Below are 56,405 nucleotides of genomic sequence, written 5' to 3' on the forward strand. Positions count from 1 at the left end.
CGCTTAGCCTGCCCGAGAGCATGCACAATGCCGCTGGCGTGCACCGCGCACAAGGGGCAAACACAGAAAACGCTGTTCTGCCGCCGGCCACGTCGCACTGGTAGCCGGATGGCAAATGTCGGCCGGGCTTCCTATGCTGGAAACGCTGCCTGTCACACGAGCGCCCCAGCCCATTGCCATGCCCGACTCCCGACCGCCCCTTTTCGCGGATGCCCACTGGCTGCATTCGCTGCTGCAGCACCTGCCCGATCCGGTATGGCTAAAAGACCCGGACGGTGTCTACCTGTATTGCAACCGCGCCTTCGAGCAGCTGTTCGGCGCCGAGGCCAGCACCATCATCGGCCGCCGCGACCGCGATTTTGTCGATGCCGAGCTGGCGGATCTTTTCCGCACCCGCGACCTGCTGGCAATGCACCTGAACACCGCGCTGAGCAACGAGGAATGGGTGACCTTCGCCCACAACGGCCACCGCGCGCTGCTGCACGTGATCAAGACCCCGCTGCATGCTGGCAGCACGCTGCTGGGCGTGCTGGGCATCGGCCGCGACATCACCCGCCTGCACCAGGTCACCGAGCGGCTGGCGCAGCAGGAGCGCACGCTGCGCTACGTGATGCAGGCCACCGGCGAGGGGGTGTGGGACTGGGACACGCGCAGCGGCATGCTGCAACACAACAGCCGCTGGAGCGAGATCACCGGCATCGCCCACGACCAGGAACAGCACCCGCTGGCCGACTTCGTCGCCCAGGTGCACGAAGACGACCAGCTGGCGGTCAACAGCCTGATTGCCCGCTGCCTGCGCGGCGAGGCGCCGTACTACAGCGAGCACCGCATCTACCGCAGCGACGGCCGCATCGTCTGGGTGCAGGACCGCGGCAACGTGGTGGAATGGGACGAGCACGGCCTGCCCACGCGCATGGTGGGCAGCATCAGCGACATCACCATCCGCAAGCAGGCGGAGCAGGCGCTGCGCGCCAGCGAGGCGCGCTTTCGCGCCATCTTCGAAAACGTGGACGCGCTGGCGATACAGGGCTATGCCCCGGACGGCACCGTGCTGTACTGGAACCGTGCCTCGACGCTGCTGTACGGCTATGACGCGCAGGACGCCATCGGCCGCTCGCTGTACGAGCTGATCATTCCGCCGCCGGCGCGCGAGGCGGTGCGACAGGAGGTGCACTGGATGTTCGCGCAGCAACAGGGCGCGCCGGCGGCGCACCTGCAGCTGCAGCACCAGGACGGCCACCTGGTGGACGTGCACTCCAGCCATACCGTGGTGAATACCGGCGACCAGCTGATGCTGTTCTGTCTGGACATCGACCTGGGTGCACAGGTGCGCGCGGAAAGTGCGCGCCAGGAAAGCGAGCAGCGCTACCGCGCGCTGTTTGCCGCCTCTGCCGACGGCGTGCTGGTGGTGTGCGGCCAACATATCGTGGATGCCAACCCGGCGGCGGCGCGGCTGTTCGCCTGCGAAGTAAACGACCTGCTGGGACTGTCGCCGTGCGCGCTGTCGCCGCCGACGCAGCCGGATGGCCGCGAAGCCGCCATGCTGACCGAGCACTATCTGTCGCTGACGCAACAGCAGCACCTGCTGCAGTGCGAATGGCGCTTCCGCCGCCCGGACGGCAGCCAGTTCGACGCCGACCTGCAGCTGGCCGCGGTGGTGCTGGGCGACACCAGCCACGTGCTGGTTTCCTGTCGCGATGTCACCCAGAAAAAGAAGGACTCGCAGCTGATCTGGCAGCAGGCCAACTTCGACCAGCTCACCGGGCTGCCCAACCGCCACATGCTGCAGAACCGGCTGGCGCAGGAGATCGCCCGCAGCCAGCGCGACGGCCTGCAACTGGCACTGCTGCTGCTGGACCTGGACCATTTCAAGGAGGTCAACGACACCCTGGGGCACCGCGCCGGCGACGAGCTGCTGCAGCTGGCCGCCCAGCGGTTGCAGACCTGCGTGCGCCACATCGATACCGTGGCGCGGCTGGGCGGCGACGAATTCACCGTCATCGTCAGCACGCTGGACCACGCGCAGCAGGCCGGCGAGATGGCCGAACGCATCCTGCTGGCGCTGAGTGCGCCCTACCATCTGGGCGACGATATCGCCTACCTGTCGGCCAGCATCGGTATCACCATCTGCCCGGACGACAGCAGCGAGCTGGAAACCCTGCTGAAAAACGCCGACCAGGCGATGTATGCCGCCAAGGGCCAGGGGCGTAACCGCAGCTGCTTTTTCACGCCGTCGATGCAGCTGGCGGCGCAGACGCGGGTCCGGCTGGGCAAGGACCTGCGCCAGGCCATGGCCTGCGGGCAGTTTCGCCTGCACTACCAACCTATCCTGGCGCTGCACGATGGCCGCATCCGCGGCGCCGAGGCCTTGCTGCGCTGGCAGCATCCGGAACGCGGCTGGATCAGCCCGGCCGAGTTCATCCCGCTGGCGGAAGACAGCGGCTTGATCGTGGAGCTGGGCAGCTGGGTGTTTGCCGAAGTGTGCCGCCAGCTGCAGCAGTGGCGGCAGCTGCAGCCGCAGCTGCACATCAGCGTCAATGTGTCGCCGATCCAGTTCTTTGCCGACAACGCCAACCTGCTGCAATGGCCGGCACAGTTGGCCGCGCACGGTCTGCCCGGCGACAGCGTGGTGTTGGAAATCACCGAGCGCCTGCTGCTGGACAACCGCGACCAGGTCAGCACCCAGCTGCACGCGCTGCGCCAGTGCGGCATCCGCGTGTCGCTGGACGACTTCGGCACCGGCTACTCCTCGCTGTCCTACCTGAAGAAGTTCGCCATCGACTACCTGAAGATCGACCAGTCCTTTGTGCGCCACCTGGAAACCGACGGCAGCGACCGCGCGCTGTGCGAAGCCATCATCGCCATGGCGCACCGGCTGGACATGCGCGTGGTGGCGGAAGGCATCGAACTGGCCGCCCACCACGACTGGCTGCGCGAGGCCGGCTGCGATTTCGGCCAGGGGTTCCTGTTTGCCCGGGCGCTGCCGGCGGCGGAGTTCGAAGCGCTGCTACGCCAGCGCAGGACGTTCTAGACGCCCCACCCGCGCGCCCGGCGGCCGCGCATCGCCCCTGCACGCCCATTCCGCACACCCCGCCCGGGCCTGGACATCTCCCGCCCAGCCGGCCGGCGGCGCCGCAGTGCGGCTGCCCGCCTTTGTGTCCGCTTTGTGTCTGACCGGAAACAATCTGACAGTGTTTTTACTGTCGTCGACACACTAGGCTACACGCAGCAACAAGGCAGACACATGCCGGTACATTGGCAAGCACATGGAAAGGGCGACAGATGAGCATCAATGGTCTGATTTCGGCCGGCACCACCATCGGCAGCGGCCTGCGCCAGGTTGGCAGCGGCGTCGGCAAGGTGGTCACCGGCAGCAGCGAGGCGCTGGGCGGCGCCACCACGGTCGGCGTCGGCGTGGTACGCGCGGCGGCGGAAACCGCCGATCTTGCCACCCTGGGCGTGGCCGGCCTGGCCGGCGTGGCGGGACTGAAAGCCATCGGCAGCCTGATCGACACCGTGGCCTGAGGCGGCGGCCAACCTTGCGGCACGCGGGCGGCTACAATCCGGGTATCCGTTCAGCCCGCCACAAGGAGCTGCCATGAGCATCTGTGTCCTGTTTCCCACCGCCAGCGAGGCGGCCCTGTTCCAGCGTGACGGCGTGCACACCGTCATCAGCGGCGTCGGCCTGACCGCTACCGCCTACAGCACGCTGAAAACCATCCAGCAGCAGCGCCCATCACTGCTGATCCTGGCCGGCATTGCCGGCATGTATCCGCATGCCGATCTGGCGATCGGCGATGTGGTGCTGGTGGCGTCCGAAGTAGAGGCCGACCTGGGCTTCTTCACCCCGGAAGGCTTTACCCATCTGGCGCACCTGCCGCTGGACATGGATTTCGTGCGCCGCCATACCCTGCCCTGCCATCACCTGCCGGCAGCGGCGCCATTTCCACTGGCGCGCAGCGCCTCGTTGAATGCCGCGCTGGCGCCGTTTATCGATAGCCGCGGCGTGGATATCGAGAACATGGAAGGCGCGGCGTTCTTCCACGTCTGTCGCGAGGAAGGCGTGCCGTTCCTGCAACTGCGCGCCATTTCCAACGTGGTCAAACCCGGCCATGACGACTGGGACATGGCCGGCGCGGTGCAGGCACTGACCACCGGGCTGCACCGGCTGCTGGACAGTCTGGATACCGCCGAACCGGCCGCCCAGCCATCGGCCATGCCAGGTGGTTTCGTGCCCTAGATCAAAGTAAGCGCCCGCGGCCAGCCATAGCATGGTGTTGAAACGAGCACGTTACCAACCCCACCCAAGGAGTCATCATGTTTCCGGAATTCCGCGACCTGATCAGCAAGCTTAAAATCGAAGATGCCCACTTTTCCCGCCTGTTCGACCGTCACAACGAGCTGGATCAGCAGATCAAGAACATGGAGGCGCGCATCGAAACCGCTTCGCCGGTGGAGATCGAAGGCCTGAAAAAAGAAAAACTGAAGCTCAAGGACGAGCTGTACGTGATCCTCAAAGCCGCCGCCTGAAGCGAGCGCCAACAACAAACCCGCCATTCCTGCTGGATGGCGGGTTTTTGCATGTCGACACCAGCCGCACGCCGGGGCGACGGTACTAGCCGGGGGTGGCCAACAGCGGCTCGCAGTCCGGGTTGTCGACCAGGGCCAGTCCGCCGCGGTGGAACGCCGCCACCCATGCCCGGCAGTTGCTGCGCGAGCAGCGCGTGTGCAAATGGTGGCTGGCGCAGCGTCAGAAAATGTCCCGCTTCCACCGTGTCGTCATGCCTGGCCGCGCTCCGCATGACGGGATGCCACCGTACAAACGTAGCGATTTATGTCAGTTTGGCGACAATTTGCCTCTCGCCAATATCTTCAAGTCATAACTTGCAGATGACTTAATCATTTACAAGCTGACAATAGCTTATAGTTTATAGAAATACCGGCCGCCCCCGCCGACCAACCAGCCGGTACCACAACACAGATTCTTGGGAATGAGCGCTCGTGAGTGAGTTGAACGAAAAAACCACTGTCCTGATCGTCGATGATTCGTTGACCATCCGACAGTCGCTGCGCGCCATGCTGGGCAATGTCGACATTACCCGTTCCGAGGTATGCGCCAACGCCGCCGATGCCCTCAGCCGGCTGAAGAACCGCCAGTTCGATGTGGTGCTGTGCGACTACCACCTGGGCGAAGGCATGAACGGGCAAGAGATTCTGGAGCAGCTGCGCAGCTCCGGCTCCTTTCCGCTGACCTCGGTGTGGATCATGATCACCGGCGAGCGCAGCTACGAGCGGGTGGTGGCGGCGGCCGAGGTCGCCCCGGACGATTACATTCTCAAGCCGTTCTCCAGCCAGATGCTGCTGGACCGCATGCACCTGGCGTTTACCCGCAAGTTCTTCCTGCGCCCGGCGCATGAGGCGCTGATGAGCGGCCGTGAGAAGGAGGCCATCGAGCTGCTGCAGGAGCTGCTGCCCAAGGCCGACACCATGGTGAAAAAGCTGGATGTGCTGCGGCTGCTGGCGGAAACCCACCTGGCGCAGGAGCAATACGATGCCGCCGCCAAGCGCTACGGCGAGATCATGCAGCTGCGGGTGATCCCGTGGGCCAAGATGGGCATGGCGCGCATCCTGCACGCCCAGGACAAGCCGGAGGAAAGCTCGGCGCTGCTGCAGGAAATCATCGAGGAAGCCCCGCACTACACCGATGCCTACGACACGCTGGCGCACAACCTGGCGCGCTGTGGCCAGTTTGCCGAGTCGCTGGCGGTGCTGGAAAAAGCGGTGTCGCTGTCGCCGCGCAACTTCCGCCGCCTGTGCCTGGCCGGCGAAAGCGCGCTGAACTCCGGCGACCCGGCCAAGGCGGCGCAATTCCTGGAAAAAGCGGTACAGGTTGGCCGCAACAACAGCGCCTTCGGCCCGGACGTGCTGGTCGATCTGCTGCAGGCGCACAGCGAGGCCGGCAATACCGACAAGATGGACCAGATCGCCAACCAGCTGTCGAACATGTTCAAGAACGGGCAGGACGCCTTCCTGCCGCATGTCTGCCGTGCCGTCAGCCTGCTCGGACGCCAGGCCTATGCCGAAGCGCAGGAATCGTTGCGCCAGGCCGCCGCCCTGCTGGGCGAAGGCCGGCTGGCGTGGCGCAGCGGCGTGCGCTTCCTGGAAGCGGTGGCACGCCTGCCGCCGGAGCTGGAAGGCTATTGCGGCGCGCAGTGGATACACCAGTTGGCGATGCGCTTTGTGCGCACCCACCAGGACGTGGAGCAGCTGTCGGCGATGACGCGCAAGCGCGAGGCGCTGGCGCAGACCATCCACGACGCCTACGCCAAGCTGCAGGTCACCAACGACGAGGCCGTGGCGCTGACCAAGGACAAGAACAAGGCCGCCGCCGCACGGCTGCTGTATGAAACCGCACGCGAGACGCTGAACGAACGCCTGGGCATGAATGCCTGTGCGCTGCTGTTGCAGCAGGGCGACGCCGAAAGCATCAAGCAGGTGCATGAAATCATGAGCTGGCTGCCACTGGAGCACGAACGGGTGCAGGGCTTCCAGCGCGCACTGGACAAACTGCACAAGGCCGCCGCCGCCGCCGAAATCTCCGAAGAATAAGCCGTCCGGCGCGACTTTTTACCGCGGCAGCTGTCCAAGCCCTCAGGCCTTGCGGCCAACGTTGGCCGCAAGGCGCGCCTGATGTTGCACCCGCAACCGGTAAAGGAGCGATCATGCGACTGCCCTGGTTTTTGCTGCTGCTGAGCGGCCTGGCTCAGGCAGCGCCGCCACTACCCGATATTGAAGGCTGGCAGGATTATCAGGCCGGGCGCTGGCAGCAGGCGCGCGACCGCTTTCAGCGCGCCGCCGCCGATGGCAACCGCGTGGCGGCGTTCAATCTGGCCATCATGCACTGGCGTGGCGAATCGGTACCGGTGAACCGCGACAAGGCCATCCACTGGCTGCGGGTGGCGGCGGACAGACATCTGCCGCAAGCGCAGTACGCGCTGGGACTGCTGTACGAAAACGGCGACGGCGTACCGCGCTCGCAGCCCCAGGCCACGCACTGGTTCATGCGCGCGGCGCTGCAGGGCCACCGCGTGGCGCAGCTGGATCTGGGCACCCAGTACTATCTTGGCCGTGGCGTGAAGCAGGATCTGCGCATGGCGGCGTACTGGTATCAGCAGGCGGCGGAACAGGGTGATGCCGGCGCGCAATACCTGATTGCCAGCATGTACGAGCATGGCGACGGTATCAGCCAGGATCTGGAAAGCGCCATCCGCTGGTATGCGCGCGCCGGGGTGCAGGGCGATGTGGCCGCCAGCCTGAAAGCCATCGCGCTGGCACGACGCATCAGCCCGTCACCGTCACCATAAAACCATTGCTAATCAATGCATTAGCAATTAGTGACGCAGACATGCGTCACGAAACCAGTGGCAGCACTGTTTTCCGCCGCCAGCTGTGGATAAGGTTATCCACAGCCCTGCGGCCAACGTTGGCCGCCGCATGACAGGCCATAAAAAAGGCCGCCCCTTGGGCGGCCTTGCTCATGCAGCGCCGGCTTAACCCGCCAGCGCGGCGGCCAGCTTGCTACGATGCGCGGCCAGCTGCGGCGGCAGGCGGTCGGCCAGCTTGGCGAACCAGTCGTCGTGCGCCGCCAGCTCCTGCTGCCAAGCCTGCGCATCCAGCGCCATCAGCTGCGCAAAGTGCTCGGCGCTGAACTCATCCAGCCCGGCCCAGTTCAAGTGCGCGTATTCCGGCACCCAGCCCAGCGCGTTGCGCTGCGCCTCGGCCTGGCCCTGCACGCGGCCAACCATCCACTCCAGCACGCGCATATTGTCGCCGAAGCCCGGCCACAGGAAGTTGCCGTCCTTGTCGGTGCGGAACCAGTTGACGCAGAAAATGCGTGGCAGCTGCGACACTTTGCCGGCCATCTGCAGCCAGTGGTTGAAGTAGTCGCCCATGTGGTAGCCGCAGAACGGCAGCATGGCGAACGGATCGCGGCGGGTGACGCCCTGCGCGCCAAAGGCGGCGGCGGTGGTTTCCGAGCCCATGGTGGCGGCCAGGTATACGCCCTCTTCCCAGCTGGCGGCTTCGAACACCAGCGGTACGGTGCTGGAGCGGCGACCGCCGAAGATGAAGGCCGAGATCGGTACGCCGGCCGGGTCGTTCCAGGCGGTATCCAGCGACGGACACTGCTTGGCGGACACGGTGAAGCGCGCGTTCGGGTGTGCTGCCTTGCGCCCGGTCTGCTTGCCGATTTCCGGCGTCCAGTCCTGGCCCTGCCAGTCGATCAGGTGTGCCGGCGGGATCTTGCTCATGCCTTCCCACCACACATCGCCGTCATCGGTCAGCGCCACGTTGGTGAAGATCACGTTCTCGCGCAGCATGGCCATGGCGTTGGGGTTGGATTTCTCCGAGGTGCCCGGCGCCACGCCGAAGTAGCCGTTTTCCGGGTTGATGGCGTACAGCTTGCCGTCGGCAGCCGGCTTGATCCAGGCGATGTCGTCGCCCACGGTAGTGACTTTCCAGCCATCGTAAGTCTTGGGCGGGATCAGCATGGCAAAGTTGGTCTTGCCGCAGGCGCTGGGGAAGGCGGCGGCGACGTAGGATTTCTCGCCCTGCGGATTTTCCACGCCCAGGATCAGCATGTGTTCGGCCAGCCAGCCCTGGTCGCGGCCCATGGTGGAGGCGATGCGCAGCGCGAAGCACTTCTTGCCCAAGAGCGCGTTGCCGCCGTAGCCGGAGCCGTAGGACCAGATCTCGCGCGATTCCGGGAAGTGCACGATGTACTTGGTGTCCGGGTTGCACGGCCACGGCTGGTCGGCCTCGCCGGCGGCCAACGGTGCGCCCACGGAATGCACGCACGGCACGAAGTCGCCGTCGCTACCCAGCACTTCGTACACATTGCGGCCCATGCGGGTCATGATGCGCATCGACGCCACCACGTACGGCGAATCGGTAATCTCGATGCCGATGTGGGCGATCGGGCTGCCCAGCGGACCCATGCTGAACGGGATCACGTACATGGTGCGGCCGGCCATGCAGCCGTCGAACAGGCCGTTGAGCGTGGCGCGCATCTCGGCCGGCTGCTGCCAGTTGTTGTTGGGGCCGGCATCCTCGCGCTTTTCGCTGCACACAAAGGTGCGGTCTTCCACTCGCGCCACGTCGGACGGGTCGGAGAAGGCGGCGTAGGAGTTGGGGCGCTTGGCCGGATTCAGCGGCTTGAGGGTGCCGGCGGCCACCATCTGCGCCAGCAGTTGCTGGTTCTCGGCTTCGGAACCATCCACCCAGTGGATGGCGGCCGGTTTGGTGAGGGCGGCAACTTCAGCCACCCAGTTGATCAGTTGTTGATGCTGGATATAGGAAGGGGCTTGCAACGACATGGTTACCTCTGCAGTTGGACAGCAGAGCAGCCGACAAAACACGCCCTTGAGCCAGACGACAGGGCGGGTCTGGTAGGCCGCCCTGAAACGGGGGCTGCGGCATTATCGCCGAGCTGTAGTCGCAAAGGTTCAAAGGCGACCGAAATATGCCGCTACACGACGCTTTTTATGCATCACGCACGGCTTTTTGTTGCGCAAAAAGCGCAAAACAGCGGGTTTACGCAAACGTAAAGTAGTGTGAAAACTACTTTATTGCAAAATCCTGCCCCGCCAGCCACCCGCCCCCCGTGCGGTAACAGCAACACAGCCCGGCCAGGCCGGGCTGTTGCCTGCGGCAGCGCCGCCCTAGCTGGTCAGCGCCGCCTCTTCGTCCGGGTCCAGCTCCTCGCCAAGGAAGCCGCCGCTCTGGTGCGCCCATAGCCGCGCGTACAAGCCGCCGCGCGCCAGCAGGCTGGCGTGGTCGCCTTCTTCCACGATGCAGCCCTTGTCCAGCACGATCAGCCGGTCCATCGCCGCGATGGTAGACAGCCGGTGCGCAATGGCCACCACGGTCTTGCCTTCCATCAGCCGGTACAAGCTGCCCTGGATCGCCGCTTCCACCTCGGAATCCAGCGCGCTGGTGGCTTCGTCCAGCAACAGGATCGGCGCGTCCTTCAGCATCACCCGCGCGATGGCCACCCGCTGGCGCTGGCCGCCGGACAGCTTCACGCCGCGCTCGCCGACATGGGCATCGTAGCCGCTGCGGCCGTGCGGGTCGGTCAGCCCGAGGATGAACTCGTGCGCCTCGGCCTTCTGCGCGGCGGCGATCATCTGCTCGTCACTGGCCTGCGGGCGGCCGTACAGCAGGTTGTCGCGCACCGAGCGGTGCAGCAGCGAGGTGTCCTGCGTCACCATACCCACCTGCGCGCGCAGGCTGTCCTGCGTCACTTCGCGCACGTCCTGGCCGTCGATCAGAATGCGGCCGCCCTCCACGTCGTAGAAGCGCAGCAGCAGGTTGACGATGGTGGACTTGCCGGCGCCACTGCGGCCGACCAGGCCGATCTTCTCGCCCGGGCGGATGGTCAGGTTCAGCGCGTCGATCACCGGCTTGCTGCCGCCATAGGCGAAGGTGGTGTTGTCGAAGCGGATCTCGCCGCGGCCAACCTTGAGCGGCTTGGCGCCCGGCGCATCGGTAATGGCAATCGGCCGCGCCAGGGTGTTGATGCCGTCCTGCACCGTGCCGATGTGCTCGAACAGGCTGGACATCTCCCACATGATCCAGTGCGACACGCCGTTGAGGCGCAGCGCCATGGCGGTGGCCGCCGCCACCGCGCCGATGCCCACCTCACCGCGGCTCCACAGCCACAGCGTGGCGCCGGCGGTGCTGGCGATCAGCCCCATGCTCAGCACGTGGTTGACCACTTCAAAGCCGCTGACCAGCCGCATCTGGCGGTAGGCGGTGGCCATGAACTCGCGCATCGCGCTCTTGGCAAAGCCGGCCTCGTGCGCGCTGTGCGCAAACAGCTTCACGGTGGCGATATTGGTGTAGGCATCGGTAACGCGGCCGCTCATCAGGCTGCGCGCGTCGGCCTGCGCCTTGGCGGCGCGCCCCAGCCGCGGTACGAAGAAGCGCAACGTCAGCACGTACAGCACCAGCCAGGCGACGAACGGCCACAGCAGCAGGCGGTCGAAACTGCCGGCCACCGCCACCATGGTGACAAAGTAGATCACCACGAATACCAGGATATCGGTGACGATCATCACCGTATCGCGCACCGCCAGCGCGGTCTGCATCACCTTGGCGGAGACGCGGCCGGCAAATTCGTCCTGGTAGAAGCTCATGCTCTGGCCCAGCAGGTGGCGGTGGTAATGCCAGCGCAGCCGCATCGGGAAGTTGCCGGCCAGGCCCTGGTATTTGCACAGCGCCTGCAGCGCGATCAGCAGCGGGCTGGCCAGCAGGATGCCGGCCAGCAGCAGCAGATTGTGCTTTTCCTTGGCCCACAGCTGATCCGGCTGCACATGGCTGAGCCAGTCCACAATCGAGCCGAGCATGGAGAACAGCAGCGCCTCGAAGGCGCCGATGATGGCGGTGCACACGGTCATGGCCAGGATCAGGCCGCGCAGGCCGTCGGTGGCGGACCAGACAAACGCCAGGAACCCAGCCGGCGGCTGCGCCGGCGGGGTGTCGGGATAGGGGTCGATACGACGCTCGAACCACGAGAACATAAAGAACACTCCTTTGCCGCTGCGGGATCGCCATCGCGGTCAGGTTATCAGGGAGGCGAAAAATAACATTGGCATCAATAGCTTGCAACGCGCCCCGGCCAATCGGCCAGTACCGCGCCAAGGCCACGCTGCGGCAAGGTGCCGCTGCGGCAAGGTGCCGCTGCGGCACACCCGCCGGCCCATTCTGGATTTTAATGCGGCCAACGTGTTCTGCCGCCTGCGTTATGCTGCACACAGTGTTTTCTGCCCGGATGTCATCATGAGCCACCCCCAGTTATCCCTGCCCGCCGCCCGCGCGCTGCACCTCGCCGCCCAGGGCATGTTGACCACCCCGCGGCGCAAGGCAACCAAGGCCGATGTGCTGGCCGCCATCCGCCGCATGGCGCTGCTGCAGATCGACACCATCAGCGTGGTGGCGCGCAGCCCCTACCTGGTGCTGTTCAGCCGCCTAGGCAACTACGACCCGGCTTGGCTGGACGAACTGCTGGCCGAAGGCGCGCTGTTCGAATACTGGGCGCACGAGGCCTGCTTCGTGCCGCGCGAGGACTACCGCCTGTTGCGCCACCGCATGCTGAACCCGGCGGCGATGGGCTGGAAGTTCTCGGTGGAGTGGATGAAGAAGCACCACGCCGACATCGAACAACTCATCGCCCACATCCGCGAGGCTGGCCCGGTGCGCTCGCGCGATTTCGAGCGCCAGGGCGGCAAGGGCAACGGCTGGTGGGACTGGAAACCGGAAAAACGCCACCTGGAAGTGCTGTTCACCAGCGGCCGGCTGATGGTGCGCGAACGGCAAAACTTCCAGCGCGTGTACGACATCGCCGAGCGCGTGTTGCCGGAGTGGGACGACGCCGCCCACCTGCCCGCCGATGACGAGGCGCGGCAGGACATGATCCGCGCCAGCTGCCGCGCGCTGGGGCTGGTGAAGACCGGCTGGGTGGCCGACTACTACCGGCTGCGCCGCGGCAACGACAGCGCCAGCCTGCACGCGCTGGCTGACGGCGGTGAGCTGCTGCCGGTGCGGGTAGACGGGCTGAAGGGCGACTTCTTCGTGCACCACAGCCTGTGCGAGCAACTGACGTTGGCCGCAGACGGCAAGCTCGGCGCCAGCGCCTGCAGCCTGCTGTCGCCGTTCGACCCCATCGTGTGGGACCGCAAGCGCGCCAGCGAGTTGTTCGGTTTCGACTACCGCATCGAGTGCTACACCCCGGCGCCCAAGCGCCAGTACGGCTACTTCGTGCTGCCGCTGCTGGTGCGCGGCAAGCTGGTGGGGCGGCTGGACGCCAAGGCGCACCGCGCGCAGGGAGTGTTCGAAGTGAAGGCGCTGTACCTGGAGCCGGGCGTGCGCCTGAGCCAGCGCCTGCGCGACGACATCATGACCGCGCTGCAGCGCGCCGCCGACTGGCACGGCACGCCGCAGCTGCGCTTCGGCAGCGTGCCGGACGGCTGGTAAGCCTGCGGCCAACGTTGGCCGCAGCGTTCACGCCAGCCGGCGCTGCTGGCGCAGGGTGTGGATGCCGGTGAGCAGGATCGCCCCCCAGATCGGGCCGTAGGTCAGCAGCGCGCCGGCGGTAACCGGTTCGCCCAGCAAGGTAATGGCCAGCACGAACAGCAGCGCCGGCTCGACATAGCCCAGCAGCCCCCACAGCCCCATCGGCAGCAGGTGGCTGGCGGCGATATTGCATAGCAGCGCCACCGAGCTGACCAGCCCCAGCCCCGGCAGCAGCAGCCAGTATTTGATCTCGTGCAGCACGATCCAGCCAGACGGCTGCTGCCAGGCCAGCATCAACAACGCCAGCGGCAGCATCAGCGCCATCTCCAGCGCAAAGCCGCACACCGCATCCAGCCCGGTCATGCGCCGCAGCACGAAATACGGCGGATAGCCCAGCACCACCAGCAGCGTCGGCCACGCCAGGCCCTGGGTCAGCCAGATCTCGTGCCCCACCCCCAGCAGCGCCAGCGCCACCGCAATGGCCTGCAGCCGGTACAGTTTTTCGCCGTACAACAGGCGGCCGACCAGCACCATCACCAGCGGCGCCAGGAAGTAACCCAGCGACACCGCCACCACTTGGCCATGGAACGGCGCCCACAGGAACAGCCACAGCTGCACCCCCATCAGCGCCGCCATCAACGGCACCAGCAGCAGCAGTTTCGGCTCGCGCCACAGACGGCGGCAGGTAGCGACAAACAGCGGCATCTTGCCGGAAAGCTGCAGGATCAGCAGCACCCCGGGCAGGGTGCAGACGATGCGCCAGGCAAAGATGGCGACGCTGTCCAGCGGCGCCAGCAGGGTGACGTAGCCCGGCAGCATGGCAAACAGGGACGAGGCCAGCAGCGACAGCGCGATGCCGCGCGGCGACGGGGCGGTGGGGTGGGACATGACAAAACCGTTGGCTAGGGTGGAGGCGCTATGCTGCCTGTGCTGCGTCGCAGCAGCAAGCCTGCCGTGGCCGCGGCGCGCCGCCATCTTGGCCGCCCGCGATCCACATCAGCCAGCGCCAGGCCAGTCCGCCGTGTGCGGCGGCCGCGCGTTTACGGCGCCGGGTGCTCCGGCTGCAGCAGCGCGCGCAAGCGTGGCAGCACGAAATCGAGGAACACCTGGTATTTGCGCGGCATCGGCTGGCGGTACGGGTGCACCAGGAACACCGGCCAGCGGTCGCTGTACCAGCCGGGCAGCACGCGTTGCAGCTGGCCGCTGACCAGCGCCGGCTGCACCAGGAAATCCGGCAGCGCGCCGATGCCATGACCCTGCAGCGTCAGCATCAGGTTGTTCTGGTACAGATTGCAGTCCAGCAGCGGCGGCGCCGGCTGCAGCGGGTGCAGCTCCGCACCACGGCACAGCGTCAGGCAGCTGCCGTCCATGATCAGCCGGTGCGTGGCCAGTTCATCCGGCGTCTGCGGCCAACCTTGCGCCGCCAGGTAGTCCGGCGTGGCGTACAGCGCCTCTTCCACCCAGCCCAAGGGCCGCGCCACCAGCGACTCGTCGTGCACCTTGCGCGAGCGCAGGCAGAAGTCCAACACGTCGGCGATCGGGTCCTGCACGCGGTTGTTCACCTCCAGCCGCAGCCGCAGGCCGGGCTGCTCGCGGGCGAGATCCGCCAGGATCGGCGCCAGCAGCTGCGACACCGATACATAGGTGCTCACCACCAGCGGCCCTTCCACCGCGCACTGTGCGCTGTCCACCGCCGGCTGCATCTGCAGCAGGCTCTGCCGCAGCGCCTGGGCGTGCGGCAGCATGCGCTGGCCGGCCTCGGTCAGCGCCAGCCGCCGCGTGGTGCGCAACACCAGCACCGCGCCCAGCTGTTTTTCCAGCGCCTTCAGCCGCAGGCTGACCATGCTCTTGGTGCAAGCCAGTGCCTCGGCGGCGGCGGTGAAGCTGCCGCAGCGCGCCAGCGCTTCGAATGCCAGCACTTCGTCTGGCGACGGCATTGTTTTCATTTTCTCGACAAACCATCAAGGAAACTGCGGTTTATCTGCACCGATCAGCAGATTAGGCTGACAACTACGCCAACCACTCAACAGTGAGGATGCCATGAAGCTGTTACGCCGCCTAGTTACCTACTGGTCCAGCCGCTGGACGCTGCTGCCCGACACCCAGTTATCCTGCGCCGAGCGCACACTGGAGCAGTTGCGTCATCAGGCCGAAAGCCTCAGCCGCGGCCGCTGGCTGTGATGGCCATGCGGACGGCAGCCGCCGCTGCCGTCCGCGGCTACAATGCCGTTTTCCCGCCACGCCAGCTGCCATGTCAGTGATCTACCACGCCCACGTCTACTTCCTGCCGGAACAGGCCGAGTTCGCCGCCGCACTGCACACCACGTTGGCCGCACAGCTGCCGCCCGGCTGCTGGCTGGGGCGGCTGATCCACCGCGAGGTGGGGCCGCACACCCGGCCGATGTTCGAGATCGACTTTGCCGACACGCTGCTGCCGGCGGTACGCGCGCTGCTGGAACAACACCGCGGCCCGCTGCCGGTGCTGCTGCATCCGCAACTGGCCGATGAGCTGGCCGCCCACACCACGGCCGCCAGCTGGCTGGGCCAGCCGCTGGCGCTGAAGCTGGACACCCTGAGCCGCAGCTAATCGCCGCCGGGCTGGTCGGCCGCCTCCGGCGCTGACGGCGGCTGCTTGCCCGGCTGCTGCAACAGCTGACGCTGGCCCTGCTTGATCAGGTCCAGGTCCGACAGCAGCTCCCAGGTCAGGTGATCCATGCGCTTGTGCAGGCCGTCGATCGCCGCCTCGGCCTTCAGGTTCACTTCGAAGTCGCGAATCATGGTCATGCGGTCGCGCGCCGTCTGCCGGTTCTGCGACATCATGATGATCGGCGCCTGGATCGCCGCCAGCATCGACAGCATCAGGTTGAGAAAGATGTACGGATACGGGTCGAAGGCACGGGTGCCGAGCAGCTCGCTGTTGATGAACGCCCAGCTCACCAGAAAGCTGCCGAAAATCATGATGAAGGTCCACGAGCCGCCAAACTCGGCCACCCGGTCGGCCAGCCGTTCGCCGAAAGTCGGCCCCCGGTCCGGCAGCGCGTGCTCCGGCCGCACCGACTGCAGCTTGCGCGAGATGCGCATCAGCGCCTGCAGCTCGCGCTCGGCCAGCCCGCCCACCCCGGTATGCAGCAGGTGTTCGGCCAGGTATTTGATGTCTTTGCTGGTGGGATTCATGCTGCACCTCCGCACGGATGGAATGGATTCTGCCGCCATTGTCCTGCCATTGCCGTGCCGCCGGCTGTATCTGCATGTGTCCACATGTAGCCGCCGGCAACGACAAACAAAACGGGCCGCCCGAGGGGCGGCCCGTTGCACGCGAGCAGACTGGCGTTAACCGCTGTTGCGCAGGCCGGCGGAAATACCGTTGATGGTGAGGTGGATGGCGTACAGCGCGTCCTCGTCGTCCGGGTTATCGCGCAGGCGCTTCAGCAGCTCTACCTGCAGCAGGTTGAGCGCATCCAGGTACGGCAGCCGGGTGTCCAGCGAGCGCGCCAGCGTCGGGTTGCCCTGCAGCAGCTTGTCCTGGCCGGTGATGGCGAAGAAGGCGGCCAGGGTGGCGTCGTACTCCGCCTGCAGGCGGCCGAACAGGCGGTCGGCCAGCGCCGCGTTGCCCACCAGCGCGGCGTAGCGGCGCGATATCTGCAGGTCGGCCTTGGCCAGTACCTGCTCCATGTTGGACAGCATCACCTGCAGGAACGGCGAACCGGCGTACAACTCGCGCAGGCGCGTCAGGCCGGCTTCCTCGCCGTGGGTATCCAGGAACGCACGCACCGCGCTGCCGAAGCCGTACCAGCCCGGCAGCATCACCCGCGACTGCGACCAGGAGAACACCCACGGAATGGCGCGCAGGTCCTTGATACTGGCCAGCGTCTTGCGCGACGCCGGGCGGCTGCCGATGTTGAGCTTGGCGATGGCGCCGATCGGGGTGGCTTCCATGAAGTACTGCATGAAACCGTCGGACTCCACCAGCGCGCGGTAGGTCTTGAAGGCGTGGCCGGACAGCTCCGCCACCGCGCTTTCGTCGGTGATGCGGCTGTCGCCGTGCGCCAGCGTCGATTCCAGTGTCGCCGCCACCAGCGCTTCCAGATTGCGGGTGGCGTTGTCCGGATCGGCGAACTTGGCGGTGATCACCTCGCCCTGTTCGGTAATGCGGATGCGGCCAACCACGGTGCCGGCCGGCTGCGCCATGATCGCCTCGTAGGACGGACCGCCGCCGCGACCCACCGAGCCGCCACGGCCGTGGAACAGCCGCATCTTGATGCCGGCGTTGTCGAACACGCGCACCAGGCGCTGCTCGGCCTGGTACAGCTGCCACTGGCTGGTGACGTAGCCGCCGTCCTTGTTGCTGTCGGAATAGCCGAGCATCACTTCCTGCACCCCGCCGCGGCTCTTCAGCAGCTGCTGGTACCACGGCTGCGCGAACAGCTGCTGCATGATGCTGGCGGAGGCGTCCAGGTCGGCAATGGTTTCGAACAGCGGCACCAGATTCAGGCTGATGGCCGGCACGCCGCCGTCCAGGCGCAGCAGGCCGCATTCCTTGCACAGCAGCGCCAGCGCCAGGATGTCGGACACGCTGGCGCAGTTGGAGATGATGCACTGCGCGATGGCGCCGTCACCGAACTGGTGCTGCACCAGCGCCGCCTCGCGGAAGATGGCCAGCTCTTTCTCGCTGTCGGCGCTGTAGCTGAGGAACGGCGAGTACAGCAGCCGCGGGGTGGCCAGCTCGCGCAGCAGCACGCGCACGCGCGCCGCCTCGTCCAGCGCGTCGTATTGTTCCAGGTTGGCGTGGGCGAACAGCTCGCTGACCACACCGGCGTGTTTCTCGGCGTGCTGGCGCAGGTCCAGCGGCATCAGGTAGAAGCCGAACACGTCCACCGCGCGCTGCAGCTTGCCCAGCCGGCCGTCCACCAGCAGCGCGCTGCCGTGCTCGATCAGCGAATCGATCAGTGTTTGCAGCTCGGCCTGCAGTTCAACGGCGCTGTGGTACGGGTTGCCCGCCGTCCAGCGACCGCGCAGCGGCAGCCCAAGGTTGGCCGCCGTGGCCGACAGCCGGCCTTCGATGGCGGCCAGCGCCAGGCGGTACGGTTCTTCCTTGCGGCTGATGGCGGTGTCCGGCGAGGCGGCGGCCAGGCACTTCACCCCGGCCGATACCTGCACGTGGCGCTGCGATAGCGACAGTTCGCGATACAAACCCGCCAGTTCGTAGAAGTAATGCTTGAACGCCACCTCGGCCTGGCGCGTTACCGCATGCCGCAGCACGCCGGCGTCGACATTGGGGTTGCCGTCGCGGTCGCCGCCGATCCAGCTGCCCACGCGCAGGAAGGACGGGATGTCGGCCTGCTCGCCCCACAGCTCGCGGATCTGCTTGCCCAGGCGGTCGTACAGCGCCGGGATGGACTGGAAGAACGACAGCGGGTGGTAGGCGACGCCGTTTTCGATTTCGTCAGCCACCGTCATCTTGAACGGACGGATCTCGGTGGTCTGCCACAAGGCGTGGATCACGCGGGTGAGCTTGGCCTCCACTTCCTGCTCTTCTTCCGGAGTAATCTCGACGGAAGACAGCTGTTGCAGGAACTTGCGCACCGCGCGGTGGCCGTCCAGCACGCTCTGGCGCTGCACCTCGGTGGGGTGGGCGGTGAGCACGGCGCTGACGCTGGCATCCTGCAGCGCGGCATTGAGCTGGGCAAACGGCACGCCGGCTTCGTGAATGGTGGACAAGGCGCGCGACAGGCTGCCGCGCTGCGGCGCACTGCCGGCACGCTGGTGCGCGCGGCGGCGGCGGGCGTGGTGCAGGTCTTCGGCAATATTGAACAGCTGCGAATACAGGCCGCAGGCACGCACCAGCGCACTGGTTGCCGCCGGGGTCAGCCGCTGCACCAGCTCGTCGGTGCGGCGGTCGTGCTGCAGCGCGCCGGCCGGGATGGCGCGGATTTCGTCCACCACGTCGTCGCCGGCCTGTTCGCGCAGCAGCGCCTCCAGCAAGCGGTTAAGGCGCGCGAGGTCTTCGCGCAGCGGCAAGTCCTTGTCCAGATCTGTCATGCTCTGTTTTCCCTGATAGTCATTGTCATCAAATCCCTGCAGAATCAGCGCCATGCATCCAGCCCTCGTGTTACTACCGGACTTTCTGCTGATCCTGTGCGGCTTCGCACTGCGGCGCAGCGGCTTTATCTCTGCCGCTTTTCTTGCCGAAGCGGAACGCTTCATCTATTTCATCCTGTTTCCACCGTTACTGTTTCGCGCCCTGGCGCACGCAACGCTGGATATTGCCGCCAGCGTGCCGATGCTGGCCGCCGGCCTGTTGTTTACCGTCGCCGCCTTCCTGCTGGGCAGCGCCGCCAAACCATTGTTCAAACTGCCGCAACCGTCGTTTGCCGCCGGCAATCAGGGCGCCTACCGTTTTAACAGTTATGTGGCGTTTGCGGTAATGGGCGCGCTGGCGGGCGAGCCCGGCATCGCCACCATCGCGCTGCTGTGCGGCGCCATGGTGCCCATCGTCAACCTGTTCGCCGTCTGGCAGCTGGCGCACGGCAGCGGCCGCGGCATGGGCCACGAGCTGATCCGCAACCCCATCATCTGGGGCATCAGCAGCGGGTTGGCGGCCAACCTTGCCGGCCTGGCCATCCCCGCGCCGCTATTTGCCGCCATCAGTCACCTGGCCGATGCCGCGCTGCCGCTGGGGCTGATCACCGTCGGCGCCGGCCTGCGTTTCGAAGCGCTGCGCCGCTTTGCCGCGCCGCTGCTGTACTGGAACGGCATCAAGCTGCTGGTCGCACCGCTGATCGCGCTGGCGGCGGCCCAGCTGCTGGGCATCAGCGGCCTGTATCGCCAGGCGCTGCTGGTGATGAGCATGCTGCCCACCGCCACCTCGGCCTACATCCTGGCGGTACGCATGCAGGGCGACGGCAAACTGGCGGCGGCAGTGGTCACCAGCTCCACGCTGGCGGCCATGCTGACCATGCCGCTGCTACTGTCTTGGCTGCAGTGACGGCCTTGTTCATCCTGCCGCAAAAATCCGCCTTCGTGTAGTTAAACTACACGTACTGTTGCAGCTACACACACTGCCCTGCGTCAAGGTGGCGCCGGGCGGCCATGCTAGAATCGCGGCCATCCCTTTTTACCTGCAGGACCGCCCGTCATGAACAAGCTCGTCATCGCCAGTCGCGAAAGCAAACTCGCCATGTGGCAGGCCGAACACATCAAGGCCCGCCTCGAAACCCTGTACCCGCAGCTACAGGTGGAGATCCTCGGCATGACCACCCAGGGCGACCAGATCCTCGACAAGACCCTGTCCAAGATCGGCGGCAAGGGCCTGTTCGTGAAGGAGCTGGAACAGGCACTGCAGGATGGCCGCGCCGACATCGCGGTGCACTCCATCAAGGACGTGCCGATGAACCTGCCGGCAGGCTTTGCCCTGGCCGCCATCTGCGAGCGCGAAGACCCGCGCGACGCCTTCGTCTCCAACAACTACAGCAGCCTGCACGAGCTGCCGGCCGGCGCCGTGGTCGGCACCTCCAGCCTGCGCCGCGAATCGCAGATCCGCGCCCGCTTCCCGCACCTGACCATCAAGCCGCTGCGCGGCAATGTGCAGACCCGGCTGCGCAAGCTGGATGAAGGCGAGTTCGACGCCATCATCCTGGCCGCCGCCGGCCTCAAGCGCCTGGAACTGGCCGAACGCATCCGCGCCGAGCTGGCACCGTCCGAGAGCCTGCCGGCCGTCGGCCAGGGCGCACTGGGCATCGAGATCCGCGCCGACCGCAGCGATCTTCTGGAACTGCTGGCACCGCTGAACCATGCCGACACCGCCGCCTGCGTTAGCGCCGAGCGTTCGCTGTCGCGGGTGCTGGGCGGCAGCTGCCAGATTCCGATCGGCGGCTTTGCCACCATCACCGACGACGTGATCACCCTCGGCGGCTTCGTCGCCCACCCGGACGGCTCGGTAATGCTCACCGCCAGCGCCAGCGCACCGCGCGACTACGCCGACGCGCTCGGCCGCGCAGTCGCCAAGCAGCTGCTGGAGCAGGACGCCGCCCCGCTGATCGCGGCGGTGATTGCCGAACAAGCCGACAAGTAATATGCCCGCCCCGCTGCCGCCCACGCTACTGCTGGTTCGGCCACAGGCGCAGGCCATACGGCAGCAGGCCGAGTTGGCGGCGCTGGGCATCCGCAGCCTGCCGTTCTGCGCGCTGGACACCGTGGCCGATGCCACGGCGCTGGCGGCCTTGCCGCAGCAGGCCGCCGCCTGCGACGGGGTGATCTTCGTCAGCCCGTCCGCCATCGACATCGGCTGGCCGGTAATCGCCACCAGCCTCCCCCCAAGCACCATGCTAGCCTGTGTTGGTGCCGGCAGTGCCGGCAAGTTGGCCGCCAGCAGCCAGCGCGCCGTCATCGCACCGGCACAGGGCAACGATAGCGCGGCGCTGCTGGCGCACCCGGCGCTACTGCAACTGGCGGGGCAACACTGGCTAATCGTGCGCGGAGCGGACGGCCGCGCACAACTGGGGGAGACCCTAGCCAGCCGCGGCGCGACAGTCAGCTATGCCGACATCTACCGCCGCCAGCCGCAGCCGCTGGACTGGGCGCTGTTCCGCCAGCTACAACACAGCGGGCAACTGGCCGGCCTGCTGGTGGCCTCCAGCGAGGCGGCCGAGGCGCTGTTTGCCGCCGCCGGCCACGCCGGCATCACCACGTTGGCCGCACAGCGTTTCTTTACCCTGCACCCGCGCATTGCCCAGCGACTGCAGGCGCTTGGCGCCCAGCGCATCACGTTGTGCGATGGCAGCAGTGCCGCCGTGGCCCGCATGCTGAGCGCTTAGCAGCGGCGCACAATTCTGGCAGCCCCACTACTTGGGCGTTACAATGCCCCAAAGTTTCTGGCGTAATGCGCCACCCTGCTAACCCGGCCGCGCCATGCGGCCAACTTGTGGTTACCTGCATCCCATGAGCGAAGCCAATTCCGTCAACAGCGGCAGCACCCTGCCCGCCAAGAAATCCGTCAATCTGGCGCTGATCATCGCCATCGCGGCGCTGGGCGTGACCGGCTGGCAGTATTTCGAAACCCGTCAGCAACTGACCGACGCGCAAACCGCGCTGGCCACCCGGCTGGCCGAAAGCGGCGGCAGCACCAAGGCCATCCAGACCCAGACCGAGCAGGCGCTAGCAGCCACCCGCGCCGCCGAAGCCAAGCTGGCGTTGCTGGAAGCGCGCGTCAACGAATCCGCCGGTCAGTACGCCACGCTGGGCGCCATGTACCAGGAACTGACCAAGAATCGCAGCGACTGGCTGCTGTCTGAAGTGGAGCACACGCTGGCAATCGCCAGCCAGCAGCTGCAGCTGGCCGGCAATGTCAGCGGCGCCATTACCGCGCTGGAGATGGTCAACGATCGCCTGGGCCGCTTCGACAGCCCGGCGCTGATCCCGGTGAAAAAGACCGTGGCCAAGGATCTGGAAACACTGAAGGCGCTGCCCTACCTCGACAGCGTCGGCCTGACGGTGAAGCTGGACACCCTGATGCTGGGTGCGGAAACGCTGCCGCTGGTGATCGACCATCACCGCCTGGCCAGCAGCACTGCGCCAAGCGCGCTGCCGGCCGATGCACCGTGGTGGGAGCGGCTGCTGGCCGATGTCAGCCACAGCCTGGGCGAGATGGTGCGCATCCGCCGCATGGACAAGCCGGAAGCGCTGCTGCTGGCGCCGGAGCAGGCGTTCTTCCTGCGCGAAAACCTCAAGCTGCGGCTGCTGGATGCCCGCCTGGCGCTGACCCAGCGCGATGGCGCCACCTATCAGGCCGACCTGGCCGCCGCCGGCCAGTACGCCAAGCGCTACTTCGACGGCGATGCACCGGCGACGCAGAAATGGCAGGCCACCCTGGGCGAGCTGGCCGCAGCGCAGCTGAATGTCACCCTGCCGGACCTGTCCGCCAGCCTGAAAGCCGTGCGTGACGCGCAAGGCACCAGCGGGAGTGCGCCGTGAGATTCGTATTCTGGATTGTCGGGCTGTTTGCCCTGGCGGTGCTGATCGGCCTCGCCTCCACCCTCAACACCGGTTACGCCATCCTGTTCGTGCCGCCGTACCGCATGGAGGTGTCGTTCAACCTGCTGATCGTCGCCATCGTAGTGCTGATCCTGCTGGCCTACGGCGCGCTGCGCCTGATCGGCATTGCGGCCAACCTGCCGGCCGAGGTGCGCACCTTCCAGCGCCAGAAGAAGCTGAAGGCCGCGCGCCACGCGCTGCGCGAAGCCGCGCTGGCGATGTTTGAAGGCCGCTACCAGCGCGCCGAACGCGAAGCGCTGAAGTCGATCGACGACGAATACTCCAGCGAGAACCAGGCGCTGGCGCTGCTGATCGCCGCCCGTTCCGCCGCCAGCGTCGGCGACAACGCCAAGCGCGACGGCTATCTGGCGCGGCTGGAAAGCATGCCGGAGCGCAGCCAGCTGGCGCGCCACATGGTGGAGGCGCAGATCCGCATGGATGCCAAGCAGCCGCTGGAAGCACTGGCCGCCATCGAGCGCGCCCGCGCCATCAGCAGCAATCTGACCTCCGCGCTGCGGCTGGAGCTGAAGATCCGCCTGATGCTGAAACAGCCGGAACAGGTGCTGCAACTGACCGAAAAGCTGCTGAAAGCCGATGCGCTGGAAGCCGAGCAGGCACGTCGCTACCGCCTGGCCGCCTACCGCCAGCAGCTGGCCAGCTTCACCAGCGAGCAGGAAGTCCGCAGCTGGCTGAAACGCATTCCGGAAGTGGAACGACAGAACCCTGACCTGGTGTCCGACACTGCCAAGCAGCTGATCGCGCTGCAGGCCTTCGGCGCGGCTGCCGAACTGATTGCCGGCGCGCTGTCCAACGACGAGCAGGCCACGCCGGAACTGGCGCGCGAGCTGGGCATGCTGGCGGAGCATATCGACAGCCAGCGCCGGCTGACGCTGATGCGCGATGCGGAAAACTGGCTGAAGTCCCGTCCGCACGACCACATGCTGCTGCTGGCACTGGGCCGCCTGGCCCGCGCCGAGCAACTGTGGGGCAAGGCGCAGAGTTACCTGGAGGCCAGCCTGTCGCTGCAGCCCACCCTGTGCGCCCACGCCGAGCTGCATCAGCTGTTCGACACCATCGGCCGCGAGGACAAGGCCGCGCAGCATCAGGCGCTGGCACTGGAGATCGCGCTCAAGCAGGGCTGCTAACGCCTAGCCAGGCAGCCACAATGCAAAAAACCGCCGGTAACGGCGGTTTTTTTATTGCCGGGCGCCAGCGCTCAGATCGCTGCCACGCCCAATGCGGCCAACTCGGCGGCACTCAGGTGCCGCCACTGCCCGGCCGGCAAATCACCCAGCGTCACCTCGCCCAGCGCCAGACGGTGCAATTGCGCCACGCGGTTGCCGGCGGCCGCCACCATGCGCTTCACCTGGTGGTACTTGCCCTGGGTGATGCTCATGTCCAGCACACAGTCGCCGACTTGCGCCACGCTATCGGCGCGCAGGGTTTCGTTTTCGTCGTGCAGCAGCACGCCCTCGCGCAGGCGCTGCAGCAGCGCCTCGGTCACCGGATGCTTGGTGGTGACGCGGTACAGCTTGGGTACCTGCTTCTTCGGCGACGTCATCGCGTGCACGAACTGGCCATCGCTGGAAAACAGCAGCAGCCCGGTGGTATCCACGTCCAGCCGCCCCACCGCGCTGAGATCCAGATTACTCATCTGCGGCGGCAGCAGCCGGTACACGCTGGGATGGTGCACCGGCTTGTGCGAGGTTTCGTAGCCTGCCGGCTTGTGCAGCAGCAGATACAGCGGCAGGGTCAGCAGCGGCCAGTCCTGGCCGTCCACCGTCAGGCTGCGGACGTTGGCCGCATCCACCTGCTGGCGCCAGTCATCCGCATCGACGCCATCGACGGCGACCAGGCCATAGTCAATCAGTTGCCGGCATTCCTTGCGGCTGCCAAAGCCTTGTTGTTGCAGCAATCGGTACAGTTCCATCGCGCCATTCTAGCATTGTCGCCACTGCGGCCGCGCTGGCGGCCGTTCAGCCAAACCACCGGCCATGGCGCCGGAACCCGCTCCCACAATGCCAAACCCCGCGGCAGCGGGGGGGGCTGGCCAATTAATTACGTAATAAATAAATGTAAAGCGTAAATTTATTACGAATTCACACGCACAGGCCATGCCACCTGCCCGCGCAAGCAGATAAGTAGCAGCCAAAAATCCAGCCACCTGCAGCGTAAAAACAGGCTGTTCACCCGGTTCCCAAGCCGACATCCGGCCATGCACAATGCGACATGCCGCGCGCCGCCTCGTGGCCGCCACCACCCACCCAAGGAGAACACCATGTCTGAAATCAGCCTGCGGCTGGCCACCCGCGCTGACCTGCCCGCCATTGTTGCCATCTACAACAGCACCATCGCCGGCCGCATGGTGACGGCCGATCTGGAGCCGGTATCGGTAGCAAGCCGGGAAGACTGGTTTGCCGCCCACAGCCCGGATCGCCGCCCGCTGTGGGTGGCCGAGCAGGATGGCCACATGCTGGGCTGGATCAGCCTGTCCGACTTCTACGGCCGCCCGGCCTACAACGGCACCGCCGAAGTCAGCATCTATCTGGACGAGGCCTGCCGCGGCCGTGGCCTGGGCCGTCGCCTGCTGCAGGAAGCCATCGAACGGGCACCGGCCTACGGCGTGGACACGCTGCTGGGCTTCATCTTTGGTCACAATGCCGCTAGCATGAAACTGTTCCAGCATTTCGGTTTTGCCGAGTGGGCCAACCTGCCGCAAGTGGCGGTGCTGGATGGCGTACGCCGCGACTTGATCATTCTGGGCAAAAAGCTGGCTCCGCATTCTTGATAGCAGCCGTTAACGGCTGTTGCCCGATTTTTACTGCCAAAACCATCAATTACCATCAGGAGCACCCATGCTGCTTAGCCCGGAACAGTTGCTTGCCTTTCTGCCCGCCGCGGTGCTGATCACACTGTCACCGGGCCCGGACAACCTGATGGTGCTGAGCCTGGGCATCGCGCGCGGCCGTCGCGCCGGCATGGTGTTCGGGCTGGGCTGTGCGCTGGGCTGCCTCAGCCATACCGCTCTGGCGGCGCTGGGGGTCGGCGCCTTGCTGGCCGCCTCGCCGATGGCCCTGCAGGCGTTGAAGCTGCTGGGCGGCGGCTATCTGGTGTGGCTGGGCTGGCAGGCGCTGCACAGCGCCGGCGCCACGCTGCATAGCGGCCGGCAACCGGCTGCGGCACCGTCGCTGTGGCGCCTGTTCGGCAAGGGTTTGTGCGCCAATGCCGTCAATCCCAAGGTAATTCTGTTTTTTCTGGCATTTCTGCCGCAATTCATCAGCAGCGGCGGCGCTGCCGGCTGGCAGACCCTGCAGCTTGGCGCGCTGTTCACCCTGCAGGCGGCGCTGCTGTTCGCCACCCTCGGTTACTTCGCCGGCCATGCCGGCAGCTGGCTGAACACCTCGCCGCGGCGCGGCATGTGGCTGGATCGCCTGGCCGGCACGGTGTTCATCGCACTGGGCCTGCGCTTGATGGTGACGCGCTAGCCGCCACGCGCATCGGCAAAAGCGACAACTTGTCAGCGCAATTGCATAAATTGTGCTGACAAGTCATTAAAGCCAACGCCAGCCATGCCGCCGCACCCGCTTCATGCCAGAATGGCTTAAGAATCGCCATTTGTACCCAATCATGCTCCCTACCCAGCAACTGGCCGGCAGTCACGGCCAACGTGTAAAGATCACTGCCTCCGGCATCCTGATCAGCCTGCTGCTGCTGCTCGTCGGCAGCATGGAGCTATTCAGCTCCTACCGCAGCACCCTGGAGCAGGGCTACAACCAGGCACGCATCGACAGCCTGCTGTTTGCCGAGTGGATGCAGCAGGATTTTCGCGAGGTGGAGCTGCTGCAGAACATGCTGGCCGAGCAGCTGGAAGAGCAGGATTTCACCATCCGCGAGGGTGCCGAACGCACGGCACTAGAAAGCCGGCTGGTGCGCGCCATGCGCGGCGTACCGCAGGCCTACGACATGATCCTGGTGGATAACCACTGCCGCCTGGTGCTGTCGTTCAAGATTTCCCCCGGCTTCGATGCCAGCGAAGCCGGCTATTGCAAGGCCATGCTGACGCCCACCCGCGACGACCGCTTCGTCAGCCCGCGCTTCCAGAGCGCCAGCGGCGAGCCGGTGGTGGTGGCCACCCAGCGCGTACGCGGGCTGAACGGCCGCGTCATCGGCCTGATCGGCACCGTGATCCGCACCAGCCACTTCCAGCAGCAACTGGACCGCAACGTATTCAACAGCCGCTACGATGCCATCAGCTTTACCGACAGCCAGCAGCAACTGCTGGCGCGCCTGCCGTCGCTGTCCGCGCTGCCCGCCACCCCGCTGCTCGACAGTCACGCCCGCGCACTGCTGCAAGGCAGCGACAGCGAAGACAGCTACGAGCGGGTGTCGCCGCTGGATGGCCGCACCCGGCTGCACTCCACCCGCAAGCTGGAACGCCTGCCGCTGCTGGTCAGCGTCGGGCTGGACAAGAACACCCTGCTGCAACCGTGGCTGAGCAAGACCTGGCTATTCCTGCTGACCTGGCTGCTGGTCAACCTGCTGCTGGGCTACGGCATCCGCCGCTATCTGCACAACACCCAGCTGGCCGACGCACTGGCAATTCGCAGCGTGGCCATCGACCACGCCGCCGAAGCCATCGTCATTGCCAACGCCAACGGCGTGGTGGAATACGCCAACCCGGCGTTTGAACGCATGACCGGCTACAGCAATACCGCGGTGCAAGGCCAGGCCACGCTGGATGAGCTGCTGCTGGGCGAGCACCCGGAGCAGAAAGACCAACTGCTGCAATCGCTGATTGCCGGCGAAACCTGGCGCGGCGAGCTGGCCAGCAAGCACCGCGATGGCACCCCCTACCAGGAAACCGTGTCGGTGGCGCCGGTACTGTCGCCGGAAGGCCGCGTACAGCACATGGTGGCGATCAAGCACGACATCACCAACGCCAAGCTGCTGCAGGCCGAGCTGCAACGGCTGGCCAATACCGATGAGCTGACCGGACTGTATAACCGCCGCCAGTTCATGCTGCGCACCAGCGAGGAAATCGCCCGCAGCCATCGCTGGGAACGGCCGCTGTCGCTGGCGATGCTGGACCTGGATCACTTCAAGCTGTTGAACGACCGCTATGGCCACCCGTTCGGCGACGAGGTGCTGCGCCGCTTCGCCGCCTGCTGCCAGACCGCGGTGCGGCTGGAAGACGTCTGCGGCCGGCTGGGCGGTGAGGAGTTCGCCATTCTGCTGCCGGATACCGACCGCTACAGCGCCCGCCAGGTGATGGAGCGGGTGCGCGAAGCCGTGGCCGCGCTGGAGCTGAGCAACCCGCTGGGCGGCGAGCCGGTGCAGTTCACCGTCAGCATCGGCATCAGCGAGCTGTATCCGGGCGACGCCACCGCCACGCCGATGATGGCGCGCGCCGATGCCGCGCTGTATCTGGCCAAGCAGGAAGGCCGCAACCTGGTGCGCGCCGGCTAGCCAGCACCCGCGCCCGGTCGCCGCCGCCAGCGCGGCACCATGCCACGGCGGATAACGCGCCGCCAAACGCCGCAAGCTTGCGCCAGCGCAAACGTTGGCCGCATGCCCGCCGCCCCGTGCCGGTGACGCGGCAAGGCCCGCCAGTGCAGGCTGACCGCCGCAGTGCGCCCGGCCGCGGCCGCCCGGCGCGCGGCTGTGTCCGCCATTTGTCCCCGATCTGTGCCTGTCTCTGCTGCGGCACGCTGCCTAAGCTCGGCGCCAGTTCACTCACCGGGCGCAGAGCATGGCCATCCCCATCCATTTTGTTTCCAGCAAGGTCTACCCGCGGCTCACCAGCGGCCGCTTCAACAACTGGCGCATCGCCTTCGTCGTCCTCACCCAGCTGCTGTACTTCGGCCTGCCGTGGCTGCAGTGGGGCGGTCGCCAAGCGGTGCGTTTCGACTTCGCCAGCATGCGCGGCTACCTGTTCGGCCTGACGCTGTTGCCGCAGGACCTGATCTACCTGGCCGGCAGCCTGATCATCGCCGCGCTGGGGCTGTTCCTGTGGACCATGCTGGCCGGGCGGCTGTGGTGCGGTTTTTCCTGTCCGCAAACCGTCTACAGCCAGATCATGCTGTGGCTGGAGCGCTGGGTGGAAGGGCCGCCCAATGCCCGCCGCAAGCTGGACGCCGCGCCGTGGGGGGCGGAAAAGCTGCTGAAGAAGGGCAGCACGCAAAGCCTGATGCTGCTGTTTTCGCTGTGGACCGGCCTGACCCTGGTCGGCTATTTCACCCCGATGCGCGAACTGGCGGCCAACCTTGGCGCCGGCCACATCGGTACCTGGGAGGCGCTGTTCGCGCTGAGCTATGCCGGCCTTACCTGGCTGCTGGCCGGCCATCTGCGCGAACAGGTGTGCAAGCACATGTGCCCGTATGCGCGCTTTCAGGGTGCGATGTTCGATGACCACACCCTGCTGGTGGCCTACGACAGCAACCGTGGCGAACCGCGCGGCGCGCGGCGCAAGGAGGCGACCACGCTGACGGCGCAGGGCGACTGCGTGGATTGCGGCCTGTGCGTGCAGGTGTGTCCGGTCGGCATCGACATCCGCGCCGGGCTGCAGTACGAGTGCATCGGCTGCGGCCTGTGCGCCGATGCCTGCGACGAGGTGATGGACAAGTTGGCCGCACCGCGCGGCCTGATCCGCCTCACCACCCAGCACGCGCTGGAGCAAGGGCGGCAACCCAAGCTGTGGCAGCGGCCGCGGGCACTGGTGTACGGCGGGCTGATCGCCGCGGTGGCGCTGGCCATGCTCACCAGCCTGTGGCTACGCCAGCCGTTCCGCGTCGACATCCTGCGCGACCGCGCGGTGATGGCACGCGAAACCCAGGACGGCAATATCGAGAACGCCTACACCGTGCGCATCTTCAACACCTTGCCGGACGCACGGCAGTACCGGCTGGCAGTGAGCGGCGAGGGCGTGGTGGCGGTGCAGCCGGCCGAGCCGCTGCACGTGCCGGCCGATGGCGAACGCAGCTTTATCGTCACCGTGGCCGCCGATCCCAATGTACTGGCGCGCGGCAGTCACGAAGTCACCTTCCAGCTGCAGGATGCGGCCAACCCGCGGCAGCAGGTCAGCGAAGAAGCGCGGCTGCTGATGCCCTAAGTGCCACGCCGCAGTGCGCGCGCCAACCAGTCCAGCGCCGGCTGCTGGCTGGCGGCATCGAAATAGCTGGCATTCAGCCGCAGCGCGTGACGGCCGGCGTCGCCCGGCTGGCACAGCGTGCCAGGCGCCAGCTGGATGCCGTGCTGCTGCGCCTCGGCCGCCAGCGCCACGCAGTCGGCCGGCAGCTGTTCCAGCCACACAAAATACGCCCCTTCGGCCGCCGGCAGCGCGCAACCCGGCGGCAGCAGCGGCCGTAACGCCGCCTCCAGCGCGCGCACCCGTTCCGCCAGTTGCTGCCGCAGCCGGCACAGGCCGGGCAGGTGGCGGCCGCCGGACAACAGCTCGGCCAGCGCCAGCTGGTTGGGCAGCGGGCTGGCCAGCGTCTGCGCCACTTTCAGCCGCCGCGCCAGCTCGGCATAGCGCCCGGGCAGCAGCCAGCCGACGCGGTAGCCCGGCGCCAGCGACTTGGAAAAAGTGCCGCACAGCAGCACGCGGCCGCCACGGTCCGCCGCGCGCAACGGCAGCGGCATCTGCTCGTCAAACCCCAGCTGGCGGTAGGCATCGTCTTCGATCACGGCGACATCGTAACGCTCGGCCAGCGCCAGCAGCTGCTGCTGCGTGGCGGCCGGCAGGCTGCGGCCATGCGGATGGGCGAACGCCGTCATCAGCGCGATGCCCTGCACCTCGCCGCGCGCCAGCGCCGCCTGCAGCGCGGTGGTGTCCAGCGTGCCGTCCGCCGCCGGCTGCAAGGGCAACAGCGCGACGCCGTGTTCCGCCAGCCAGCCCAGCAGGCCGGGAAACGCCGGCAGCAGCACCGCCAACGTTGGCCGCACCACGCCGTGGGTGACGGCGGCAATCGCCAGCGACAGCGCCTCCATGCCGCCGCAGGTGATCAGCACCTCGTCGGCGTGCAGCTCCCAGCCTTCGGCGGCGGCATTGCGCGCCAGCTGGCGGCGCAGCGCCGGCAGCCCGGCCAGCGCCGGCTCGGCCAGCGCCTGGTGGTAATGGCGCATGGCGCCGACGAAGGCGTGGCTCAGCGCGCGGGTGTCGTACAGCGCGGGATGGGGAAACGGCGCGCCCAACGGCGCGATCAGCCGGTCGTCGGCGGCGCTGGCACCGGCCGCCACCACATAGCCGCGCCGCGGCTGCGCCTCGGCAAAGCCCAGCCGCTCCAGCTCGTAGTAGGCGCGGCGCGCGGTGTTGAGGCTGACGGTGTGCTGCTGTACCAGCTGCCGCAGCGAAGGCAGCGCATCGCCGCGGCGGTAGTCGCCGCGCTCGATCGCGCTGATGATGCCTTGCACCAGTTGGCCGTATTTGCTCACGCTGTGTCTTCCACCCGCAAAAGGGCGATTATGCCGTGCGCGGGGCAGGGCGGGGAATCAGCGCTGGCGCCGCTCCAGCGCGGCATAGACCTCTTGCCGGGTGCGCGCCAGCAACGCGGAAAACTCGCCGCTGTCGCGCATCTTCTTCAGCTCGCGGTTGAAGCGCGCCGCCAGCTCGGTCGCGCGCGGATGCTTGCGCGAGATGGCGATGCACAGCGGCGTGCTCCAGTAGGCGCGCTCCTGCGGCACGATGCGTGCCGCCTGGCTGGGGCTGAGATAGAGCAGGGTGGCCAGCATGCCGGCCTCGCTTTCCATCGGAAACAGGTCGATGCGCGCGGCGGCCAACTTGCGCAGATTGCTGATGTCGTCGCCGACCACGTCCACCTGCAGCACGCCCTTGTCCTGCAGCTGGGTAAAGGTGTCGGAGTAGAAATTGCCGGCGGTGATGCCGAAACGGTAGCGCGACAGGTCGGCCAGCGTCTGCCACGGGTAGCGCTCGCCGCGGCGCTGGAACAGCACCATGCGGAACGGCAGGACTTCGTCGGTGAACAGCAGGTCGCGCTGGCGGTCCGCGTTCGGCGTCCAGCCCACGCTGCCGTCCACGTCGCCGTTGCGCGCCAGCTGGATGGCGCGGTTGTTGGGATACCAGCTGTAGCGCACCTTGACGTTGCTGCGGCGGAACACCTCGCTCACCAGCCGGCTCATGATGCCGCCGTAGCGCAGTTTTTCGCCGATCAGCGGCGCATATTCCGCATTGGAAAAATGCACGCTCAGCGGCGCCTCCGCCGCATGTGCCGCCCACGGCAGCAGCCCGAGCCAGGCCAGCAATATCTTGCGCCACATAGTGTCCCCCTTGTTGCCGCTTTTTTTATAGCCATAGCGTAAACCGGCGGCCGTGGCGGCGACAAACGACAAGCGGACAGGTGCGGCCAACTAGGGCTGCCGCAGGCTGCGCGGTGTCTGTCCGGTGAGGCGCTTGAAGAAACGGATGAAGTACGCCGGCTCGGAGAAGCCCAGCTGGTCGGCGATCTGGTTCACGTTCAGCGTGGTGTACACCAGCAGGCGCTTGGCCTCCAGCAGCAAGCGCTGGTGCAGCAGCTGCAGTGCGGTGTGGCCGGTCTGGCGGCGGCAGACGCCGTTGAGGTAGGCGGTGGACACCCCCAGCTGGTGCGCATAGCGGCTCACCGCCCAGTGTTCGCGATAGTGTTTTTCCAGCAGCGCGCCAAAGCGCTGCAGGTGCTGGCTGCCGCGCTCCGGGCGCTCGGCCGGGCCCTCGCCCTGCGGCAGCTGGCGGCTGAGCCACACCAGCAGCGCGCACACCAGCGAGCGCAGCAGCACGTCGCGCCCCGGCGCCGGGTTGGCGTATTCCTCGGCGATGGCGGCAAACAGGCTGTCCAGGTAATGCCCGCCGCGCGCCACCGGAAAACAGTGCGGCTGCTGCAGCACCGGCGCGCACACCCCCAGCTCCTGCTGCAGCCAGCTCACCAGCGGCGCCGCCAGGGTCAGCACATAGCCTTCGATGTCGGCATGAAAACGGAAGCCATGCACGCTCAGCGCCGGCACCAGCTGGATCGCCGGCTGCTCCAGCCGCGTGTGCTGGCCCTCCACGTACAGCTCGGCCGGGCCGCGGCGCACGTACAGCAGCTGCCACAGGTCGCTGTGGCGATGGCGCTCGATCTCCCAGCCATACAGCTGGCTGCGACTGGAAATGGTCTCGCAATGCAGCAGATCCACCGTCGGCCAGTCACTGCCTTCGCCATACAGTTTGAACACCGGCACCCCGGCCAGTCCTGCTTGCATCGCACGCTCCCGCTTGTTTCCAAAAGTCCTGTTTTTGTACGCGATATTGCCTGTTTTGTCTGCGGTGCCTGACGAAAAATACTGTCACAGCGCGGCACGTAATCGCGCCACTACAAAACGGGACACACACAGGAGTCAGCATGAACATGAAAACCAAGGTCGCCATCATCGGCGCCGGGCCGTCCGGCCTGCTGCTGGGCCAACTGCTGCACAAGGCCGGCATCGACAACATCATTCTGGAACGCCAGACCCCGGATTACGTACTGGGCCGCATCCGCGCCGGCGTGCTGGAGCAGGGCATGGTCAACATGATGCGCGAGGCCGGCGTGGCCGAGCGCATGGACCGCGAAGGCCTGGTGCACGACGGCATCGAGCTGATCTACAACGGCAAGCGCGACCGCATCAACCTGAAGGAACTGACCGGCGGCGACACCGTGGTGGTGTACGGCCAGACCGAAGTCACCCGCGACCTGATGGAAGCGCGCGCCGCCTGTGGCGCCACCACCATCTACCAAGCCGAGAATGTGCAGCCGCACGAGCTGAAGGGCGAAAAGCCCTACATCACCTTCGAGAAAAACGGCGAAACCGTGCGCCTGGACTGCGACTACATCGCCGGCTGCGACGGCTTCCACGGCGTGTCGCGCAAGAGCATTCCGGAAGACGTACTCAGCCACTTCGAGCGCGTGTACCCGTTCGGCTGGCTGGGCCTGCTGTCCGACACCCCGCCGGTCAACGAAGAGCTGATCTACGCCCAGCATGAGCGCGGTTTTGTGCTGTGCAGCCAGCGCTCGGCCAGCCGCAGCCGCTACTACCTGCAGGTGCCGCTGACCGACAAGGTGGAAGACTGGTCCGACCAGCGCTTCTGGGACGAGCTGAAGACCCGCCTGCCGCAGGACGTGGCCGCCAAGCTGGTGACCGGCCCGTCGCTGGAGAAAAGCATCGCCCCGCTGCGCAGCTACGTGGTGGAGCCGATGCAGTACGGCAAGCTGTTCCTGGTCGGCGACGCCGCCCACATCGTGCCGCCGACCGGCGCCAAGGGCCTGAACCTGGCCGCCTCCGACGTGTGCTATCTGTACCGCATCCTGGTGAAGGTGTACCAGGAAGGCCGCACCGAGCTGCTGGAAAAGTACTCGGAGCTGGCGCTGCGCCGCATCTGGAAGGCCGAGCGCTTCTCCTGGTTCATGACCAACCTGCTGCACGACTTCCCGGGCGCCGACGCCTTCGACAAGCGCATGCAGCGCACCGACTACGACTACTACACCAGCTCGCCGGCCGGGCTGAAGACCATCGCCGAAAACTACGTCGGTCTGCCGTTCGACGAAGTGGACTAACGCTTTCCCTTTCCGCGTTCCCCACGCCTTGGCCAGCACGGCAACCGCCGGTGCTGGCTTTTTTATTGGTTCCCCCTGCCACCGGGAAAGTGGCACTTACCAAGGAACCACCCGTCCGGCAGCATCACGCCATGTCCTTGTTTGCCCTGGAGTGATGCATGCCGTTCTACCAGCCCCCGTCGTTTACCGCTGCGGCCAACGTTGGCCGCACCCTGGCGGCAGAGTTTCCGTTTGCCACCCTGATCACCCAGCAGCCGGACACGCCGTGGCTCAGCCACCTGCTGCTGCTACCGGACCCGCACGACCCGGATTGCCTGCTGGGCCACCTGGCCGCCGCCAACGGCCACAGCGCCGCGCTGCTGCGCGCCCCCAGCGTCGCCATCTTCCACGGTGAGCACGACTACATCTCGCCGCGCTGGTATGTCAGCCCCGGCATGGTGCCGACCTGGAACTACCGCGTCGCCCATGCCCACGGCCAGGCCGAAGCGGTGAGCGGCGACGAGCTGAGCGCGCTGCTGACGCAGCTGGCCGCGCGCTTCGAAGGCGCGGACGGCTGGTCGCCAGCGCAGCTGCCGGCCGCCGCGCTGGCGGCGATGCAGCGCGGCATCGTCGGCTTCCGGCTGCGGGTCAGCCGCTGGGAGGTGAAGGAAAAACTCAGCCAGAACCGCGCGCCGCAAGACATTGCCGCGGTAATCGCCGCCTTGCAGGCGGGTGACGCCGGGCAGCAACAGCTGGCCGCCCGCATGTTGGCCGCAGCCGGCGGCTGACACGGCGAAGGTGCCGCCAGCGGGCCGGGGGTCTATACTGCCGGCCTTCCCAGCCTTAGCCGAAAGCCCGCCATGGCCCTGAAAGCCACCATTTACAAAGCCGACCTCGCCATTTCCGACATGGACCGCGGCTACTACGCCAGCCACAACCTGACGCTGGCGCAGCACCCGTCGGAAACCATCGAGCGCATGATGCTGCGCCTCGCGGTATTCGCCCTGCATGCCGACGAGCGGCTGCACTTCAGCAAGGGCATCAGCGCCGATGACGAGCCGGATCTGTGGCGCAAGAACTATGGCGACGAAGTGGAGCAGTGGATCGAGCTGGGCGAACCGGACGAGAAGCGCCTGCGCCAGATCTGCGGCCGCGCCGAAGCGGTGTGGATCTACAGCTACGGCGGCCGCGCCGCCGACATCTGGTGGGAAGGCATGGCCGGCAAGGCCAGCCGCTTCGACCACCTCAACATCATGAGCGTGGCGCCGGACACGCTGGCCGAGCTGGCCACGCTGTGCCAGCGCAATATGCAGCTCACCGCCACCGTGCAGGACGGCGCGCTGTGGTTCAGCAGCGAGCAGGGCAGCGTTACCGTGACGCCGCAACGGCTGTACGGCAGCGGCGAGCGCGGGTAAATCGCCTTGGCCGTCGGGCATGACAGGCACTAGCCTGAAGTGAGCGCTGTGCCGTAAGAGGCCCCATGATGCTGACCCGTTGCGTGCTGCTGGCCTGGTTACTGCTGCCGTTGCTGACGCATGCGGCCCAGCGCATACGCCTGTCGCTGCAACCGGACGACCCGATCTCCACCACCGCCTTCAGCATCGTCAGCGAAGCCTACCGCCGGCTGGGCTACAACCCGCAGGCGGTGCTGCTGCCCGCCGAGCGCGCACTGAGCAGTGCCGCGCAAGGGCAGACCGATGCCGACACCGTGCGCGCAGCCGGCATCGAAAAACGTTACCCGCAGTTGCTGCCGGTGCCGGTCGTACTGTTGCAGGTGGAGAGCTATGCCTTCACCACCGGCCGGGAGCTGGCGCTGCGCAGCTGGGAAGACCTGCGCCCCTACCGGCTATGCGTGCGCTTTGGCATCAAACTGCTGCTGGAGAAAACCGAGGGCCTGGACCGCGTCTTCAGCGATAGCGTACCGCACACGGTGCAGCTGCTGCGTGCCGGCCGTTGCGATGTCGCCATCCTCAGCCAGATGGCGTGGCTGGACATCGATGCGATGCAGGCCGGCCCGCTGCGCCAGAGCAGTGTGCCGCTGGCCGTCACCCCGCTTTACCACTATCTGCACCAGCGCCACCGCGCGCTGCTGCCCAAGCTGAGCCAGGTGCTGCGTGACATGCAGCGGGAAGGGCGCATTGCCGCCATCGTGGCAGCACAGCAAAGCAGAGTCGACGCCGCCAGGGCGCGGCAGTCGTTTGCCGACAACAGCAGCCCGCTGCCGTAACCCCCTCGATCAAGCGCTTACGCCGCCACGGCGCTGCCAGCGGTCTGCCTCCCGCCGTTGGCCGCGGCGCGGGCGCGCCACAACGTTCATGCCCTGCCGCCGTCCCCCGGTGCCAGCAGCAGCGCAAAACCACGCCGCGCCAGCTGCTCGCCATCGTTGCGCCCCAGCAGCTGGCGGTCGTGATGCGCGCTCTGGATCAGCCCGAACAGCATGAAGGCCAGCAGCGCCGGATCGCGCCCCGGCGGCAGCTCGCCGTTGTCGGCGGCGTCCTGCAGCATGCGCTGCAGCGACTCGCGCAGCCGTGCCTGGCCGGCCAGCAGCGCATCGCGCACCACCCCCGGCTGGTCGTCGAACTCGTAACAGGCCGCCAGCAGCGGACAGCCGCCAGGGTAGCGCCCCGCCGCCAGTCGCCCGACCCACGCCTCGAACAGCGCCGTCAGCCGCGCCAGGCCGCGCGGCAGCACCAGCACCGGCTGCAGTGTTTCGGCGACGAACTGCGCCTGCGCCGCCTCCACCACCGCCAGCTGCAGCGCCTCCTTGCTGCCGAAATGGGCGAACAGCCCGCTTTTCGACATGCCGCTGGCCGCCGCCAGCTCGCCGATGGTGAGCGCGGCAATGCCGCTGCTGCTGGCCAGCGCCAGCGCCTGTTGCAGGATTGTCTCTCGGGTAACCGCTTTTTTACTCATTGCTGCTTGCCTTGCCGGGGTTTACGTGCAAAATAGCACGATCGTACTTTTTTGAAAGCACCCATCATGACCGTGTTCCACAAACAGGTGGAAATCCGCTGGGCGGACATCGACGCCAACCAGCATCTGCGCCACAGCGCCTATGCCGACCTGTGCGCGCACAGCCGCATCGAATGGCTACAGGCGGCCGGTTTCGGGCCGGATGCCTTCAAGCGACTGGGCTTCGGCCCGGTGCTGTTCCGCGAGAGTACCGAATATCGCCGCGAAATCCACCTCGGCGAGCGCATCGACATCCGCCTGAACCTGGCCGCCGCCAGCCCGGACAACGGCCGCTGGACCTTCCGCCACGAACTGTACAAGCCGGACGGCCAGCTGGCCGCCATCCACGAGGTGACCGGCGCCTGGATGGATCTGGCCGCGCGCAAGCTGATCCCGCCACCGGCTGCGCTGCAGCCGCTGCTGGCCGAGCTCAGCCACAGCGCCGATTTCACCCTGTTGCCGCAGCCCACTTACAAGTAAACCCAGCGGAGCCCTGCCATGACTATTGCAGCCATGATTGCCATCGCCGTGGTGGCGCTGATCCACCTCTACATCCTGGTGCTGGAAATGCTGCTGTGGACGCGCCCGGCCGGGCGCCGCGCCTTCGGCCTGACGCCGCAGTTCGCCGCCGACAGCCGGGTGCTGGCCGCCAACCAGGGGCTGTACAACGGTTTCCTGGCCGCCGGCCTGCTGTGGAGCCTGCTGCCGGGCAGCCCGGCCGGCATCGCGCCGTTCTTCCTCGGCTGCGTGCTGCTGGCCGGCGTGTTCGGCGCCGTCACCGCCAGCCGCAAGATTCTGTATGTGCAGGCGCTGCCGGCGGCCATCGCCCTGCTGCTGGTGCTGTAAGGCGGCGGCCAACGTTGGCCGCTTCAGCGCCACAGCCGCTGCAGCCAGCCACGGCGCGGTGCCGGCAGCGCGTGGTACACCGCGGCCACCAGCTCGTTGATCAGCTCGGCATCCGGCACCGGCTGCCGCGCCGCCACCGGGTCGCTGCTGCCGGTGGGCGTCAGCGTGATGTGGTGCGGCTGGCGCGTCACCCGGTAGCCGCTGGCACACGCCGGGCAGTACACGGTGACGCCATCGCCGCTGTGACGCTGCAGCGCGATGGTGGGGCCGCACTGCAGGCAGTGCTGCATGGGGATGCCCGCCTCGCTGTGGCCGATGATGTGTTCCAGCCGGCCGGCGGCGCCCAGCGCCAGCAAGGCGCGGCCAACCTGGCGGTCGAACTGGCTGTCCAGGTGGTCTTCGATGATCTGCAATGCCCGCGCAGCCGGCATGCCGGCGCGGTAGGGGCGGCTGCTGGTCATGGCGTCGAAGGCATCGGCCACCCCGACAATGCGCGCCGCCAGCGGAATGGCCTCGCCGGCCAGCCCCTGCGGATAGCCGCAGCCGTCCGGCGTTTCGTGGTGCATGAATACCGCCTCGTACGCCAGGCTGGACAGCGGGTGGCCGGCCAGCAGGTCCGCCCCCACCCGCGGGTGGCTCTTGATGATGGCGTACTCCTCGTCGCTGAGGCGCTCGCGCTTGTTCAGGATCGCATCCGGCACCCCCACCTTGCCCAGATCGTGCAGAAAGCCGCCCAGCTCGATGCGCGCCACCTCCTCTGATGGCAGGTGCAGCGCCTGCGCCAGCAGGCGGGCAAACTGCGATACCCGCCACAGGTGGCCGCCGGTGTAGGCGTCGCGCGCCTCCACCATCATCGCCATGGTGTACAACGATTTGAGCAATTCCGCCGCATAGTTCATCCGCTTCTCCACAGGTTGGCCGCAATGCGCATCCGTCGCTGCCGGCGGAGGATTCTTACAGCATAGCCGGCAGGGCTGCGGGCAAACGCGTACAATGCCGCCATCCGGCCGGAGCCTGTGCTACCGGCCGCCCTTTTTCCAGAAAGAAGCCATGTCCACCCTGACCGAACTGTTGCAGGCCGCCGATAGCCATCGTGCCGACCTGATCGCCCGCTTGGCGGAAGAAAAAACCACCGCCTACCGCCTGTTTCACGGCAGCGCCGAAGGCCGTCCCGGCCTGACCATCGACCGCTACGGCGATGTGCTGCTGATGCAGACCTTCCACACTCCGCTGTCCGACGACGAGCACGCGGCGATTGTGGCGCACTACGCACCGCTGGGCCTGCTGCCGGTATACAACGACCGCAGCGGCGCCAATTCGCGCATCGGCAACCGTCTGCCGCCGGAAGAACTGGAGCAGGCGCAGCTGCCGCGCACCATCAGCGAAATGGGAGTGAACTATCACTTCCAGGCCCGCCACCAGGGACAGGACCCGTGGCTATTCCTCGACCTGCGCGCCGGCCGCCGCCGCGTGATGCAGCTGGCCGCCGGCAAGAGCGTGCTCAACCTGTTCGCCTACACCGGCGGCGTGGGCGTGGCCGCGGCCAAGGCCGGCGCCAGCTTCGTGATGAACGTGGACTTCGCCGAATCCAGCCTGCAGGTGGCGCGCGCCAACGCCAAACTCAACGCGCTGGCCACCCGCCCGCGCTGCGTGCAGAGCGACTGCTTTGCCGCGCTGCGCCAGCTGTCCGGCATCGGCCAGCCGAAGATGGTACGCGGCAAGAAAATGCCGCCGTTCCCGGAGCTGGAAGCCCGCCAGTTCGACGTGGTATTCCTCGACCCGCCGCGCTATGCCAAGAGCCCGTTCGGCGTGGTGGACCTGATCAACGACTACCCGGCGCTGTTCAAGCCGGCGCTGCTGGCCACCGCGCCCGGCGGCGTGCTGATCTGCTGCAACAATGTGGCGCAAGTGGACCGCGAGGCCTGGCTGGCACAGCTCAAGCGCAGCGCCGAAAAAGCCGGCCGTCCGGTGCGCGAACACGAATGGATCGCGCCGGAAGACGACTTCCCCAGCTTCGACGGCCAGCCGCCGCTGAAGATGGTGCTGCTGCACGTCTGACACTGCCCGTCCAGGTTGGCCGCACGCGCCAGCCTGCTACCAATGCCGTTTACCTCGCCGGGTGAACGGCATTTTTCATGCCCGCAGCGCGCTGGCAGCCGGCCGCAGGCCGGAACATGCCACAGTCAACTTCATGATTGGCCACGGGTTTCCTACACTTAAGACTGGTACCCGGAGAAAGCCCATGCAAGCTCCACCCACACCTGCCGGCGAGCAGGCCAGACTCGCCCTGTTGCAGCGTACCGCGCTGCTGGATACGCCACCGGAACCGGAGCTGGACCGCATCGTCAGCCTGGCCGCCGCCATATTCAACGTCCCCACCGCACTGTTGAGCCTGGTGGACCACGACCGGCAGTGGTTCAAGGCGCGCTACGGCATGGCGCTGCGCGAGACGCCGCGCGAAGTGTCGCTGTGCGGCCACGTGGTGGCCAGCGGCAGCATGCTGGTGGTGGAAGACACGCTGCAGGACCCGCGCTTTGTCGACAACCCGCTGGTTTCCCAGCTTGGCCTGCGCTTTTACGCCGGCGCGCCGCTGCGGCTGGACGGTGCCCACACCATCGGCACCCTGTGCATCAACGATCGCCAGCCGCGGCAGTTCGGCGCCAGCGAACAGCAGCAGTTGCAACTGCTGGCCGATACCGTGTGCGAGCTGCTGCGCACGCGCATGACGCAGCTGGCCATCGCCCAGCAATGCGAACGGCTGGTAAGCGTCAACCAGGCGCAGGCCGGCTTTCTGCTGGACCGCAATATGGAACCCGCCAGCCAGACCATCCTGGCGCCGCTGCTGGAAAGCAGCGGCAGCAAGCTGGGCTTCATCGCCAGCTGCCAGCTGGATCACGACGGCAACCTGTACCTGGACATCCTCGGGCTGGCGCAGAACGACCCCGTCGCCATGGCCTGGCTGCTGCCGCTGCTGCAAAAGCACGACGGCAGCTACCGGCTGTACGGCTTCGACCACATCCTGGCCTCGGCACTCAGCGAGGGCGACCCGCTGGTGATCAACCAGCCGCGGCTGTTTGCCGAGGACGACACCCGGCTGGCGCAGCTGACCTCGCTGTTGGCGATTCCCTGCTTCTGCCACGGCACGGTCAAGGGGCTGATGGTGCTGGCCGACCGCCCCGGCGGCTACGAGCCGGAACTGGTAGCGCAGCTGTCCACCCTGGCCGACACCATCGGCTCGCTGCTGCACGTGCGCGACCTGGAGCTGGCGCGGCACGCCGCCGAGGCCGAGCTGGCGCGCCAGGCCAGCATCGACCCGCTCACCGGCCTCGCTAACCGCCGCGCCTTCCTGGAACGCTGCCAGGGCGCGCTGCAGCTGCTGCAGCGCTACCAGACCAGCTTCAGCGTGCTGATGCTGGACCTGGATCACTTCAAGCTGATCAACGACGGCCTGGGCCACGCCGCCGGCGACTACGTGCTGTGCGAAATTGCCCAGCTGCTGCGCCAGCAGCTGCGCGACACCGACCAGGTGGCGCGCTGGGGCGGCGAGGAGTTCTGCATCCTGCTGCCGCAGGAAGACGGCGAGCGCGCACTGCAGCTGGCCAACCGCCTGCGCGATGCCATCGCCAACCTGGAGCTGAGCTGGCACGAGCGCATGATCCAGCTCACCGTCAGCATCGGTGTGGCCGGCATGCTGTCGCCGCAGGACAATATCGACACCCTGCTGGCGCGCGCCGACCAGGCGCTGTACGCCGCCAAGCTGGCCGGGCGCAACCGCTGTCTGCAAGCCGACGCCTAGCTTCACACGTTGGCCGCAGCGCGGCGCGTTACAATGCGGCCATGCTCCAGATCAAATACCTCAGCGGCTACCCGGAGCCGCTGCTGCAACAAGTCGCCACCCTGCTGGACAGCGGCCAGCTGGGCAGCTGGCTGGCACAGCGCTATCCGGAACGCCACAGCATCCAGACCGACCGCGCGCTGTACGACTATGTCAGCGAGCTCAAGCAGCGCTACCTGAAGAACACCGCCGCGCTGGCGCGGGTGCAGTACGACAACAATCTGCATCCGGTGAAGGGCACGCTGGGCAGCAATACCTTCGTGTCGCGGGTGCAGGGCGGCAAGCTCAAGAGCAAGAACGAGATCCGCATCGCCACGCTGTTTCGCGACACCCCGCCGCAGCTGCTGCGCATGATCGTGGTGCACGAGCTGGCGCATCTGAAAGTGAAGGACCACGACAAGGCGTTCTACCAGCTGTGCAACCACATGGAACCGCACTACCACCAGCTGGAATTCGACCTGCGGCTGTGGCTGCTGGCACGCGAGCAGGGCGACGGCGCCATCGGCTGACCCCACGCCACGCTGCGGCCAACCTTGCGGCCGGATACGGCGAGGCATCCAACCGCGGGGCAGGGCGGGCGCTCAGCGCGCCGGGTAGATCGCCGCCAGCAAGGGGGCCAGATCCAACTCCGGCGCCAGTTGCTGCAATAGCTGGCAGGTGTCGTCCACGCCGTGGGTGAGATGGCGCTGCGAGCCGCGCGCCACCCCGGCCATCATCCGGTCCAGCATGTGCTTTTGCAGATTGACCATCGACACGATATTGATGCTGTGCGCCAGCTCGTGCGCTTCGCACCACTGCATCAGCTCCTGCAGCGGCGGGATCACCTCCGGCCCGCCCAGCTGCCAGTGGCGGATATCGTTGACCCGCAGCCACGGCCCCGGCCCCAATGCCTGTGCCGCCGCGCGCACCGCATCGCGATAGTTGCAGGCGAACTGGTAATTGATGCCGCCGGACACCACGATCCACAGCAAACGCCCAGCCGTGTGAATGCGGTAATCGCCATGTGCCTGCATCGTTGCCCCGCCATTCGCCAAAGTCATGCTGCAGTGTAGCCAAAAGCGCGGCGGCGGCTCAAACCCGGCCACCCCTTTGCGGTATCATCTGCCCCTTGTCATCCAGGAGAGCCGCCATGAGCGACACCAGCGCTAGCCCGAAACCCTGTTACAAGTGCGGCGCCCCCGCCGAGCTGGTCAAAGCCGGCTCGCGACGCTTCTGGGTGCAGTGCACGCGCTATGCCGGCCAAGGCAATTGCAGCGCCATCGGCCCGCAGGCCGACAACAAGAAAGAGGCCGTCGCCGGCTGGAACAAGATTCGCTAAGCGCGGTCTGTCATCCGGCCCACGGCACCCGCGCCGCTGCCCGGCAGCAGGCGCCGCCAGCGACGGCCAACCCAGAAACCAGCGTCGGGCAGCCCGCACCACGGCTGCCCGCTCCCGGAAGCGAACACAGGCATGGAGCTGTTCAAACTGCTGCATACGCTAGGACAGCGTGTGCGCGACACCCTGAGCATGGAAGAGGGCGACGGCGTGGATCAACCGGCACCGCAAGCGGCCGCCGATCCCGCCCCCGCCGCCAGCCCGACCGCCAAACCCCGTCGCAATCTGCTTAGCGAGCTGCCAGATACTCCCCCGGCCGCCAGCGAACCCGCCCCCGCGGAGCCGGCCCCGGAAATCATCACCCTGCCGCCACGGCAGCCCAAACCGGTAGCGCCGCCACCGCCGCAGCCGGAAATCATCCGCGAGCTGCCCAGCCAGCTGCCGCGCTACAAGCACAGCGCCACCCCGCCGCCGGCCGCACCGCTGCCGGTGATCGGGCTGGAAGAAGTGCAGCACAATCTGCAGCGCGACCTGAAGCGGCGCGGCCAACGTGGTCAGCCACAGCCGCCGCAAGCCAAGCCGGCGCGCGACCTGCCGCTGATCGACCCGGAAGAAGTGCGCGCCAGCCTGCAGCAACTGCACGGCAAGCCATATCGCAACCCCGCCGCCAAGCCGGCGCCGGCCGCCGCGGCCAGCAAGCCGGTGTACAGCAGCGAGCCGTACTACCCGCCGGATCCGGCCCCCAGCTTCACCGCGCCGCTGCCCCTGGACGAGCGCGAACGCGCCGCCGCCGCGCTGTTCGGCCCGCAATCGCGCTTCGGCGCCGGGCGCGAAGCGCAGCACGGCCACGCCGGCGCCGCGCCACTGCCACCGGTAGATAGCCCCGCAGAGCCGGATGCACTGTCGCCCGGCACCGCCCCCGCTTGGCCACACGTCGCGCCCGCCGCCGAAATGGCCATCACTGCCAGCGACTGGTCGCTAACAACGGGTGAGGACGAGGGTGAGCACGCGTACCAACAGCCGTCCACACCACCGTTGGCCGCCAGCGCCGTGCCGAACGCAGAAGTACCCGTCGCCGCGACCGCAAGCAGCGCGACCACCGCCGCCAGCGCCTCGAGTACGCCAGTAGCCACGCCAGTCGTCAGCCCGGCCGTCACGCCCAGCCAGCCACTGGCCGCGCCATCGCCATGGCAAAGCCGCCGCACTAGCGCCTGGCACGCCAGCCCGACGCTCGGCCTCAGTCCGCAGCCGGCCGCCAGCATTGCGCCGCCGCCGGCTGTCGATGTCGATGTCGATACCGAGGCGACCGCCGACGCCGACTTCACGCAATCCCACGCCGAACATGCACTGCCGCCGGTAACCAGCCCGCTAGCCACGCCCGCCGCTCCCCGCCCAGCCGCCACGCCGTCGTGGTCGGCACCGTGGGACGAGCCGGACAGCGCCACGCCACATCCCGGCCATGCGCAAGCCGCGGCGCAGGACGACGACGATATCGTCTGGCATCTGCTGGCCGATGCTGAGAACAGCGCCACACCGGTCCCGGCCAGCCCGGCGGCCAACCTGCCACCGCCCAAGTCGGCACTGGTATGGCAGGTGCTGGACGCTGACGGCCCGACCGATGTGGATGTCGATGCCGATGCTGATGCCGACGACAGCGAGCACATCGACGACGATGCCGCCGACGACGCCACGTTGGCCGCCAGCCACTGGCAACTGCCGCCGCAACAGCTGCCGCTGGTGCCACCGCCACGCCACATCCCGGTGGTGTATGGCGACGTGACGCTGCCGTCGCTGGAACTGCTGCGCCCGCCGGAAAGCAACAAGGCGGTGCAGAGCGAGGATTACCTGATCGAGCGCGGCATCCTGATCGAGGAAAAGTGCGCCGAGTTCAAGGTCAAGGTGGCGGTGGTGGATGCCTACGCCGGCCCGGTGATCACCCGCTACGAGGTGGAACCGGCGGTAGGCGTGCGCGGCAGCCAGGTGGTGAACCTCAGCAAGGACCTGTCGCGCGCGCTGGGACTGGCCTCCATCCGCGTGGTGGAAACCATTCCCGGCAAGACCTGCATGGGGCTGGAGCTGCCCAACCCGCAGCGGCAGATGATCCGCCTGTCGGAGATCTTCGGCGCTGAGGTATTCACCCAGTCCGCCTCCAAGCTGACGCTGGCGCTGGGCCACGACATCACCGGCGCACCGGTGGTAACCGACCTGGCCAAGGCACCGCACCTGCTGGTAGCCGGCACTACCGGCTCCGGCAAGTCGGTGGGCGTCAACGCCATGATCCTGTCCATGCTGTACAAGGCCACGCCGGACGAAGTGCGCTTCATCATGATCGACCCCAAGATGCTGGAGCTGTCGGTGTACAACGACATCCCGCACCTGCTGGCGCCGGTGGTGACCGATATGAAGCTGGCGGCCAACGCCTTGAACTGGTGCGTGGGCGAGATGGAAAAGCGCTACCGGCTGATGAGCCACCTCGGGGTGCGCAACATCGCCGGCTACAACGACAAGGTACGCGCCGCCGAGGCCGCCGGCCTGCGGCTGACCAACCCGTTCACGCTGACCCCGGAAACCCCGGAACCGCTGACCACGCTGCCGTTCATCGTGGTGGTGGTGGACGAGTTTGCCGACCTGATGATGGTGGCCGGCAAGAAGATCGAGGAGCTGATCGCCCGCCTGGCGCAGAAGGCGCGCGCTGCCGGCATCCACCTGATCCTGGCCACGCAGCGGCCGTCGGTGGACGTGATCACCGGCCTGATCAAGGCCAACATCCCCACCCGCGTGGCGTTCCAGGTATCCAGCAAGATTGACAGCCGCACCATCCTCGACCAGATGGGTGCCGAAAGCCTGCTGGGACAGGGCGACATGCTGTTCCTGCCGCCGGGCACCGGCTACCCGCAGCGCGTGCACGGCGCCTTCGTCACCGACGAGGAAGTGCACGCCATCGTGGAATACCTGAAGCAGTGGGGCGAGCCGGACTACGTGGAAGGCCTGCTCACCGGCGAATCGGTGGCCGATGACGACCAGGCCGACGCCAAGGGCCGCGCCGCCGCCGGCACGGAAACCGACCCGCTGTACGACGAGGCGGTGGAGATCGTGCTGCGCACCCGCAAGGCGTCGATCTCCTCGGTGCAGCGCCAGCTGCGCATCGGCTACAACCGCGCTGCGCGGCTGATCGAGGACATGGAAGCTGCCGGCATCGTGTCGGCGATGGAAAGCAACGGCAACCGCACGGTGCTGGTGCCGCAGCGGGATTATTGAGCGATCTTCCTCCCTGGATGCGCCTTCGGCTTATCCGGGCTACCACGTCAGGCAGCCATGCCGCCCGCCCGCAAGGTGGGCGGCATGTTTTTTTGCACGCCCGCCAACGTTGGCCGCAATAGGCAAATCCAAACGGGTAGCCCAAATTTGATATCCGCTTTGCGGATGATGTTTGAAGTCGCCGGTTCCGCCCGGCGGACGGGGCGGGGGCCGTGCCGCCGCCCCCCGCCACTCCCGCTCGCCCTAATGGTCCGCGAAACCCCGGCCAAAAAGGCATTCGCCAGGCGCCGGCAATTCGCCGTTTGCTAACGTCAAACGGCTCAGCTGCCGTCTTAAAACCTGGCGAACACCATTTTGGCCGGCGCTCCCCGTAGGGCAATCTGGCGCCTCACAACGTTGACCGTAGTTTTGTACCCGGCTAATGCAATCCGAATTTTTGTTCCGAAACAATCAACCAGTCTGCAACAAGTAGAATCGAACCGACGTGCCCCAATCCCGTTGGCGCGAGCCGGGCAAAAAGGGTGCGCCCCAGGTGTTAAGACGCCGATCTGTTTGAGTCCCGAGCCGTTAGCGAGGGACGAGTTCGGCGGCGCCTGGGGCGTGCCTTTTTGCACGGGGTTTCGAGCAGTCGCCGGGGAGCCGGGGATTGCTAAGGGGGCCGCGAGGCCCCCCTTAGTCCGTTCGCCGGGCGGCACCGGCATGAAAAACATCATCCGCGCAGCGGATACAAGCCAGCTCAAGCCACAACAAAATTGCAGGCAGGTTGGCCGCACGGTGCGGCCAACCTATAATCCTTGCCCATAGTCGTCGCACACTTACAACTTTGGGACATCCATCATGCAAGACTCGCACGCCTGGTCCGGCCGTTTCTCCGAACCGGTTTCCGAACTGGTGAAGAAATACACCGCCTCCGTAACCTTCGATAACCGTCTGGCCGAATTCGACATCGAAGGCTCGCTGGCGCATGCCGCCATGCTCAACAAGTCCGGCGTGCTGTCCGCTGCCGACCTGGCGGCAATCCGCCAGGGCATGAGCGAGATCATCGCCGACATCCGCGAAGGCCGCTTCGCATGGAGCGTGGACCTGGAAGACGTGCACATGAACGTGGAGCGTCGCCTGACCGACAAGATCGGCGATGCCGGCAAGCGCCTGCACACCGGCCGCAGCCGTAACGACCAGGTAGCCACTGACATCCGCCTGTGGCTGCGCGCGCAGATCGACGTCATCGTCGGCCTGATCGCCGAGCTGCAGACCAGCCTGCTGGATCTGGCTGAAGCCAATGCCGACACCGTGCTGCCGGGCTTCACCCACCTGCAGGTGGCACAGCCGGTAACTTTCGGCCACCACATGCTGGCCTACGTCGAGATGCTGGGCCGTGACGCCGAGCGCATGACCGACTGCCGCAAGCGGGTGAACCGCCTGCCGCTGGGCGCCGCCGCGCTGGCCGGCACCACCTTCCCCATCGACCGCTTCTACACCGCGCAGCTCTTGGGCTTCGACGACGTGTGCCATAACTCGCTGGACGCGGTGTCCGACCGTGACTTCGCCATCGAATTCACCGCCGCCGCCAGCCTGGTGATGGTGCATTTGAGCCGCCTGTCGGAAGAGCTGATCCTGTGGATGAGCCCGCGCGTCGGCTTCATCGACATCGCCGACCGCTTCTGCACCGGCTCCTCCATCATGCCGCAGAAGAAAAACCCGGACGTGCCGGAGCTGGTACGCGGCAAGTCCGGCCGCGTGGTCGGCCACCTGATCGCGCTGGTCACCCTGATGAAGGCGCAGCCGCTGGCCTACAACAAGGACAACCAGGAGGACAAGGAGCCGCTGTTCGACACCGCGGACACGCTGATCGACACCCTGCGCATCTACGCCGACATGATGCGCGGCATCACGGTGAAGAAGGACGCGATGCGCGCCGCGGTGCTGCAGGGCTTCGCCACCGCCACCGACCTGGCCGACTATCTGGTGAAAAAAGGCATGCCGTTCCGCGACAGCCACGAAGTAGTGGCACTGACCGTGCGCCACGCCGAGCTGCAGGGCGTGGACATCGCCGACCTCAGCCTGGACAAGCTGCGCGAGTTCAGCACCCTGATCGAGCAGGACGTGTTCAGCGTGCTGACGCCGGAAGGCTCGCTGGCACAGCGCGACCACGTCGGCGGCACCGCGCCGAACCAGGTGCGCGCGCAGATCGCCCGTCACCGCGCGCGTCTGGCCGGCTGACACGTTGGCCGCAAATAGCAAAAAGCCACCGCATGCGGTGGCTTTTTTTGTGGTCCGGCAGATGGCCGCTTAGTGGCCGTAGGCCGGCCCGCGCTGTTGCAGCAGCGGTTCGCGCTGGCTGGCGATGTGCTGCCACAGGCACTGCACCTCCTGCGGGTGGGCGCTGGCAAAGTGCCGCCCGAACGGCAGGAAGTAGTCCTTGGTGCTGATCGGCGGCTGTAGCGCCACCACGTCCTGGCTGTTCTGCAGGTAGGCGGCGGCCAGATTGGTATGCACCGCATAGGCGGCAATGCGGCCGGCACGCAGCTTGGCCAGATTGGCTTCCACTCCCACCGCACCTTCCACCGGGATGTGCAGCCGCTCCAGATCCGCCGCCACCGACCAGCCCAGATCGGTACCGACCATCGCGCCATTCAGCCCCTGCAGCTGCTGGCCGTCCCACTGCAGCTTGCTGCCGCTGCGCACGTAGAAGTTGTAGCTCAGCGTGGCCAGGCGGTAACGGCTGTCTGGCCTGCCGTCGCGCAGCGGATAGTACGCAAACGCGGCGCGCTCCGGGTTGTACGACAGCAGCAGGATGGCATCGGTGGCCCCGGTGCGCAGCGCCTGCAACTGGCGCAGGCTGGACTGCCGCTGCAACAGCAGATAGACGTTGCACGGCGCCGCCGCCTGTTGCAGCAGCTCTACCGCCAGCCCGGGCGGCGACGCCAGCGACTTGCCCTCGCCGATGATGTAGGGCGCCGCCGGCTGGTCGTTGATCGCCACCCGCAACGGCACCGCCGCCCCGGCCGACAGGGGCAATAGCAACAGCAAACGTAGCAGGAGGGAGGGCGGCATGAGGTGTGGCACGTGGCGACGGGTTGGTTTTATTTACTGTGAGTGACCGCGGCGCTCCGGTCAACTGTCATAACGTGGCAATGTTGCCGACGCTACATGACGTTACCGTGACAGTGGCGCTCCAGGCATTGCGCCACTGCCGACGACGGCGCACTATCCAGCAGTCTGTCCCCCTCTGAAAGGAAGCATGATGCGCAAACTGTTGCTGCTGGCCGTGCTGGCCGTTACTGCCTCCGGCGCCTTTGCCGCCAACCCCGCCTGTGAAGCCAAGGCCGCCGAAAAGAAACTGGCCGGCGCTGCCAAGAGCAGCTTTGTGAAGAAATGCGAAGCCGACATGAAGGCCGCCACTCCGGCGACACCGGCGACCCCCGCCACCCCGGCCTCGTGTGAAGCCAAGGCCGCGGAGAAGAAGCTGGCTGGCGCCGCCAAGAACAGCTTTGTGCAGAAGTGTCAGAAAGAGATGAAGGCGCCAGCACCGGGCGCCCAGGGCGTGTGCGAGAACAAGGCCGCCGAGAAGAAACTGGCCGGCGCCGCCAAGAAGAGTTTCGTGCAGAAGTGCGTGAAGGACGGCGGCAACTAAGCCCCTGCGGCCAACATTGGCAACCATGCCCCGGCGCGCCGGGGCATTTTCTTTGCCGGTGGCGCCAGCACGCCGCGTGGCGGCGACTAGCTGCCGCGCGCGCGGCGCACGCTGACACTTTCGCCGCCGATACCCCAGTTGTCGGTGTCCACCTCGTCGATCACCACCACGGTGGTGGCCGGGTTCTTGCTCAGCACGTCCTGCAGCAGCCGGGTAACGCCGGCAATCAGCTCGGCTTTCTGCTCGCTGCTGGCACCCTCGCGGGTGATCTTGATGTTCACGTACGGCATGTTTGCTCCTTGTTGTGGATAACGGTGGCCAGCTGCGGGCCGCGGGCAGAAGAACTGCTGCGCGCCACCAGCCAGGCGCCCAGCGACACGCACAGCAGCGCGGCGGCCAGCGCCGGGCTCAGCGGCTCGGCCAGCAGCGGCACTGCCAGCACCCCGGTCAGCACCGGAATCAGCGCCATCAGCGCCGACATGCGCGCCGGCCCCAGCACGCTGACCGCGCGCAGGTACACCAGCATGCCGACAATGGCCGGCACCACGGCGTGGAACAGTCCCAGCCCGGCCACGGTCAGCAGCGGCAGCTGGCCCAGACCCTTGGGCAACCATAGCAGATAAACCGGCAGGTACAGCACCGCCGATGCCAGCGTGACGAAGGCGGTGAGCTGCCACGCCGGCAGCTGCCAGCGCCGCGCCAACAGCCCGTACAGCGCCCACAGCAACGATGCGGCCAACAGCAGGCCGTCACCCAGCCACTGCCGGCCATCGGCCAGGCCCTGCAGCAGCGGCAGCGCCAGCAGCAGCACGCCCAGCGCCATCAGCACATAGCCCGGCCATTGCCGTGCCGGCGGCCAACCCTGGCCACTAAGCAGCAGCAACAGCGCCATCACAAACGGCTGCAGGCCGGGGATCAGCAGCGCGGCATGCGCCGCCGGCACCCACTGCACCGCGCTGTAGCACAGCAGGCAGAAGCCGATGCAGCCGATCAGCGCCAGCAACCACAGCCGGCCGTCGCGCCAGCTGGCGCGCGGCGGCAGCCCCAGCACACACAGCAACAGGCTGGCGATGGCCAGCCGCAAGCCCAGCAGGTCGTACGGGGTGAGACCGCTGTGGCCGCCGGCGCGGGCCACCAGCATGAAGCCGCTCCAGATCACCACGGCACTGAACGCGGCCAGGTAACCCTGGCGCAGGGTAAGGGTCGCCATGTCCGGCTCCTTGATCAACAGCGAAGGCCATCAGTGTGCCGCGGCATCATCATCCTGAAAAATGAATTAATATGATTACATTCATCCCGAAAAGAGATCGATCATGGACTTGAGTGATCTGCGCATTTTCCAGGCCGTGCTGCAGGAAGGTGGCGTCACCGCTGCCGCGCGGCGCCTGCACCGGGTGCAGTCCAACGTCACCACCCGCATCCGCCAGCTGGAAGACAGCCTGGGCGTGCCGCTGTTCGAGCGCGAGGGCAAGCAGCTGCGGCCAACCCCGGCGGCACGCGTGCTGCAAGGTTATGCCGGCCGCCTGCTGCAGCTGGCCGACGAAGCGCGCCTGGCGGTCAGCGGCGACAGCCCGGCCGGCACGCTGCGGCTGGGGGCAATGGAGAACACCGCCGCGGTACGGCTGCCGCCGCTGCTGGCCGACTTTCACCAGCGCTACCCGCAGGTCAAGCTGGAGCTGCGCACCGGCCCCACCGCCACGCTGGTCGCCGCAGTACTGGCCGGCGAGCTGGATTGCGCGCTGGTATGCGGCCCGGTGCTGGAACCGCGGCTGGAAAGCCAGCCGTTCTGCCGCGAAACCCTGCTGCTGATCAGCGCCATCGGCCAGCAGGTGGATCCGGCCAGCGGCCCGCACACCCTACTGGCCTTCGACCGCGGCTGTGCCTACCGCCAGCGGCTGGAGCGCTGGCTGCACGACAGCGGCTGCGTGGTGGACCGGCTGGTGGAGCTGGACTCCTACCACGCCATGATCAGCTGCGCCGCCAGCGGCATGGGGCTGGCGCTGGTGCCGCAGGCGCTGCTGGCGATCACCCCGGCCGCCGGCAACGTCGCCTGCCACCCGCTGCCGCCACAGCTGGCAATTGCCGACACGGTGCTGATCCGCCGCCGCGGCCAGCATGCGCCGGCCATCGACGCCCTGGCAGCACTGCTGTCCAGCGTGACGGGCGACGACTGAAAAGCGCTGTGCGATCAAGGTACTAGTGTGCGGGCTTGATGCGCATCAACATGGTGCTCCGGGCATGTCAGTAACATTGCCACTGCGCTGTTTTTAATGAGATACATTCTCAGAAAAATCAGCCACACAATGACAAGTTACCAATACATAACCACCCACCGTGTCGTGACACCCCATGCCCACCACCCTCCCCAAATCGCTGTCTCTGGCGCACAAGCTCGGCCTGTTGCTGAGCGTGGCGCTGTTTCTCGTTCTCGGCCTGGCCGGCTTTCTGCTCAGTGACTGGCTGGGCGCGCGCATGGAAGCGCGCGCCGTCGCCGGCATGCAGACCACCAACCAGCAGGTGGTGGACACCATCGACGCCTACGCCCGCGTGCTGGAAGACAATGCACAGCAAAGCACCCGCCTGCTGGCCAGTAACCTGCCGCGCCCGCTGCGCGTGGATGCCTCGGCAGCGACGGGCAGTCCGGCACTGTACGCCGGCAGCCAGCTGCTGAACGACAACGCCGCCCTGGTGGACAACTACACCCAGGCCACGCGCAACGTCGCCACCGTGTTCGTGAAAAACGGCAGCGACTTCCTGCGCATCAGCTCCTCGGTGAAGCAGGAAGACGGCCGCCGTGCCGTCGGCACCTCGCTGGCGCACGACCACCCGGCCTACGCGCTGCTGAGCCGCGGCCAACCCTACACCGGCCCGGCACGCCTGTTCGGCCGTGACTACATGACCCACTACCAGCCGCTGCTGGACGAGGGCGGCCAGCTGGTGGGCGCGCTGTTCGTCGGCATCGACAATACCGACGGCCTGCAGGCGCTGAAACAGAAAATCCTGTCCATCAAGATCGGCGAGACCGGCTACGTCTACGTGGTGGATGCCCGCCTGCGTCCGGGCGAGCTGTTGATCCACCCGTCGGCGGCCGGCAAGAACCTGCTGGACAAGACCGACGCCGACGGCAAGCCCTTCATCAAGACCATGCTGCAGCAAGGCAACGGCCAGATCAGCTACCAATGGCTGGACCCGAACGCCAGCGAGCCGCGGCGCAAGCTGGCCACCTTCCAGAGCTACCCGCACTGGGGCTGGCTGGTGGCCACCGGCGCCTACCAGGACGAACTGGTGCGCGAGCCGCACGAAATGCAGCTGAAGATGCTGCTGGGTACCCTGGCGGTGATGCTGCTGTTGCTGCTGATCGTGCACTTTGCCATGCGCTACTGGGTCAGCCAGCCGCTGGCCAAACTGGTGGCCGTCACCCGCCGCATCGCCACCGGCGACCTGAGCAGCCGTATCGAGGTGGACCGCGGCGATGAAATCGGCCAGGTTCTGGCCGCCAGCGACCACATGTGCCAGGAGCTGCGTCAGCTGATTAGCGAAGTGAACCAGGGCGTCACCGGCCTGGGCCGCAACGCGCAGAACGTGTCGCAGCTGGCCGACGACGTGGCACAAAGCTCCAGCGAGCAGAGCGCCGCCGTTTCCGCCATGGCCGCCTGCGTGGAAGAAATGACCCACAGCATCGGCCAGGTCAGCCAGCATGCCGGCAGCGCGCGCGATCTGGCGCTGCAATCCGACCAGGTCTCGCGCAGCGGCGAGGAAATCGTTGGCCGCACGGTGGATACCATGCGTGAGATTGCCGCCGCCTCCGGCGACACCGCCCGCACCGTCACCCAGCTGGGCGAGCGCTCCGAGCAGATCAGCCGCGTGGTGACGGTGATCCGCGACATCGCCGACCAGACCAATCTGCTGGCGCTGAACGCCGCCATCGAGGCTGCCCGCGCTGGCGAAATGGGCCGCGGCTTCTCCGTCGTCGCCGACGAAGTGCGCCAGCTGGCCGAGCGCACCACCCAGTCGACCCAGGAAATCACCGGCATCGTTGGCCGCATCCAGCACGAAGCACAGCTGGCGGTGGACAGCATGAACAGCGCCGCGCTACAGGTGGAAACCGGCGTGCGTGCCGCCAGCGAAGCCGGCGACAGCCTGCAGGACATCCGAACCGGCGCGCAGCAGGTGGAGCAGGCGGTGGTGGGCATCGCCGATGCGCTGCGCGAGCAGAGCACCGCCAGCCTGGACATCGCCCACAACGTGGAGCGCGTGGCGCAACAAGCCGACCAGAACCATCACAAGGCGCGCGACGCCTCGCTGGCCGCCTGCGAAATGACCGCGCTGGCGCAGCAGCTGCGCCAGGCGGTGGCGCGCTTCACGGTGTAAGGGCAAGGTTGGCCGCAGCGCCATGCCCGGCATGCGGCCAACGTGCTGCGGCAGCGGCGCGCAACACGCGGTATCCCGGCAAGAAAAAAGCGCTGCCAACGGCAGCGCTTTTTTACCCCTCCTTCATCCCCAGCCGCTCCAGCCGGTAGCGCAGCGAGCGGAAGCTCACCCCCAGCAGCTTGGCCGCCTGGGTGCGGTTGCCACCGCTTTGCCCCAGCGCCGCCTCGATAGCGCTGCGCTCCACCCGGTCCAGGTAGTCCTGCAGCGTTTCGCCGCCATTGGGTACCACGCCGGGGCTGTCGTCCGGCACGGCAGCGCCCAGTTGCAGGTCGGCCGGGTCGATGCGGGCATCGCTGCACAGCGCCACCGCCCGTTCCAGGATGTTTTCCAGTTCGCGGAAGTTGCCGGGGTAGTGGTAACCCAGCAGCGCCTGCACCGCCTCCGGGCCGAGACGCGGCCGCTCGCTGCCGGCGTAGCGCTCCAGCAAGGCGCCAATGAAGCGCGGGATGTCGTCGCGCAGCTCGCGCAGCGCCGGCATCGCCAGGCTGATCACGTTCAGCCGGTAGTACAGGTCCTGACGGAAGGCGCCGTCGGCCACCAGTTGCGCCAGGTTCTTGTGGCTGGCGGACAGGATGCGCACGTCCACCGCCTCTTCCTGCGCCGCCCCCAGCTTGCGCACGGTTTTTTCCTGGATCGCGCGCAGCAGTTTCACCTGCATCGCCAGCGGCAGGTCGGCCACCTCGTCGAGAAACAGCGTGCCGCCGTGCGCCTGCTGGAAGAAGCCGTCGCGGTCGGCATCGGCGCCGGTGAAGGCGCCCTTCTTGCTACCGAAGAACTCGCTTTCCATCAGCGTTTCCGGGATGGCGCCGCAGTTCACCGCCACGAACGGCTTGCCGGCGCGCGGTCCCAGTTCGTGGATGCTGCGCGCCGCCTGTTCCTTGCCGGTGCCGGATTCGCCGTGGATGAACACCGCCGCCTGGCTGCGCGCCAGCTTGGCGATCATGCGCTGCACCTCCTGCATCGCCGGCGATTCGCCCTGCAGGCGCGGGCCGCCGGCCGGCGCGGCCGCCACCGCCTCGCGCACGCTCAGCGCCGATTTCACCAGCGAGCGCAGCGCCGCCAGGCTCAGCGGCTTGGCCAGGTAGTCGAAGGCGCCGGCCTTCATCGCCGCCACCGCGTTTTCGGTGCTGCCGTAGGCGGTGATCACCGCCACCGGCACGTCCAGCCCGGCGTCGGCGATGTACTGCACCACCTGCAGGCCTTCGCCGTCCGGCAGGCGCATGTCGGTCAGCGCCAGATCGTAATGGCCCGCGGCCAACTTGTTCCGCGCGTCGGCTATCGTGCCGGCGGTGTCCACCGCCAGCCCCATCTTGCCCAGCGTCAGCGCCAGCAGTTCGCGGATATCCGGTTCGTCGTCAACAATCAGCACTCGGCTCATGGCATGGTCTCAATCATCGCGCTGCGCTCAGGCAGTGCTTGGTAGGGTCAGGCGGAAACAGCCGCCCGGCCCGACATAATCCAGGCGCGCGCCATTGGCCTCGGCCAACTCGCGCG

51 protein-coding genes (1 of these 51 only partly in view) are annotated in these 56,405 nt (G+C 67.0%); 33 read left to right on the forward strand and 18 right to left on the reverse strand.

From position 1 onward, the window contains the following. Window positions 1-178 precede the first annotated feature (178 nt). From ABNW52_RS04290 to ABNW52_RS04315, 6 genes are all read left to right on the forward strand, one after another. Window positions 179-3,031, forward strand: a complete 2,853-nt coding sequence (locus tag ABNW52_RS04290; RefSeq protein WP_349584482.1) for a sensor domain-containing protein — start codon at window positions 179-181, stop codon at window positions 3,029-3,031. Between the two features lie 251 nt (window positions 3,032-3,282). Further along, on the forward strand, window positions 3,283-3,525 hold the full coding sequence (locus tag ABNW52_RS04295) for a hypothetical protein (protein ID WP_349584485.1): 243 nt from the start codon (window positions 3,283-3,285) through the stop codon (window positions 3,523-3,525). A gap of 73 nt (window positions 3,526-3,598) precedes the next feature. Next, window positions 3,599-4,240: a phosphorylase family protein gene (locus tag ABNW52_RS04300; RefSeq protein WP_349584488.1), complete on the forward strand. Its 642-nt coding sequence runs from the start codon at window positions 3,599-3,601 to the stop codon at window positions 4,238-4,240. A 77-nt stretch (window positions 4,241-4,317) separates the two neighbouring features. Then, window positions 4,318-4,530 carry a YdcH family protein gene (locus ABNW52_RS04305; protein ID WP_349584490.1) on the forward strand — a complete coding sequence of 71 codons (213 nt, stop codon included), beginning with the start codon at window positions 4,318-4,320 and terminating at the stop codon, window positions 4,528-4,530. Between the two features lie 471 nt (window positions 4,531-5,001). Beyond that, the gene (locus ABNW52_RS04310) at window positions 5,002-6,609 is read left to right on the forward strand and encodes a response regulator (RefSeq protein WP_349584493.1); all 1,608 of its coding nucleotides are present in this window, start codon (window positions 5,002-5,004) and stop codon (window positions 6,607-6,609) included. A gap of 113 nt (window positions 6,610-6,722) precedes the next feature. Next, complete coding sequence (locus tag ABNW52_RS04315) at window positions 6,723-7,364, forward strand: tetratricopeptide repeat protein (protein WP_349584496.1); 642 nt, start codon at window positions 6,723-6,725, stop codon at window positions 7,362-7,364. A gap of 186 nt (window positions 7,365-7,550) precedes the next feature. On the opposite strand, the gene ABNW52_RS04320 is transcribed toward ABNW52_RS04315, so the two are convergent. Next, complete coding sequence (locus tag ABNW52_RS04320) at window positions 7,551-9,374, reverse strand: phosphoenolpyruvate carboxykinase (GTP) (protein ID WP_349584499.1); 1,824 nt, start codon at window positions 9,372-9,374, stop codon at window positions 7,551-7,553. A gap of 345 nt (window positions 9,375-9,719) precedes the next feature. After that, window positions 9,720-11,579: an ABC transporter ATP-binding protein gene (locus tag ABNW52_RS04325; RefSeq protein ID WP_349584502.1), complete on the reverse strand. Its 1,860-nt coding sequence runs from the start codon at window positions 11,577-11,579 to the stop codon at window positions 9,720-9,722. 259 nt (window positions 11,580-11,838) lie between these two features. Here ABNW52_RS04325 and ABNW52_RS04330 point away from each other — a divergent pair, with 259 nt between their 5' ends. Then, window positions 11,839-13,032: a winged helix-turn-helix domain-containing protein gene (locus ABNW52_RS04330; RefSeq protein WP_349584505.1), complete on the forward strand. Its 1,194-nt coding sequence runs from the start codon at window positions 11,839-11,841 to the stop codon at window positions 13,030-13,032. Window positions 13,033-13,059: 27 nt separating this feature from the next. On the opposite strand, the gene rarD is transcribed toward ABNW52_RS04330, so the two are convergent. Continuing rightward, a complete protein-coding gene (gene rarD, locus ABNW52_RS04335) occupies window positions 13,060-13,959 on the reverse strand; it encodes an EamA family transporter RarD (RefSeq protein WP_349584508.1) in 900 nt (299 codons plus the stop codon). 152 nt (window positions 13,960-14,111) lie between these two features. Further along, entirely contained in the window at window positions 14,112-15,017 is a 906-nt protein-coding gene (locus tag ABNW52_RS04340) for a LysR family transcriptional regulator (protein ID WP_349584511.1), read from the reverse strand. Between the two features lie 94 nt (window positions 15,018-15,111). On the opposite strand from ABNW52_RS04340, the gene ABNW52_RS04345 reads away from it, so the two are divergent. Beyond that, the gene (locus ABNW52_RS04345; protein WP_349584514.1) at window positions 15,112-15,252 is read left to right on the forward strand and encodes a hypothetical protein; all 141 of its coding nucleotides are present in this window, start codon (window positions 15,112-15,114) and stop codon (window positions 15,250-15,252) included. 70 nt (window positions 15,253-15,322) lie between these two features. Then, complete coding sequence (locus tag ABNW52_RS04350; RefSeq protein WP_349584517.1) at window positions 15,323-15,658, forward strand: DOPA 4,5-dioxygenase family protein; 336 nt, start codon at window positions 15,323-15,325, stop codon at window positions 15,656-15,658. Here ABNW52_RS04350 and ABNW52_RS04355 read toward each other — a convergent pair. Both ABNW52_RS04355 and ppc read right to left on the reverse strand, forming a co-directional pair. Continuing rightward, complete coding sequence (locus ABNW52_RS04355; protein ID WP_349584520.1) at window positions 15,655-16,245, reverse strand: DUF1003 domain-containing protein; 591 nt, start codon at window positions 16,243-16,245, stop codon at window positions 15,655-15,657. The two genes, ABNW52_RS04350 and ABNW52_RS04355, sit on opposite strands and share 4 nt — an antisense overlap. Before the next feature lie 156 nt (window positions 16,246-16,401). Then, window positions 16,402-19,110 (reverse strand): phosphoenolpyruvate carboxylase, encoded by a 2,709-nt coding sequence (gene ppc, locus ABNW52_RS04360; protein ID WP_349584523.1) that lies wholly within the window; start codon window positions 19,108-19,110, stop codon window positions 16,402-16,404. 52 nt (window positions 19,111-19,162) lie between these two features. On the opposite strand from ppc, the gene ABNW52_RS04365 reads away from it, so the two are divergent. The 5 genes from ABNW52_RS04365 to ABNW52_RS04385 all read left to right on the forward strand — a co-directional run bounded on the left by ABNW52_RS04365 (window position 19,163) and on the right by ABNW52_RS04385 (window position 24,245). Then, a complete protein-coding gene (locus ABNW52_RS04365) occupies window positions 19,163-20,056 on the forward strand; it encodes an AEC family transporter (protein ID WP_349584525.1) in 894 nt (297 codons plus the stop codon). 150 nt (window positions 20,057-20,206) lie between these two features. After that, entirely contained in the window at window positions 20,207-21,142 is a 936-nt protein-coding gene (hemC, locus tag ABNW52_RS04370) for a hydroxymethylbilane synthase (RefSeq protein WP_349584528.1), read from the forward strand. 1 nt (window position 21,143) lies between these two features. Beyond that, window positions 21,144-21,884, forward strand: coding sequence for a uroporphyrinogen-III synthase (locus ABNW52_RS04375; protein ID WP_349584531.1), 741 nt, complete (start codon window positions 21,144-21,146; stop codon window positions 21,882-21,884). A 124-nt stretch (window positions 21,885-22,008) separates the two neighbouring features. Continuing rightward, on the forward strand, window positions 22,009-23,040 hold the full coding sequence (locus ABNW52_RS04380) for a uroporphyrinogen-III C-methyltransferase (RefSeq protein ID WP_349584534.1): 1,032 nt from the start codon (window positions 22,009-22,011) through the stop codon (window positions 23,038-23,040). Continuing rightward, window positions 23,037-24,245 carry a heme biosynthesis HemY N-terminal domain-containing protein gene (locus ABNW52_RS04385; protein WP_349584537.1) on the forward strand — a complete coding sequence of 403 codons (1,209 nt, stop codon included), beginning with the start codon at window positions 23,037-23,039 and terminating at the stop codon, window positions 24,243-24,245. The genes ABNW52_RS04380 and ABNW52_RS04385 overlap by 4 nt, the downstream gene beginning before the upstream one ends. Window positions 24,246-24,316: 71 nt before the next feature. Here the strand turns inward: ABNW52_RS04385 and ABNW52_RS04390 are convergent, their stop codons facing one another. Next, window positions 24,317-25,030, reverse strand: a complete 714-nt coding sequence (locus tag ABNW52_RS04390) for a pseudouridine synthase (RefSeq protein ID WP_349584539.1) — start codon at window positions 25,028-25,030, stop codon at window positions 24,317-24,319. A gap of 348 nt (window positions 25,031-25,378) precedes the next feature. On the opposite strand from ABNW52_RS04390, the gene ABNW52_RS04395 reads away from it, so the two are divergent. The 4 genes from ABNW52_RS04395 (at window position 25,379) to ccoG (ending at window position 30,208) form a co-directional block, all read left to right on the forward strand. Continuing rightward, window positions 25,379-25,888, forward strand: coding sequence for a GNAT family N-acetyltransferase (locus ABNW52_RS04395; protein ID WP_349584542.1), 510 nt, complete (start codon window positions 25,379-25,381; stop codon window positions 25,886-25,888). A gap of 67 nt (window positions 25,889-25,955) precedes the next feature. Then, on the forward strand, window positions 25,956-26,585 hold the full coding sequence (locus ABNW52_RS04400; protein ID WP_349584544.1) for a LysE family translocator: 630 nt from the start codon (window positions 25,956-25,958) through the stop codon (window positions 26,583-26,585). A 142-nt stretch (window positions 26,586-26,727) separates the two neighbouring features. Continuing rightward, on the forward strand, window positions 26,728-28,566 hold the full coding sequence (locus ABNW52_RS04405) for a sensor domain-containing diguanylate cyclase (protein WP_349584547.1): 1,839 nt from the start codon (window positions 26,728-26,730) through the stop codon (window positions 28,564-28,566). 283 nt (window positions 28,567-28,849) lie between these two features. Further along, complete coding sequence (ccoG, locus tag ABNW52_RS04410) at window positions 28,850-30,208, forward strand: cytochrome c oxidase accessory protein CcoG (protein WP_349584549.1); 1,359 nt, start codon at window positions 28,850-28,852, stop codon at window positions 30,206-30,208. Here the strand turns inward: ccoG and ABNW52_RS04415 are convergent. The 3 genes from ABNW52_RS04415 to ABNW52_RS04425 all read right to left on the reverse strand — a co-directional run bounded on the left by ABNW52_RS04415 (window position 30,205) and on the right by ABNW52_RS04425 (window position 33,330). Beyond that, window positions 30,205-31,530 (reverse strand): aminotransferase-like domain-containing protein, encoded by a 1,326-nt coding sequence (locus ABNW52_RS04415; protein ID WP_349584551.1) that lies wholly within the window; start codon window positions 31,528-31,530, stop codon window positions 30,205-30,207. The genes ccoG and ABNW52_RS04415 overlap by 4 nt on opposite strands. A 57-nt stretch (window positions 31,531-31,587) precedes the next feature. Next, window positions 31,588-32,373 carry a substrate-binding periplasmic protein gene (locus tag ABNW52_RS04420; RefSeq protein WP_349584554.1) on the reverse strand — a complete coding sequence of 262 codons (786 nt, stop codon included), beginning with the start codon at window positions 32,371-32,373 and terminating at the stop codon, window positions 31,588-31,590. 90 nt (window positions 32,374-32,463) lie between these two features. Next, window positions 32,464-33,330, reverse strand: coding sequence for a helix-turn-helix domain-containing protein (locus ABNW52_RS04425; RefSeq protein ID WP_349584557.1), 867 nt, complete (start codon window positions 33,328-33,330; stop codon window positions 32,464-32,466). Window positions 33,331-33,470: 140 nt separating this feature from the next. On the opposite strand from ABNW52_RS04425, the gene pobA reads away from it, so the two are divergent. The 4 genes from pobA (at window position 33,471) to ABNW52_RS04445 (ending at window position 36,867) form a co-directional block, all read left to right on the forward strand. Continuing rightward, complete coding sequence (gene pobA / locus ABNW52_RS04430; RefSeq protein WP_349584560.1) at window positions 33,471-34,661, forward strand: 4-hydroxybenzoate 3-monooxygenase; 1,191 nt, start codon at window positions 33,471-33,473, stop codon at window positions 34,659-34,661. Window positions 34,662-34,819: 158 nt separating this feature from the next. After that, window positions 34,820-35,428, forward strand: a complete 609-nt coding sequence (locus ABNW52_RS04435; protein WP_349584563.1) for an FMN-binding negative transcriptional regulator — start codon at window positions 34,820-34,822, stop codon at window positions 35,426-35,428. A 72-nt stretch (window positions 35,429-35,500) separates the two neighbouring features. Beyond that, window positions 35,501-36,055, forward strand: a complete 555-nt coding sequence (locus tag ABNW52_RS04440; RefSeq protein ID WP_349584566.1) for a YaeQ family protein — start codon at window positions 35,501-35,503, stop codon at window positions 36,053-36,055. A 65-nt stretch (window positions 36,056-36,120) separates the two neighbouring features. Further along, a complete protein-coding gene (locus ABNW52_RS04445) occupies window positions 36,121-36,867 on the forward strand; it encodes a substrate-binding periplasmic protein (protein ID WP_349584568.1) in 747 nt (248 codons plus the stop codon). An 86-nt stretch (window positions 36,868-36,953) separates the two neighbouring features. Here ABNW52_RS04445 and ABNW52_RS04450 read toward each other — a convergent pair whose 3' ends face one another. After that, complete coding sequence (locus ABNW52_RS04450) at window positions 36,954-37,553, reverse strand: TetR/AcrR family transcriptional regulator (protein ID WP_349584571.1); 600 nt, start codon at window positions 37,551-37,553, stop codon at window positions 36,954-36,956. A 66-nt stretch (window positions 37,554-37,619) separates the two neighbouring features. On the opposite strand from ABNW52_RS04450, the gene ABNW52_RS04455 reads away from it, so the two are divergent. Continuing rightward, window positions 37,620-38,072 (forward strand): acyl-CoA thioesterase, encoded by a 453-nt coding sequence (locus tag ABNW52_RS04455; protein ID WP_349584574.1) that lies wholly within the window; start codon window positions 37,620-37,622, stop codon window positions 38,070-38,072. Window positions 38,073-38,090: 18 nt separating this feature from the next. Then, on the forward strand, window positions 38,091-38,438 hold the full coding sequence (locus ABNW52_RS04460) for a DUF1304 domain-containing protein (RefSeq protein ID WP_349584575.1): 348 nt from the start codon (window positions 38,091-38,093) through the stop codon (window positions 38,436-38,438). 23 nt (window positions 38,439-38,461) lie between these two features. Here the strand turns inward: ABNW52_RS04460 and ABNW52_RS04465 are convergent, their stop codons facing one another. Continuing rightward, window positions 38,462-39,337 carry an HD-GYP domain-containing protein gene (locus ABNW52_RS04465; RefSeq protein ID WP_349584576.1) on the reverse strand — a complete coding sequence of 292 codons (876 nt, stop codon included), beginning with the start codon at window positions 39,335-39,337 and terminating at the stop codon, window positions 38,462-38,464. A gap of 151 nt (window positions 39,338-39,488) precedes the next feature. On the opposite strand from ABNW52_RS04465, the gene ABNW52_RS04470 reads away from it, so the two are divergent. The 3 genes from ABNW52_RS04470 to ABNW52_RS04480 all read left to right on the forward strand — a co-directional run bounded on the left by ABNW52_RS04470 (window position 39,489) and on the right by ABNW52_RS04480 (window position 42,782). Beyond that, on the forward strand, window positions 39,489-40,496 hold the full coding sequence (locus ABNW52_RS04470) for a class I SAM-dependent rRNA methyltransferase (RefSeq protein WP_349584579.1): 1,008 nt from the start codon (window positions 39,489-39,491) through the stop codon (window positions 40,494-40,496). Between the two features lie 184 nt (window positions 40,497-40,680). Further along, on the forward strand, window positions 40,681-42,234 hold the full coding sequence (locus tag ABNW52_RS04475; RefSeq protein ID WP_349584582.1) for a sensor domain-containing diguanylate cyclase: 1,554 nt from the start codon (window positions 40,681-40,683) through the stop codon (window positions 42,232-42,234). Between the two features lie 41 nt (window positions 42,235-42,275). Next, a complete protein-coding gene (locus tag ABNW52_RS04480) occupies window positions 42,276-42,782 on the forward strand; it encodes a M48 metallopeptidase family protein (RefSeq protein WP_349584584.1) in 507 nt (168 codons plus the stop codon). 72 nt (window positions 42,783-42,854) lie between these two features. Here ABNW52_RS04480 and ABNW52_RS04485 read toward each other — a convergent pair whose 3' ends face one another. Beyond that, window positions 42,855-43,286: a hypothetical protein gene (locus tag ABNW52_RS04485; RefSeq protein WP_349584585.1), complete on the reverse strand. Its 432-nt coding sequence runs from the start codon at window positions 43,284-43,286 to the stop codon at window positions 42,855-42,857. A gap of 116 nt (window positions 43,287-43,402) precedes the next feature. Here ABNW52_RS04485 and ABNW52_RS04490 point away from each other — a divergent pair, with 116 nt between their 5' ends. From ABNW52_RS04490 to argH, 3 genes are all read left to right on the forward strand, one after another. After that, window positions 43,403-43,591, forward strand: a complete 189-nt coding sequence (locus ABNW52_RS04490; protein WP_349584587.1) for a Lar family restriction alleviation protein — start codon at window positions 43,403-43,405, stop codon at window positions 43,589-43,591. A gap of 132 nt (window positions 43,592-43,723) precedes the next feature. Further along, window positions 43,724-46,846: a DNA translocase FtsK gene (locus ABNW52_RS04495; RefSeq protein WP_349584589.1), complete on the forward strand. Its 3,123-nt coding sequence runs from the start codon at window positions 43,724-43,726 to the stop codon at window positions 46,844-46,846. Window positions 46,847-47,683: 837 nt separating this feature from the next. Beyond that, complete coding sequence (gene argH / locus ABNW52_RS04500) at window positions 47,684-49,066, forward strand: argininosuccinate lyase (RefSeq protein ID WP_349584591.1); 1,383 nt, start codon at window positions 47,684-47,686, stop codon at window positions 49,064-49,066. 69 nt (window positions 49,067-49,135) lie between these two features. Here the strand turns inward: argH and ABNW52_RS04505 are convergent, their stop codons facing one another. After that, complete coding sequence (locus ABNW52_RS04505; protein WP_349584592.1) at window positions 49,136-49,900, reverse strand: type 2 periplasmic-binding domain-containing protein; 765 nt, start codon at window positions 49,898-49,900, stop codon at window positions 49,136-49,138. Window positions 49,901-50,087: 187 nt separating this feature from the next. Between ABNW52_RS04505 and ABNW52_RS04510 the strand changes: the two genes are divergently transcribed. Then, the gene (locus ABNW52_RS04510; protein ID WP_349584595.1) at window positions 50,088-50,480 is read left to right on the forward strand and encodes a hypothetical protein; all 393 of its coding nucleotides are present in this window, start codon (window positions 50,088-50,090) and stop codon (window positions 50,478-50,480) included. Window positions 50,481-50,566: 86 nt separating this feature from the next. On the opposite strand, the gene ABNW52_RS04515 is transcribed toward ABNW52_RS04510, so the two are convergent. Beyond that, window positions 50,567-50,770: a 4-oxalocrotonate tautomerase family protein gene (locus ABNW52_RS04515; protein ID WP_349584598.1), complete on the reverse strand. Its 204-nt coding sequence runs from the start codon at window positions 50,768-50,770 to the stop codon at window positions 50,567-50,569. Next, window positions 50,758-51,690, reverse strand: a complete 933-nt coding sequence (locus ABNW52_RS04520; RefSeq protein ID WP_349584600.1) for a DMT family transporter — start codon at window positions 51,688-51,690, stop codon at window positions 50,758-50,760. The genes ABNW52_RS04515 and ABNW52_RS04520 overlap by 13 nt, the downstream gene beginning before the upstream one ends. 103 nt (window positions 51,691-51,793) lie before the next feature. On the opposite strand from ABNW52_RS04520, the gene ABNW52_RS04525 reads away from it, so the two are divergent. Continuing rightward, a complete protein-coding gene (locus tag ABNW52_RS04525; RefSeq protein WP_349584603.1) occupies window positions 51,794-52,654 on the forward strand; it encodes a LysR family transcriptional regulator in 861 nt (286 codons plus the stop codon). A 175-nt stretch (window positions 52,655-52,829) separates the two neighbouring features. Next, window positions 52,830-54,851: a methyl-accepting chemotaxis protein gene (locus tag ABNW52_RS04530; RefSeq protein WP_349584606.1), complete on the forward strand. Its 2,022-nt coding sequence runs from the start codon at window positions 52,830-52,832 to the stop codon at window positions 54,849-54,851. A gap of 112 nt (window positions 54,852-54,963) precedes the next feature. Here ABNW52_RS04530 and ABNW52_RS04535 read toward each other — a convergent pair whose 3' ends face one another. Next, window positions 54,964-56,289, reverse strand: a complete 1,326-nt coding sequence (locus tag ABNW52_RS04535) for a sigma-54-dependent transcriptional regulator (RefSeq protein ID WP_349584609.1) — start codon at window positions 56,287-56,289, stop codon at window positions 54,964-54,966. 27 nt (window positions 56,290-56,316) lie between these two features. Further along, window positions 56,317-56,405, reverse strand: the end of a protein-coding gene (locus ABNW52_RS04540) for a two-component system sensor histidine kinase NtrB (protein WP_349584611.1). The gene runs 1,432 nt beyond the window's last position; 89 of the gene's 1,521 nt are visible here — the last part of the coding sequence; its start codon lies beyond the right edge, outside the window; its stop codon occupies window positions 56,317-56,319.

It is taken from the genome of Vogesella oryzagri (assembly GCF_040148885.1).
Classification (GTDB): Bacteria; Pseudomonadota; Gammaproteobacteria; order Burkholderiales; family Chromobacteriaceae; genus Vogesella; species Vogesella oryzagri.

Coding starts and splice junctions, on each gene's coding strand:
- ABNW52_RS04290 (WP_349584482.1), top strand. CDS start 179: ATGCCCGACTCCCGACCGCCCCTTTTCGCGGATGCCCACTGGCTGCAT.
- ABNW52_RS04295 (WP_349584485.1), top strand. CDS start 3,283: ATGAGCATCAATGGTCTGATTTCGGCCGGCACCACCATCGGCAGCGGC.
- ABNW52_RS04300 (WP_349584488.1), top strand. CDS start 3,599: ATGAGCATCTGTGTCCTGTTTCCCACCGCCAGCGAGGCGGCCCTGTTC.
- ABNW52_RS04305 (WP_349584490.1), top strand. CDS start 4,318: ATGTTTCCGGAATTCCGCGACCTGATCAGCAAGCTTAAAATCGAAGAT.
- ABNW52_RS04315 (WP_349584496.1), top strand. CDS start 6,723: ATGCGACTGCCCTGGTTTTTGCTGCTGCTGAGCGGCCTGGCTCAGGCA.
- ABNW52_RS04320 (WP_349584499.1), bottom strand. CDS start 9,374: ATGTCGTTGCAAGCCCCTTCCTATATCCAGCATCAACAACTGATCAAC.
- ABNW52_RS04325 (WP_349584502.1), bottom strand. CDS start 11,579: ATGTTCTCGTGGTTCGAGCGTCGTATCGACCCCTATCCCGACACCCCG.
- ABNW52_RS04330 (WP_349584505.1), top strand. CDS start 11,839: ATGAGCCACCCCCAGTTATCCCTGCCCGCCGCCCGCGCGCTGCACCTC.
- rarD (WP_349584508.1), bottom strand. CDS start 13,959: ATGTCCCACCCCACCGCCCCGTCGCCGCGCGGCATCGCGCTGTCGCTG.
- ABNW52_RS04340 (WP_349584511.1), bottom strand. CDS start 15,017: ATGAAAACAATGCCGTCGCCAGACGAAGTGCTGGCATTCGAAGCGCTG.
- ABNW52_RS04345 (WP_349584514.1), top strand. CDS start 15,112: ATGAAGCTGTTACGCCGCCTAGTTACCTACTGGTCCAGCCGCTGGACG.
- ABNW52_RS04350 (WP_349584517.1), top strand. CDS start 15,323: ATGTCAGTGATCTACCACGCCCACGTCTACTTCCTGCCGGAACAGGCC.
- ABNW52_RS04355 (WP_349584520.1), bottom strand. CDS start 16,245: ATGAATCCCACCAGCAAAGACATCAAATACCTGGCCGAACACCTGCTG.
- ppc (WP_349584523.1), bottom strand. CDS start 19,110: ATGACAGATCTGGACAAGGACTTGCCGCTGCGCGAAGACCTCGCGCGC.
- ABNW52_RS04365 (WP_349584525.1), top strand. CDS start 19,163: ATGCATCCAGCCCTCGTGTTACTACCGGACTTTCTGCTGATCCTGTGC.
- hemC (WP_349584528.1), top strand. CDS start 20,207: ATGAACAAGCTCGTCATCGCCAGTCGCGAAAGCAAACTCGCCATGTGG.
- ABNW52_RS04375 (WP_349584531.1), top strand. CDS start 21,144: ATGCCCGCCCCGCTGCCGCCCACGCTACTGCTGGTTCGGCCACAGGCG.
- ABNW52_RS04380 (WP_349584534.1), top strand. CDS start 22,009: ATGAGCGAAGCCAATTCCGTCAACAGCGGCAGCACCCTGCCCGCCAAG.
- ABNW52_RS04390 (WP_349584539.1), bottom strand. CDS start 25,030: ATGGAACTGTACCGATTGCTGCAACAACAAGGCTTTGGCAGCCGCAAG.
- ABNW52_RS04395 (WP_349584542.1), top strand. CDS start 25,379: ATGTCTGAAATCAGCCTGCGGCTGGCCACCCGCGCTGACCTGCCCGCC.
- ABNW52_RS04400 (WP_349584544.1), top strand. CDS start 25,956: ATGCTGCTTAGCCCGGAACAGTTGCTTGCCTTTCTGCCCGCCGCGGTG.
- ABNW52_RS04405 (WP_349584547.1), top strand. CDS start 26,728: ATGCTCCCTACCCAGCAACTGGCCGGCAGTCACGGCCAACGTGTAAAG.
- ccoG (WP_349584549.1), top strand. CDS start 28,850: ATGGCCATCCCCATCCATTTTGTTTCCAGCAAGGTCTACCCGCGGCTC.
- ABNW52_RS04420 (WP_349584554.1), bottom strand. CDS start 32,373: ATGTGGCGCAAGATATTGCTGGCCTGGCTCGGGCTGCTGCCGTGGGCG.
- ABNW52_RS04425 (WP_349584557.1), bottom strand. CDS start 33,330: ATGCAAGCAGGACTGGCCGGGGTGCCGGTGTTCAAACTGTATGGCGAA.
- pobA (WP_349584560.1), top strand. CDS start 33,471: ATGAACATGAAAACCAAGGTCGCCATCATCGGCGCCGGGCCGTCCGGC.
- ABNW52_RS04435 (WP_349584563.1), top strand. CDS start 34,820: ATGCCGTTCTACCAGCCCCCGTCGTTTACCGCTGCGGCCAACGTTGGC.
- ABNW52_RS04440 (WP_349584566.1), top strand. CDS start 35,501: ATGGCCCTGAAAGCCACCATTTACAAAGCCGACCTCGCCATTTCCGAC.
- ABNW52_RS04445 (WP_349584568.1), top strand. CDS start 36,121: ATGATGCTGACCCGTTGCGTGCTGCTGGCCTGGTTACTGCTGCCGTTG.
- ABNW52_RS04450 (WP_349584571.1), bottom strand. CDS start 37,553: ATGAGTAAAAAAGCGGTTACCCGAGAGACAATCCTGCAACAGGCGCTG.
- ABNW52_RS04455 (WP_349584574.1), top strand. CDS start 37,620: ATGACCGTGTTCCACAAACAGGTGGAAATCCGCTGGGCGGACATCGAC.
- ABNW52_RS04460 (WP_349584575.1), top strand. CDS start 38,091: ATGACTATTGCAGCCATGATTGCCATCGCCGTGGTGGCGCTGATCCAC.
- ABNW52_RS04465 (WP_349584576.1), bottom strand. CDS start 39,337: ATGAACTATGCGGCGGAATTGCTCAAATCGTTGTACACCATGGCGATG.
- ABNW52_RS04470 (WP_349584579.1), top strand. CDS start 39,489: ATGTCCACCCTGACCGAACTGTTGCAGGCCGCCGATAGCCATCGTGCC.
- ABNW52_RS04475 (WP_349584582.1), top strand. CDS start 40,681: ATGCAAGCTCCACCCACACCTGCCGGCGAGCAGGCCAGACTCGCCCTG.
- ABNW52_RS04480 (WP_349584584.1), top strand. CDS start 42,276: ATGCTCCAGATCAAATACCTCAGCGGCTACCCGGAGCCGCTGCTGCAA.
- ABNW52_RS04485 (WP_349584585.1), bottom strand. CDS start 43,286: ATGCAGGCACATGGCGATTACCGCATTCACACGGCTGGGCGTTTGCTG.
- ABNW52_RS04490 (WP_349584587.1), top strand. CDS start 43,403: ATGAGCGACACCAGCGCTAGCCCGAAACCCTGTTACAAGTGCGGCGCC.
- ABNW52_RS04495 (WP_349584589.1), top strand. CDS start 43,724: ATGGAGCTGTTCAAACTGCTGCATACGCTAGGACAGCGTGTGCGCGAC.
- argH (WP_349584591.1), top strand. CDS start 47,684: ATGCAAGACTCGCACGCCTGGTCCGGCCGTTTCTCCGAACCGGTTTCC.
- ABNW52_RS04505 (WP_349584592.1), bottom strand. CDS start 49,900: ATGCCGCCCTCCCTCCTGCTACGTTTGCTGTTGCTATTGCCCCTGTCG.
- ABNW52_RS04510 (WP_349584595.1), top strand. CDS start 50,088: ATGATGCGCAAACTGTTGCTGCTGGCCGTGCTGGCCGTTACTGCCTCC.
- ABNW52_RS04515 (WP_349584598.1), bottom strand. CDS start 50,770: ATGCCGTACGTGAACATCAAGATCACCCGCGAGGGTGCCAGCAGCGAG.
- ABNW52_RS04520 (WP_349584600.1), bottom strand. CDS start 51,690: ATGGCGACCCTTACCCTGCGCCAGGGTTACCTGGCCGCGTTCAGTGCC.
- ABNW52_RS04525 (WP_349584603.1), top strand. CDS start 51,794: ATGGACTTGAGTGATCTGCGCATTTTCCAGGCCGTGCTGCAGGAAGGT.
- ABNW52_RS04530 (WP_349584606.1), top strand. CDS start 52,830: ATGCCCACCACCCTCCCCAAATCGCTGTCTCTGGCGCACAAGCTCGGC.
- ABNW52_RS04535 (WP_349584609.1), bottom strand. CDS start 56,289: ATGAGCCGAGTGCTGATTGTTGACGACGAACCGGATATCCGCGAACTG.